Genomic DNA, 53555 nt, shown 5'->3' with positions numbered 1-53555 from the left:
AGCTCACCTACGGCCGCGGCGTGCTCGCCATGGCGAACTCGGGCCCGAACACCAACGGCTCGCAGTTCTTCATCGTCTACGGCGACGCCTCGGCCCTGAAGCCGGACTACACGGTGTTCGGCACGGTCGACGCCGAGTCGCTGAAGAAGGTCGACGAGGTCGCGAAGACCGGCACGATCTCGCAGCAGCCGGGCCAGGGCGACGGCAAGCCGAAGACGCCGGTCGACATCAAGTCGGCGTTGGTCGCGAACTAACTCCCGCGACGAGTTCTTCACAGCTAACTCTTGAAAAGGAACGGCCCCGGAACCGCGGTTCCGGGGCCGTTCTTTGTTTCTAGTCCGTGGCGCTTACGACGCCGACGTCACGCGGTAGACGTCGTAGACGCCCTCGACGCTGCGCACGGCCTTGAGCACGTGGCCGAGGTGCTTCGGGTCGCCCATCTCGAACGAGAACCGGCTGACGGCCACCCGGTCGCGCGACGTCGTCACCGACGCCGACAGGATGTTCACCCGCTCGTCCGCCAGCACCTTCGTGACGTCCGAGAGCAGACGGTGCCGGTCGAGCGCCTCCACCTGGATGGCGACCAGGAAGACGCTGGACGCGCTCGGCGCCCACTCGACGTCGAGGAGCCGTTCCGGCGACTTCAGCAGCTCGTCCGCGTTCGTGCAGTCGGTGCGGTGCACGGACACGCCGCCGCCGCGCGTCACGAAGCCGAGGATGTCGTCGCCCGGCACCGGGGTGCAGCAGCGGGCGAGCTTCACCCACACGTCGCCCGCGTCCTTGACGATCACGCCCGCGTCGCCGGTGGGGCGACGCCTCGTGACCGTGGACGGGGTGGCGCGGTCGGCCAGCTCCTCCTCGGCGTGGTCGACACCGCCGAGCTGGGCGACGAGCCGCTGCACGACGTGGCGGGCGCTGGTGTGGCCCTCGCCGACCGCCGCGTACAGCGCGCTCATGTCCGGGTAGTGCAGTTCCTTCGCAAGCGCCTGCATCGAGTCGACCGAGACCAGGCGCTGGATCGGGAGCCCGACGCGCCGGACCTCCTTGGTGATCGCGTCCTTGCCCTGCTCGATCGCCTCTTCCTTGCGCTCCTTGGCGAACCACTGCTTGATCTTCGCCTTGGCGCGCGGGGACGCCACGAAGCTCAGCCAGTCGCGGGACGGCCCCGCACCCTCCGCCTTGGAGGTGAAGATCTCGACGACCTCGCCGTTCTCGAGCTTGCGCTCCAGGGCGACCAGCCGGCCGTTGACGCGGGCGCCGATGCAGCGGTGCCCCACCTCGGTGTGCACGGCGTAGGCGAAGTCGACGGGCGTGGACCCCGTCGGCAACGTCTCGACGTCACCCTTGGGGGTGAACACGAAGATCTCGCGCGCCGCGAGGTCCCAGCGCAGCCCCTCGAGGAACTCGCCGGGGTCCGCGGCTTCCCGCTGCCAGTCGAGGAGCTGACGCATCCACGCCATCTCGTCGATCTCGACGGACTTGCCGTTGTGCGTGCCCTTGGTCTCCTTGTAGCGCCAGTGCGCCGCGATGCCGTACTCGGCCCGCTGGTGCATCTCGTGGGTGCGGATCTGCACCTCGAGGGGCTTGCCGTCGGGACCGATGACGGTCGTGTGCAGCGACTGGTACACGCCGAACCGGGGCTGCGCGATGTAGTCCTTGAACCGGCCCGGCATCGGCTGCCAGGCGGCGTGCACGACGCCCATCGCGGCGTAGCAGTCGCGCACCTCGTCCACGAGGATCCGGACGCCCACCAGGTCGTGGATGTCGTCGAAGTCCCGCCCGCGGACGATCATCTTCTGGTTGATCGAGTAGTAGTGCTTCGGCCGCCCCTCGACCTTCGCGACGATCCGCGCGCTCTCGAGCTGCGTGTTCAGCTCGTCGACCACGGACCGCAGGTACGTGTCGCGACTCGGCGCGCGCTTCGCGACCAGGCGGACGATCTCGTCGTACTTCTTCGGCTGCAGGATCGCGAACGCCAGGTCCTCGAGCTCCCACTTGACCGTCGCCATGCCCAGCCGGTGGGCGAGCGGCGCGAGCACCTCGAGCGTTTCACGGGCCTTGCGGGCCTGCTTCTCCGGCGGCAGGAACCGCATGGTGCGCATGTTGTGCAGCCGGTCGGCGAGCTTGATGACCAGGACCCGCGGGTCCTTCGCCATCGCGATGACCATCTTGCGGATGGTCTCGGCCTCGGCCGCTGCCCCCAGCTTGACCTTGTCGAGCTTCGTGACGCCGTCGACCAGCCGGGCGACCTCCTCGCCGAAGTCCTCCTTGAGCTGGTTGAGCGAGTAGTCGGTGTCTTCCACGGTGTCGTGCAGCAGCGCGGCCACCAGCGTCGTGGTGTCCATGCCCAGCTCGGCGAGGATCGTCGCCACGGCGAGCGGGTGGGTGATGTACGGGTCGCCGGACTTGCGGCGCTGCGGGCGGTGCTTCTCCTCGGCGACGTCGTACGCGTGCTGCAGAAGCGCCAGATCGGCCTTGGGATGGAGGTCACGGTGCACGGCGGCGAGAGGTTCGAGGACCTGCTTCACCGGGGCCGCACGTTGGGCGGTGATGCGCCGCGCCAGGCGGGCGCGCACACGCCGGGTAGCCGACGGTTGAACAACCGTCGCAGCGGGTTCGGTGTCTTGACTCAACCCCACGCTCCTCGGGTCTCGCGAGTACCGAGGATAACGCGTTTACGATGCGGAAACTTCCGATGGCGCGCTGAGCGGCACAGCTCACACGGTGAACGCGCCCCGGACTTTTGTTGGGCCGATCAGGCGACGCTCACCACGAAGGCCCGCCACGCCTGAATCGAGAAGACCAGGGCGGCACCTCCCGCGGCCTTCGAGTCACGCACGAGAGCGTCGTGGGCGACCGACACCTCCACGCACGCGCTCTCGATCGTGTCGTTGCTGTAGGAGCTCTTACGCCAGGTCCGTTCGCGGCTCATCGAGATCCTCCCGGAGTCCGCTGACGTAGTTCGCCAGCAAGCTCCGCGATTGTCCCTCATCCAAGGCGCGCGCATCCAACCACTGGAAGAACTCACGGCTGTCCCGGATGGAGGCGCCGTCGTGCGAGAACACCTGCCCCAGCGCGGTCTCGCCGTACGCGAGGGGCGCGTGTTTCTCGAAGCTGAACAACATCCGCGCCGACTGCCGCATCGGCGCCGTCCCCGCCGAGATCGGCACGATCCGCAGCACGTGCGTGTGGAACAGCAGGCGCAGGTACTGCTCTTCCATCAAACGGGCATCACCCACCTTCAGCCGCAAGGCCAGCTCGTGCACGTAGAAGCGGCACTCCGGCGGGTTGTGCCTCCGCAGGACCGCCTGGCGTTCGGTGCGCAGCCGCACGCCCTTGTCGATGTCGTCCGCGGCGACCCGGCCGCCGTCGACGAAGAGCGCCCGCGCGTACTCCGGCAGCTGCACCAGGCCCGGCACCGTGTGCACGTCGTAGGTGGTGATGCGCTGCGCCTGGGCCTCGGCCAGCGCGAGGGTGCGCAGGTTGTCCGGCACCGTCACCACGTACGGGTCGAACGCGTAGCGGTAGCGGGCGCGGAAGGCCTCGAAGTGGTCCGTGTCCCGGCCGCACATCATCAGGTACTGCACCAGGTCGATCTCGCTCGCACGCGCCTTGCCCTTCTCGATGTTGGAGACCTTGCTCGGGTCCCAGCCGAGCTGCTCCGCGAACGCGTGGCCCGTCAGCCCGCTGAACTTCTCGCGGAGGCGCCGCAACTCGTCGCCCAGGTCGCGGCTGTAGGCGGTGGAGGTGATCGCAGTCATTCGTCCGACCGTAGACATTGACCCTCCTCCACGAACCAGCTCGTCCGGGTGAAATTAAGGATCTCGCACCTCATCCGGCTTTCCGGAAATCGGCGGTTCGGTTCGCTCATGCGTTCGACAGTACCGCACGATCTCGCCGAAAAGCCACGTCAGCGGTCACACGATCGGGCGAATGCCGTGGACATCTGGCCATAGGTGTCGTTAGCGCTCAACCAGCTAAAAGCCTCGCACGCGGCTATGAACGCAACTCGCAAAAATTGCCACGAAACATTTCTGACGACGGCCGCCCAGCCCCCGAAATCGGCGCGGCACCGCGCCTGACAGACTCGCTCGGGTGAGGACTTTGCTCTGGTGCGCCGCCATGACGTTCGTGTGGCTCGGCACGATGGCGTACCTGGCCCTCGACGACCCCGGCCACATCGACCCGCGGTCGATCATCGGCAGCGCCGTCGGCTGGGTGGTGGCGACGACGCTGAGCTGGCTGCTCCTGCGGCGCGCGAAGGCACCGAAGCTGTGGGAGATCGCGGTCGTGACGGCGCCGGCGTCGTTGGTGACGCTCGTGTTCGTGAGCGTCGGGGCGGCGTTCGTGGCTCCTCCGCCACTCGCCTGAAAACGCGACACTTGTTCCAAGTCACGGTGACGCGGCGGTAGCGGAACTGGCATGATCGGTCACTCGACGTGAACGAGGTCTGGGGGGACCGCTCATGTTTCCTGCACCGCCACCGTCCACTCCCGCCGCGCAGCGGGGCACGCCGTTCCTGCACTGCGTCGCGGGCGCGTCGATCTGGTTCTTCGCCGCCGTCACGGTTCAGGTCATCGTCGGGCTGAGGACCGGCTACGGCCTGGACGGGCTCGGGAGCGGCGTCGCCGGCGACGTCGTCGTGTGGATGCTCACCTCGTTCGTGACCTGGCTCATCGCGTCGAGGGTCCGGATCAAGCCGTGGGTGCTGATCTTCCTGTCGCTGCCGGTCTACGTCCTGCTGACGATCCTCATCACCATCGTCCTGGTCGTGGTGGGCGTCGGGTTCCAGCTCGTGTTCCGCTGAGAGACTGGCCGCATGCACTCACACCGGCCGATCTGGCACTGCCTGACGTTCGCGGGCATCTGGTACGCCGCGATCGTCGTGCTGAACCTCGTCACCACCGGAGGTGACGAGGGTGCCCGTGCGGCGATGCTCGGGGTGGTGCCGTGGCTCGGCGCGTCCGCCGCGCTGATGCGGGTCGGGCACGGCGACATGAAGGCCTGGCGGCTGGTCCTGCTCGCCCTGCCGATCTTCTACTTCCTGTGGGCCATCACCGTCGTGGTCGCCTACCGGTTCATCGTGCCGGTGGCGGGGTGAGGACGGCCCAGAAACAAAAGTCGACCTGCTCACCGAACGCGGCGAGCAGGTCGACCTCAGTGGAACACCAAGCAGTTACACGGTCAGCAGAGCACTGACCTCGCGGCCCGCGAGCCGCGAGCGGCCCTCCAGCGCGGCGATCTCCAGCAGCACCGACACACCGGTCACGATGCCACCGGCACGTTCGATCAGCGTGCACGCGGCCTCGGCGGTGCCTCCGGTCGCGAGCACGTCGTCCACCACGACCACGCGCTGGCCCGGCTGAATGGTGTCGGCGGGCAACTCCAGGGACGCCTCGCCGTACTCGAGCGCGTAGGACACCGAGTCGGCGACGACCGGGAGCTTGCCCGGCTTGCGCAGCGGCACGACGCCGTAGCGCCAGCCGTAGCCCAGAGCAGCACCCAGGAGAAATCCGCGCGACTCGATGGCGGCGATCACCTGGGTGCTGTCGTCGATCTTGTCCTGGAGGGCGTCGACCACGGCGCGCAAGGCGTCGGGGTCGGTGAGAACCGGCGTGAAGTCCCGGAAGACGACCCCCGGCTGGGGGAAGTCCGGGACCTCACGCAGCAGTTCCAGTGCACGATCCAGTTTCAACGCTGGCGCTTCCCGGTCGGACGGCGGCGCGCGTCGGCTGCCTTGGCGGTGCGGTGGGGCACCGACGCGGCGGCGGCGTACGCCTCCTCCTTGCGCAGGTCGGCGGCGAGGGCGTCCTCGTCGACCGACTCGATGCCCTCGGCGACCTGCGGGCCCGTGGCCTTGGCGCGGCGGGCGGCCACGCGCTTGGCCTGCGCGATGTACTTCGGGTCGCGCATCTTCAGGTCCACCAGCACCGGGGTGGCGATGAAGATCGAGGACAGGGCACCGATGAACATGCCGACGAGCTGCACGAGCGCCAGGTCCTGCAGGGTGCCGACACCCAGGATGCCGACGCCGACGACCAGCAGGCCGATGACCGGGAGCAGTGCGATCAGCGAGGTGTTGATCGAGCGCATCAGGGTCTGGTTGAGCGCCAGGTTCGACGCCTCGGCGTACGTGCGGCGGGTCAGGCCCAGCAGGCCTCGGGTGTTCTCCTTGACCTTGTCGAACACGACGACCGTGTCGTACAGGGAGAAGCCGAGGATGGTGAGCAGACCGATGACCGTCGCCGGCGTCACCTCGAAGCCGATGAGCGAGTACACGCCCGCGGTGATGATGACGTCGTGGAACACGGCGACGAGCGCGCCGACGGCCATCTGCCACTCGAAGTAGAGCACCAGGAAGATCGTCACCGCGACGAAGAACCAGAACAGGGCCCACAGGGCCTTGCCGCTGATCTCACCACCCCAGGACGCGGAGACGGCGCTGTCGGAGATCGCCGACTGGCCGCCCTGCGGCTGGGTGTCGGCGGCGAGCGCGGCCTTGAGGGTCGCGACCTCGGCGACGTTCAGCGCCGGGGACTTGAGCTGGATCGTCGCGCTGGCGCCGGAACCGACGGCCTGCACGGCGTTCGGCTTCTTGCCGGGCAGGGCCTTGGCGTAGGCGTCTTCGACGGCCTGCGTCGAGATGGTCTGGCCGCTCGCCGACACGGACGGCAGCGAGATCTTGGTGCCGCCCTCGAAGTCGATGCCGAGGTTGAACCCCTTGAACACCATGGAGCCGATGCAGACCAGCAGGATGATGCCGGAGACGATGTACCAGCGGGTGCGCTTGCCGACGATGTCGAAGGCGCCGTTGCCCACATAAAGACGCGAGAACACGCTCATGTCAGGCCTCCTTCACGGCGGTCGTCTTGCCGGTCGTGGCGGCGCGGTGTGCGGCACCCTCGCGGGCGGCACCGCCCAGGCCGGACAGGCTCGGGTTGGACAGGAACTTGGACTTCGAGGCCATCGCGACCAGCGGGTGCGTCACGAGGAACACGACCACGAGGTCGAGGACCGTCGACATGCCCAGGGTGAACGCGAAGCCCTTCACCTGGCCGACCGCGATCACGTACAGCACGGCGGCGGCGATGAAGCTGACCGCGTCGGCCGAGAGGATCGTGCGGCGCGAACGGACCCATGCGCGCGGGACGGCCGAACGGAACGAACGGCCTTCTCGCACTTCGTCTTTCAGTCGTTCGAAGAAGACGATGAACGAGTCCGCTGTGATACCGATGGCGACGATGAAGCCCGCGATGCCGGCGAGGTCGAGCGTGAAGCCGATGACGCGGCCGAGCAGCACCAGCACGGCGTAGATGACGACCGCGGACAGCGCGAGCGACAGGATCGTCAGGATGCCGAGCAGGCGGTAGTAGAAGAGGCAGTACACGAAGACCAGCGCGAGGCCGATGCCGCCGGCGATGAGACCCGCCTTGAGCGACTGCAGGCCGAGCGTCGGGGAGACCGTCTGCGCCTCGGACGAGTCGAAGGACAGCGGCAGCGCGCCGTACTTCAGCGTGTTCGCGAGGTTCGTGGCTTCCTTCAGCGTGAACTTGCCGCTGATCTCGGTGGAGCCACCGGAGATGGCCGACTGGATGGTCGGCGCGGACATGACCTCGCCGTCGAGCACGACCGCGACGGCCTGCTGGACGTTGGCCGCGGTGAACGAGCCCCACTTCGTGCCGCCCTCGGACTTGAAGTCGAGGTTGACGACGTAGCCGGTGCCGTTCGGGTTGGCGTTCGCGGCGGCGTTGCTGATGTCCTCACCGGTCAGGCGGGAGTAGTTCGAGAAGTCGTCGGCCTTGGTCTGGGTGTCCTCCTTGGGAGGGTTGACCGGGGCCAGCGTGTACTTGAACTCACCCTTCTCGTCACAGGTGACGAGAGGCTTGTCGAGGTCGTCGTTGCCGCGCAACGGGTCGGCCTTCGTGCAGTCGAGCATGAGCGCGGCCTGCTGCAGGACCTGCGGGTCCGTGGACTGGCGCAGCGCCTTGGCCTCCTGGATCTCCTTCGCGACCTTCGGGTCGACGTTGGAGGGGGCGGACGGCGTGGTCGGGGCGGCGCTGCTCGACGGCGCGGCACTGCTCGACGGCGGCGTGCTGGACGGCTGCGCGGCCAGGTTCGGCGCGGGACGGCCCTGCGGGGCACCGCTCGAGGGCGGGGCCTGGCCGGCGCTCTGGCTCGGCGGCGCCGACGGAGGCGTGCTCGCGCCGCTCGACGGCGGGGTGCTCGACGAGGTCTCGGTCGGGTTCGGCGCGGCACCGGCGGGCACCGGCTGGCCGATGACCTTGCGGAACGCGAGGCGAGCGGTCTGGCCGAGGCCCTTCGCGCCTTCGCTGTCCGCGCCCGGGACCGTGATCACCAGGTTGTTGCCGTCTCGCACGACCTCGGCACCGGAGACGCCGAGACCGTTCACGCGGACCTCGATGAGGTCACGTGCGCGGTTGAGCGCTTCCTCGCTGGGTTGGGCTCCGTCTTCCTGACGCGCGGTCAGCGTGACGAGCGTGCCACCCTGCAGGTCGATTCCGAGCTTGGGTTTGGCCGAACCGTTCCCGGTCAAAAAGACCAGGGCGTAGAGCGCGACCACGATGAGGACAAAACTCGCCAGATACTTCGCAGGGCGAATTTGCCCGGCCGGAGGTGCCACGATCCGTCCGTCTCCTAGTAGCGATGGTTTCCGAGCGCGCAGCGTAACGCGCGCCAGGTGAGCTGCGCGTCACTACCTGGAGTTGGCGGTGTTCACAGTTGCCAACTCCAGGTGTCACGATCCTGTTGGTTACTTCTTGGCGTTGTGGTCCAGGGGCTCGGCGACCTGTGCGGTGGTCACCTCGGCCTTGTCCTCGGTCTTGTCCGCGGCGACGACCTCGTCCTCGTCGTCCTTGTCCACGACGACGGCCTCGTCGGTCTCCGCCACCTTCTCGCGGATCGCGGCACGCAGCCAGCGGGTGACGACACCCTCGGAGATCTCGATGTCGATCGTGGTGTCGTGGCTCGCGTCGGCGACGGTGCCGTACAGACCCGAGGTCGTCATGACCTTGTCGCCCGGGGCGAGAGAGCTCTGCAGCTGCTGCTGCTCGGCCATCGCCCGCTTCTGCTTGCGCGCGCTGAGGAACAGCGGCACCGCGAGCAGAACCAGAAGCAACGGGAACATCAAACTGCCAAGGTCCATCATTCTCCGATCAAATGGACATGCCTCAACACACGCCCGATATGTCCAGGTGCTCTCACCGATTGTGCCAGGTCACCACAGTTGATCACCGGCGGGCGGTTCCAGCCCCAGGTGGTGCCACGCGGCGGGCGTCGCCACTCGGCCGCGTGGTGTCCGGGCCAGCATGCCAGCTCGCACCAAATACGGTTCGCACACCTCTTCCACGGTGGTCGGCTCCTCACCGACCGCGACCGCGAGGGTGGAGACGCCGACGGGGCCGCCGCCGAAGCTCTTGACCAGCGCGGACAGCACGGCGCGGTCGAGCCGGTCGAGGCCCAGGTGGTCGACGTCGTAGACCAGCAGCGCCTGCTGGGAGATCTCCGCCGTGACCCGGCCGTCGGCCCTGACCTCGGCGAAGTCGCGGACGCGGCGCAGCAGGCGGTTCGCGATGCGCGGGGTGCCCCGGCTGCGGCCCGCGATCTCGAGGGCGGCGTCCTCGGCGATGTCGACGCCGAGGATCTTGGCGCTGCGCTTGACGATGAGGTCGAGCTCGTCGGGGCTGTAGAACTCCATGTGGCCGGTGAAGCCGAACCGGTCGCGCAGCGGGCCGGTCAGCGCCCCGGACCTCGTGGTGGCCCCGACCAGGGTGAACGGCGCGATGTCGAGCGGGATGCTGGTCGCGCCGGGCCCCTTGCCGACGACGACGTCGACGCGGAAGTCCTCCATCGCGAGGTAGAGCATCTCCTCGGCGGGGCGGGCCATCCGGTGGATCTCGTCGATGAACAGGACGTCGCCCTCGACCAGGTTGGACAGCATCGCGGCGAGGTCGCCCGCGCGTTCCAGGGCCGGGCCGCTGGTGATGCGGATGGCGCTGCCCAGCTCCTTCGCGATGATCATGGCGAGGGAGGTCTTGCCGAGCCCGGGAGGGCCGCTGAGCAGGACGTGGTCCGGGGCCGTGCCGCGGCGCATCGCCCCGTGCAGGACGAGCTCGAGCTGCTCGCGGACCCGGTGCTGACCGACGAACTCGTGCAGGTCGGCGGGGCGCAGGCTGGTCTCGACGTCCCGTTCGGCGGGGGTGACGTACGGGCTGAGCTCCTCCTCGCTCACTTGCGCCCCAGGGTCGCGAGCGCCCGGCGCAGGACGGCGGAGGTGGACTGGTCGGGGTTCTCGGAGAGGACCTTGTCGACCGTGGTCTCGGCGGCCTTGGCCGGGAAGCCGAGGCCGAGCAGCGCCTCGACGACGTGGTCGCGCGTCTGGCTGTGCGCGGGCGTGGTGGGCGCGGCGAGCTGGCCGACCTTGTCGCGGAGCTCGATGATGAGCCGTTCCGCGCCCTTCTTGCCGATGCCGGGGACCTGGGTGAGGACGGTGATGTTGCCCTCGGCGAGCGCATGGCGGAGCTTGTCCGGCTCCAGCACCGCGAGGGTGGCGAGCGCGATCCGCGGGCCGATGCCGCTCACGGTCTGCAGCAGGCCGAACAGCTCGCGGGCCTCGGCGTCGGCGAAGCCGAACAGGGTGAGGCTGTCCTCGCGGACGATCAGGGTGGTGGCGAGGCTCGCCTCCTCGCCGCGGCGCAGCGTGGCGAGGGTGGTCGGGGTCATCTGGACGGCGAAGCCGACGCCGCCCACCTCGACGACGGCGTGGTCGAGGCCGACGTGCTGCACCTGGCCGCGCAGTGACGAGATCACCTGGTTCCTCCGGACTTCACGCTCACGCAGGCGTCCCCTCGCGAAGGGGACCCCTTGATTTCATTCTTCCAGCCGGCACCGACAGTTTCGGCGCGCGCTGAAGCGATCATGATCCGCTCCGCCGCGCCGCTTCGGCGAGCTTCGCCTTGTGCACGCGGGCCAGTTCGGCGGCGCGGGCCTGCGCCTCCTCCAGCCGCGACCGCATCGGCGCGCGCCAGTGGTGGCAGATCGCCAGCGCCAGCGCGTCCGCCGCGTCGGCCGGCTTCGGGGCGACCTTCAGCCCGAGCAGCTTGGTGACCATGGCGGTCACCTGCGCCTTGTCCGCGCGGCCCGACCCGGTGACGGCGGCCTTCACCTCGGACGGCGTGTGGAACTCGACGGGCAGGCCCCGTTGTGCGGCGGCCAGGGCGACGACGCCCGACGCCTGGGCGACGCCCATGGCCGTGCGGACGTTGTGTTGTGCGAAGACCCGTTCGATCGCCACGACCTGTGGTTCGTAACGGTCGAGCCACACGCAGACGCCGTCGTACAGCTCGTGCAGGCGCACGGACAGAGGAGCGTCCACGGGGGTGCGCAGGACGTCGACGGCCACGGCGCGCACGACCCGGCCGGGTCCGCCGTCGACGACGCCGAAGCCGCACCTGGTCAGACCGGGGTCGACCCCGAACACGCGCACAACAGCTCCCCGGATCGCCGAACGAACAACAGTTCGAACCATATCCGGTGCACCCATAGGCAGGTGGCACCGACACGGTTCGACAAGTCCGCACCGGCGTTACTACGGTGGTCGGGTTTCGATCACGGGAGTGCGCGGTGAAGAGGTTCTGGGCCGTTGCGGGAGGCGTCGGCGCCTTCATGGCGATCGCCATCCTCACGGCTCTCGCCGCGCCTCGCGATATCGGTATCGCAATCGACAAGGTGGTGCAGCTCGTCTTCGCCATCGCGGCGTTGGTCGCCTACGCGCGCAAGCGCGACCGGTGGATGACGGCGGCGATGACCAGCCTCGCGATCGGGTTGTCCGCGTGGATCTGGGGCCAGCAGATCATGGGCGTGCAGCTGCCGTCGTCCACGATCGCACCGCTCGGGTTCACCATGGTGCCGGTCCTCTGCCTGGCCGCCCTCGTCGTGAAGGCGCAGCAACGCCGCGCCGACGACCTGCTGCCGAACTACCGCAGCCGCACGGTGGTCGTGCTCGACGGGCTGATCGTGATCGGGTCGCTGTTCGTGCTGACGTGGGTGTCGGCGCTGGAGTCGCTGTCCCGTGCGTGGGCCACGGAAGGTCCCGGGTTCGCCACCGTGGTCGCGCATCCCGCCGCGTACCTCGTGCTGCTCGTGGCGATCGTGGTGATGTCGTGGACGCATCAGTCCGTGCGGCAGTGGCCGATGCTTTTCGTGGCACTGGCGGGCATCGCGCAGTCGTCATCGGGCTGGGTGTTCGCGTTCCACATCGCCAAGGGCAACACGGCGATCCCCGCGACGGCGGACATCGGGTTCATGCTGTGCCCCGCGTTCTTCCTGCTGAGCGCGCTGGCCCCGACCCGCGACCACGCCCCCACGCCCGGTCGCATGCGCACGGCCGACCTGCTGCACCTGCTCGTGCCGTACCTGCCGCTCGCGATCACGGGCCTGTTCGTGCTCTGGAACACCGCGACCGGCGGCCGGCTGAACCCCGTCGAGACCTACGTCGGACTCGGGGTCATGTGCCTCGTGATCGTGCGGCAGCTCCTCACGATGATGGACAACGTACGGCTGATGGATCAGCTGCGCGTCTCTCGCGAACAGCTACGGCACGAGGCGACGCACGACCCGTTGACCGGCGTCGCGAACCGCTCGCTTTTCCGCGAACGACTCGAACGCGCCCTGTCCGTGCGTGACCGCTCCACGCCGCTGATCCTGTTGTTCATCGACGTGGACGGCTTCAAGGCCGTGAACGACAACAACGGTCACGCCGAGGGCGACGCCGTTCTGCGCAATGTCGCCGCACGGCTGCAGAACAACGTACGGCCCGAAGACACGGTGGCGCGGCTCGGCGGGGACGAGTTCGGCGTGCTGGTCGACGGCGGCGACGCCGACGAGATCGGCGACCGGCTGCTCAAGGCGCTCGGCCACCCGCACGAGGTGCTCGGCCGCGTGCACCGGGTGCACGCCAGCATCGGTGTGGCGCAACGGTTCTCGTACGATGCCAAGATCACCGCCGACGACGTGCTCGGGGCCGCGGACGCCGCGATGTACACGGCGAAGCGGCTCGGCAAGGGCATGGTCGTCGTGCACGGTTCACCGCTTCCGGAGATGACGTGACCCCAGAGCAGCTGATCATCGACCTCGGCATGCAGGAACTGCCCGTCGAGGGCGGGTACTTCGCGCAGACGCACCGCTCGGACGAGGCGTCCGCGATCGCGTACCTGTTGCGCAGCCCCGATTTCTCCGGCATGCACGTGCTGGAGCACCTGGAGATCTACCACTTCCACGCCGGGTCGCCGTTGCGGATGCTGCTGCTGCACCCGGACGGCACGGTGACCGAGCCGATGCTGAGCGCGTCGCACCCGCAGGTCGTCGTGCCCGCGGGCGTGTGGCAGGGCAGCACCCCGGCCGGGGACTGGTCGCTGGTCGGCACGGTCGTGGTGCCGCCGTACACCGATGACGTCGTGGAGTTCGGGCACGCGGACGACCTGTGCGCGCGTTATCCGTCCCACGCGGCCGCAATCCGCCCCTTGTGCCGCTTCTAGCGCCTTAGGATCTTGGCATGGCCCTCGTCCCGCTCAACGGCATCGAACTGAACGTCCAGACCGAGGGTTCCGGCGATCTCGTCGTGCTCGTGATGGGCACCGGCAGTCCCGGCCGGGTGTGGCGCACGTACCAGATGCCGGCGCTGGTGAAAGCGGGCTACCGCGTCGCGTACTTCGACAACCGCGGCATCAAGCCCTCCTCGGAGTGCGGCGAGGGCTTCACGCTGGACGACATGGTCGCCGACACCGCCGCGCTGATCGAGCACCTCGGCGCCCCGGCGCACGTGATCGGCACGTCGCTGGGCGCCCGCATCACCCAGGAACTGGCGCTGGCGCACCCGTCGCTGGTGCGGTCGGCGGTGCTGATGGCGACCGCGGGCCGGCCCGAACCGGTGCAGCAGGCGTGGTCGCAGGCGATGCGCGACCTGCACGACAAGGGCGTCGAGATCCCGCTGCCGTTCTACGCGGTGGCGTCGGTGATCCGGAACGTGTCGCAGGCGACGCTGGCCGACCCGGTGGTGGCGCGCGACTGGCTGCAGATGTACGAGTTCGCCGGCAACACCTTCGGCCCCGGCGAACGCGCGCAGCTCGGCCTGGCCGAGTACGACACGCGGCTGGAGGCGTACCGGGCGATCGCGGTGCGGACGCTGGTGATCGGCTTCGCCGACGACCTGGTGCTGCCGCCCCGGTTGTCCCGCGAGGTGGCGGACGTGATCCCGGGGGCGCGGTACGCGGAGGTGGCCGGGGCCGGGCACGTCGGGTACCTGGAGCGGCCGGACGAGGTGAACCGGCTGCTGGTCGAGTTCCTGGGCGCCGCGTGAGGGAGCGGATCTCGCCGCACGACAAGTGGCTGGAGATGGTGCGGGACTACCCCGAGCTGCACGCGTACCTGGACGGGTTGCGGCCGGGGCAGGTGCTGTCGGGCACGGTGGCGGCGGTCGAGAACTTCGGGGTGTTCGTGGCTCTGGACGACAGCCCTCCGCACCCCTTCTACGCCGGCGTCGGGTTCGTGAGGGTCCCGGACGTGTCCTGGAACTACGACGTGACGGTCGAGGTGGGGCAACGCGTCGCGGGTGAGTTCGCCGAGTACGACACGTGGCAGATGGAGGCCCGGCTGTCGCTGAAAGCGTTGCAGCCGGACCCCTCCCTCTGTTCGCCGAAGCCGTCGTCCACGTCGACCGCGAACGGCGCCTCGTGACCCTGACCCTGCCTACCGGTCGAGGCTGAACTCGTCCGTCGTCTCCCCCTTCACCAACAGATCCACGCGACCGCTCAACACGTAGGTGCCGAACGGCGTGCGAGCCGCCGTGGTCGGCGCGGTAGGCCAAGAACGCTGCGACCGCACCTGCCACGTACGGGTGTCCAGCACCGTGACCGCGTTCTTGCCCGGCGCCGCCAAGGAGTTCGTCACCACCACAAGCCCCTGCGGGGTCCAGGTGAGACCGTCGGCGCCGGGCAGCTTCGGCGCGGGCAGCTCCTCCACGTGGTCGCGCGTGACCTTGAACAGCGTGCCGTTCGTGTAGTGGCCGGTGACGAGGAACCCCCTCGGGTCCCAGACGATGCCGTTGTTGCCGAACGACGTGCCGCCCAGCCTCGGGTCGCGGGCGAACGGCGTGACGGCGCCGGCGCGGTCCACCTTCCAGATCGTGTCGCCGGACGTGCCGGTGACGTAGGCGTTGCCGTGCGGGTCGACGGTGACGTCGTTGGCGCCGTTCGGAACGTCGACGTACCTCAGTGCGCGGCCGGTGCGCAGTTCGAAGACGCCCAGGCCGGACTGGCCGGGCACCGAGCGTTCGCCGAAGCCGATGTCCCCGTAGGTGACCAGCAGCCGGTCGCCGTCCACGCGCAGGCCGAACGTGGACACCATCGGTGTGCCGGTGATGAACGGGCGGACGCGGCCGTCGAGGCCGACCCGCGACACCGTGCCGTGGCGCAGTGAGCTGACGAGGAAGTGGCCCCGGTCCCAGGCCACACCTTCGGGGTGCAGCGACGGGGAACGGGCCTCGACGTGCCTCGGTGTGGCCTGGGCCGTGCCCGTGAACAGCACCAGCACCGCCGTGACGGCGAGCAGGACGCGCATTGCTTCCCTCCAGTACGAGCACTGATGAGTATCAGAGTTCTGATATCTATCCATACTCTTACCACACTCTTACGATGAACGGATGCGCAGCGGTGATCGGCTCGGCGGGGACATCAAGCGCACCGAGCTGGACCTGATGACCGCGAAGTCGGCGGCGGTGAAGCCCGCGGGGCTGACCGTGCCGCAGTACTCGGCGTTGCTCGCGTTGAGCGAGAACCCCGGTGCGCCCGCGGCGACTCTCGCGCGGTTGTGCCTGACGACGCCTCAGACGATGACGACGATCCTGCAGAACCTGGTCGCGCTCGGGCTCGTGGAACGCACGCCGCAGCAGTGGCAGAGCAACGTCCTGGAGAACCGGCTGACCGAGGCCGGGCAGGCGCGGTTCCGCGAGGCGGACCGGGCCGCGGTGGCGGTGGAGCGGAAGCTCGCGGACGCGTTCACCGACGAGGAGCGCGCCCAGCTGCGCGCGCTCCTGCGGCGGTGTTCGGACGTGCTCAGCGAGAGCTGACGAACGCGCTGGTCTCGTCGACCATCCGCGCCAGGAAACCGTTCCGGTCGAACGCCGGGTCGTCCTCCACCCCCGGCGGCGGCACGTGCACGAAGCCGAAGTGGCCCGCCTTCGGCACGACCCGCAGGTCCACTTCGGCCGGTGCGGCGCGCAGGAGCTCCACTTCGGACGCGGGCACGAAGGTGTCGAGCTCGCCGACGTAGACGAGCATCGGTGTCGTCACGGCGTCCAGCGCGCCCGGTGCGGCGAACCACCCGGCGGGCGGCGTGTAGAGCACCAGGCGGCGGACGCGGGAGTCGCGCGGCACCTCCAGCGGTGCGCGGTCCCTGCTCCACGGCGTCGCGCCCGCGAGGCACAGGCCCGCCCACGCGCCGATCGAGTGGCCGACCACCGCGACCTCGGCGTCCGGGTCCACGTCCCGCAGCGCCTCGACCAGGCCCAGCGGCCGGGCCAGGTAGTCCTCCCACGTCGCCTGCTGCGGGTGCAGCCGCGGGAACGACGGCGCGATCACCTGGTGACCGCGGGCGGCGAGGTGGTCCAGCAACGGCCGGTGCCGTTCCGGGTCGCCACCGCCGCCGACGGCGAAGAGCACGATCACGAACTACCCCCTCATCGGTGCGCGGCCTGGCCGGTCGGCCGCAGCAGGATCTCGTTCACGTCCACAGTGGACGGCTGGGACACGGCGTAGAGCACCGCCCTGCCCACGTCCTCCGGCGCGAGCTTCGGGTCGTCCACGCGGGACGCCGGGATGGCCTCCGTGTCGACGAGCCCCGGCTGCACCACGGTGACCCGGACGCCGGTGCCGACCGCCTCGGCGCGGATCGCCTGCGCCAGACCGGTGATCGCCCACTTGGTCGCGGAGTACAGGTTGCCGGGGCGCACGCCGCGCCCGGCGGCGGACCCGGTCAGCACGAGATGTCCGCCCGACCGCATCAGCGCGGGCATCGCGGCACGCGCGGTGAAGGCCGGTCCACAGACGTTCGTCAGCACCATGTCCGACCATTCGGACGGCTCGGCACCCGACGTTGAGACGAACGACGTGTCCACCGAAACGCCCGCGTTCGCGAACACGACGTCTATTCGTCCCCAACGCGATTCCACACGGGACATGAGATCCTGCACGGAATCCCAGGAAGAAACGTCGCATCGGGCGTCCCATCCGCGATCGCCGACAGATTCTTCTGCACTGCGCGAAGCCCTGACCACCCGATACCCCGCCTGAGCAGCCAGGGAGGCGGTCGCCGCCCCGATTCCGCGGGATGCGCCGGTCACCACGAAGACGTGTTCCATGATCGGGAACCCTAGTCAGGGAAGTGTCAGTGCCGCCTGTTTTGATGTGGCCCATGACATTGAACCGCAGGTCCGTGTTCGGGCTGGGAACCGTCGCGGCCGCGACGGCCGTGCTCGGCTCCAACGGTGCAGCACAAGCGCAGGAAGACGCGGAGGTAGAGATCGAACGCTCCCCGGCGACGGCCGACCGGTCGCGCAAGCGCGTGGCCCAGGTCTACCGGCGGCAGGCCCGCAGGGCGCGGGGCACGTGGTCGTCGCTGATCACGGTCGCCGACCTCGACGGGGCGACGAAGCCCGCCGTCGACGAGGACGCCGACAAGGTCGTCGAGGCCTACAGCGTCAACAAGATCGCCGTCGCCGTCGCCGTGCTGGACAAGGTGGACCGAGGGCTGATCAAGCTCGACCAGACGGTCACCGTCTCCTCCGCGATCGTCATCCAGGACACCGACGGCATCTTCGCGCTCGACGGCGCGTACCCGAGCGAGGTCACGGTCGGCCACGCGCTCGCGAACCTGCTGACGGTCTCCGACAACACCGCCGTGCGCCTGTGCGGTCTCGTCGTGCCGGCGCTCGAGCTCAACGAGATCCTGCGCGCCAAGGGTTTCGTGCACACCCAGGTCGTCCCGGTCGCGAACCCGAACCGGTTCTTCCTCGGCACCACGACGGCGCGCGAAACGCACACGTTGCTGCAGAAGCTGGTCGACGGCCAGCTGCTGTCCGCGGCGTCCACCGCGTACCTGCTGAACATCCTGCGCGCCACGGCGAGCTTCACCGACGGCGTGCGCCTCAACCTCACGACGAACGAGCGGCTGCGCGTCGCCACGAAGGCCGGCTGGTTCGCCGACGGCCGCAACGAGGCCGGGATCATGTTCAGCGCGGACGACCGGGCGATCCTGATCTACTCGATGTTCGCGTCGGGTGAGTTCGCGGGCGACAAGGCCGTGAACGACGAGGACTTCAGCACCACGCACCCGGCCGTCGCGGCCCGCGCGGAACTCGGGCGGTCCATGTTCGACGCCGTCATCAGGATCACGACGTCGAAGCCCAAGCACCGCGCAAAGGTTTACAGGTTCTTCAACGGCGGCTGATTCCCGAGATTTATCCGGAATCCGGACCTGGGTGCGGCGGATTTCGGATATACAGGCACCACGCCGGGGTCGGTCGTCGCCGCCGTCGACGACCGGCTTCCCCGCGCGGGTTCTAGAGCGCCGGTTCCACAACGTCGTGGTACCTGCGCGTCACCTCCTCGATGACCTCGTCGAAGTCCGCCGCCCAGATGTCGGCGTTGAAGATCTCCACCTCGACGTCCCCCGCGTACCCGGTCGCCGCGACCTGCCTGGTCAGGCGGTCCAGGTCGATGTCACCGTCCCCGGGGTAGCCGCGGCCGAGCAGCACGTCGGCGGGCACGGGCGTGAGCCAGTCGCACACCTGGTACGACGCGATGCGCGGGCCGGCGCGCACGACCTGCTCGTCCAGCGCCGGGTCCCACCAGACGTGCAGCGCGTCCACGACGACGCCGACGGACTCGTGCGCCTCGGCGAGGTCCAGCGCCTGCCCCAGTGTCGAGAGCACGCCGCGGTCCGCGCAGAACACCGGGTGCATCGGTTCCAGCGCGAGCGTCACGCCCGCCTGCGCCGCGTACGGCGCCAGTTCCGCGATGGCGTCGGCGACGCGCTGACGTGCGCCGACGAGGTCCTTGTCGCCCGCCACTCCCCCGACGACCATCACCAGCGTGTCCGTGCGCAGCGCCGCCGCCTCGTCGATCGCGCGGCGGTTGTCGTCGAGCGCGGCCCGGTTGTCCGGCGCCGTGAGGAACCCGCCGCGGCACAACGACGACACCCGCAGGCCCGCGTCGGCGACGAGTTTCGCGGTGCGGTCGAGGCCGTGGTCGGCGACCGGTTCACGCCACAGCCCGATCGCCTCGACGCCGTGCCGCGCACAGCCTTCGACCGCCTCGACGACGGTGGCCCGTTTGATCGTGGCCTGGTTCAACGAGAGGCGAGCCACGCGCTCCACCGCCGTTCCGCGAACTCGGGGTCGATCACGCCGGCGATCTCGGCGAGCCGTTTCGCCTCGGCCAGGTGCTCGACGGTGCGCGCGGACTCCAGGCCGCCGAGGAGCTGGAACCGTTCCTGGTGCCCGGCGAGCCAGGCCAGGAACACGACACCTGTCTTGTAGTAGTAGGTCGGCGTGCTGAACAGATGGCGGGACAACGGCACCGTCGGCGCCAGAATGCGGTGGAACTCGTCGGTGTCGCCCTCGGCCAGTTTCGCGAGGGCCTTCGCGGCGACCGGGGCGATCGGGTCGAAGATGCCGAGCAGCGCGTGGCTGTGGCCCTGCTCGTCGCCCGCGATCAGGTCCGGGTAGTTGAAGTCGTCGCCGGTGTAGCAGAGGACGCCCTCCGGCAGCGCGCGGCGCAGCCCGATCTCGTGGTCGGCGTCGAGCAGCGAGACCTTGACGCCGTCGACCTTGTCCGGCCGCGAGTGGACGATCTCCAGGAAGTTCCGGGTGGCCTGCGGGATCTCGGCCGAACCCCAGTAGCCCTCGAGCTTCGGGTCGAACGCGGTGCCGAGCCAGTGCAGGACCACCGGCTCGCTGACGCGGTCGAGCAGCGTGCCGTAGACCTTCTCGTAGTCCTCGGGACCGCGGGCGGCCGCGGCGAGCTGCCGCGAGCACATCAGCACGGGCTGGGCGCCCGCCTCCTGGACGACGTCGAGCTGCTCCAGGTAGGCGTTCAGCACGGCGTCGAGGCTCGCGTCGCCGTCCAGGTGGTCCGTCGCGACGCCCGCGCAGATCCGCCCGGCCTTCTCGGCGGCGCTGCGGCGGACGAGCTCGGCGGCCGTCGGCCAGTCGAGGCCCATGCCGCGTTGCGCGGTGTCCATGGCCTCGGCGACGCCCAGGCCGTGCGACCAGAGGTGGTGCCGGAACGCGAGGGTCGCGTCCCAGTCCACCGTGCGCTCGTCCCGCGCCACGACGTGGGCCGCGGCGAACACGATGCGGCTAGACATCGGCGATCTCCACCCGGCGACCCTCCGAAGAGGACCGCAGGCCGGCGGCCGCCAGCGCGACACCCCGTGCGCCCGCGCGGAAGTCGTGCGGGAACGGCGTGCCCTCGTGGACGTGGCGCAGGAACTCCGCCCACTGCACCTTGAAGCCGTTGTCGAACTCCTCGTTGTCCGGCACCTGCTGCCACTGCTCGCGGAACGGGTGCGTGACCGGGAGGTCCGGGTTCCAGACCGGCTTCGGCGTGACGGCGCGGGGTTGCACGAAGCACTCGCGCAACCCCGCGACCGCACTCCCCTCGGTGCCGTCCACTTGGAACTCGACGAGCTCGTCGCGGCGCACCCGCACGCACCACGACGAGTTGATCTGCGCGATGACGCCGTTCTCGATCTCGAAGATCCCGTACGCGGCGTCGTCCGCGGTGGCCTCGTAGGCGTCGCCCTGCTCGTCCCAGCGGGTCGGGACGTGCGTCACGGCCTTCGCGGTGACGGCCTCGACCCGCCCGAAAAGGTCGTGCAGCAGGTAGCTCCAGTGGCAGAACATGTCCGAGACGATGCCGCCGCCGTCCTGCGCCCGGTAGTTCCAGCTCGGGCGCTGCGCGGGCTGCCAGTCGCCCTCGAAGACCCAGTAGCCGAACTCGCCGCGCACGCTGAGGATCCGGCCGAAGAAGCCGCCGTCGATCAGCCGCTTGAGCTTGCGGATGCCCGGCAGGTACAGCTTGTCCGCGACCACGCCGTGCTTGACGCCGCGCGCGTCGGCGAGGCGGGCGAGCTGCAGCGCCTCCTCGACGGTCTCGCTCACCGGCTTCTCGGTGTAGATGTGCTTGCCCGCCTCGATCGCCTTCGTGATCGACTCCACGTGCCGCGACGTGACCTGCGAGTCGAAGTAGATCTCGACCGACGGGTCGGCGAGCGCGGAGTCGAGGTCCGTCGTCCAGCGCGCGAGGTCGTGGCGCTCGGCGATCTCCTTGAGCTTGTCCGCGTTGCGCCCCACGAGGACGGGCTCCACCTTCAGCACGGTCCCGTCCTGCAACCGCACGCCCTCGTCGCGCAACGGCAGCAGGGACCGGACCAGGTGCTGGCGATATCCCATCCGCCCGGTGACGCCGTTGACCGCCACGCCAATGGTCCGAACCGCCATCGCACCTCCCTGGTAGCAGCGCTGGAAAGCGCTTTCCCGCCACGCTAATCGCGGCGCTTCGCGGACGTCAACCTCCCCGCGAGTTAGTCTCAGCGCTCACATGTGTGTTGACGGAGGTGGTCGTGTCCGCCCGACAGGTGACGCTCGCCGAGGTGGCGAAGCAGGCGGGTGTGTCGTTGGCGACCGCTTCTCGCGTGCTCAACGGCAGCACGCGGCAGGTGAGCGAGGACCTGAGCGAGCGCGTCCTGCGCACCGCCGAGGAGCTCGGCTACGTGCCGAACGCCTCGGCGCAGGCGCTGGCCCGCAACTCGAGCTCGCTCGTCGGACTGGTGGTCCACGACATCACCGACCCGTACTTCTCGTGCATCGCGGCGGGGGTGACGCGGGTGGCCGAGGAGGCCGGGCTCGTCGTCGTCCTCGGGACGACCGGGCGCCGTCCGGAGCGTGAGGCGGAGCTGTTGTCCACTCTGCGTGCGCATCGGGCGCGTGCGGTGGTGCTGGCCGGCTCGCGGACCACGGACCGTGCGGCGCAAGCACGGCTCGCGGCCGAGATCGACGCGTTCACCGAGCAGGGCGGACGGGTCGCGTGCGTGTCGCAGGCGAAGCTCGGCACCGACACGGTCGTGCCCGGCAACCGCGCCGGTGGACGTGCGCTGGCCCGTGCGCTCGCGGAGCTCGGGCACAAGAAGTTCGCCGTATTGGGTGGTCCTTCCGAGCTCGTGGTGGCCCGTGACCGGCTCGCCGGGTTCAAGGCGGGCCTGAGCGACGCCGGCATCGCGCCGCCGGTCGTGGTCAACGGCGCGTTCACCCGCGACGGCGGGTACGAGGCCGCGATGGAGCTGCTGGCCTCGAAGTCGCGCGCCACCTGCGTGTTCGCCGTGACGGACGTGATGGCGATGGGGGCCATGGCGGCGCTGCGGGAACGCGGCGTGCGGGTGCCGGAGGACATGTCGATCGCCGGGTTCGACGACATCCCGACGCTGCGCGACACGGTGCCCGCTTTGTCCACCGTGCGCCTCCCGCTGGAGGAGATGGGCGAGATCGCCGCAGGTCTCGTGCTCGACGCCGGGGGTGACGAGGCCCGCACCGTCCGAGTGGCGGGTGAGGTGGTGCTCCGGGCCTCCACTGCCCACAATTAGACTCGTCTGGCTAATCACGTACACAGGTCATGAGGAGTTGAGCCGTCCCCATGGGGTCTGGCCCTGACTGGCATATAAGCCCGGTCCCCCGTTCCTTTGGAGCGCGCAGGTGACCGGAATCCTTCTGAGCGTGCTCGGCCTGCTCGCCGTCGTGGCGCTGACCGCGGGCACGTTCATCGCGGTGGCGGCGGAGTTCTCGCTGACCGCGCTGGAGCGGAGCACCGTCGAACGCCACGTCGCCGAGGTCGGCGACGCGAAGGCGCGGACCATCGACCGGGCGCACCGCACGCTCTCGTTCCAGCTCTCCGGAGCCCAGCTCGCCATCACGCTGACCACGCTGATCACCGGGTACATCGCGGAGCCCGCGATCGCCGAGCTGATCGAGCCCGGCCTGACCCTGGTGGGCGTGCCGCCCGCGGTGGCCAACGGGCTGTCGCTGGCGCTCGCGCTGGCGATCGCCACGGCGTTGTCGATGGTGTTCGGCGAGCTGGTCCCCAAGAACCTGGCGATCGCGAAGCCCCTGGAGACCGCGCGCGGCGTGGTCGGGTTCCAGGCGGCGTTCTCGACGGTGTTCCGCTGGCTGATCACCGCGATGAACAACGCGGCGAACTGGCTGGTCCGGCGCTTCGGCGTCGAACCGGTCGAGGAGCTGGCGTCCGCGCGGTCGCCCGAGGAGCTGGGCGCGCTGGTCCGCACGTCGGCCGAGCACGGCACGCTGGACCAGGGCACCGCGGTGCTGCTGGACCGGTCGCTGCGCTTCGGCGACCGCACGGCCGGCGAGCTGATGACGCCGCGCGTGCGGGTCGAGGCGCTGCGGGCCGACGCGACGGTGGCGGACCTGGTGCTGAAGGCGCGCGAGACCGGGTTCTCCCGGTTCCCCGTGCACAACGGCTCGCTGGACGAGGTGAGCGGGATCGTGCACGTGAAGCAGGCCTTCGCCGTGCCGGCCGCGCTGCGCGTCTCCACGCCGTTGTCCGCGCTGACCAGACCGGTCTACTCGGTGCCGGAGACGCTGGAGGGCGACGCGCTGCTGGACCGGCTGCGCGCGTCCGGGCTGCAGACCGCGCTGGTCGTCGACGAGTACGGCGGCACGGCCGGCATGGTGACGCTGGAGGACGTGGTCGAGGAGATCGTCGGCGACGTGCGCGACGAGCACGACCGCGGCGAGGCGGCGCCGGTGCGCTCGCTGGGGTCCGACAGCTGGATCGTGTCCGGGTTGCTGCGCGACGACGAGGTGGCCGACGCGACCGGGTTCCAGATGCCCGAGGGCGACTACGAGACGCTGGCCGGCCTCGTGCTGGCGCGGCTCGGCCGGATCCCGGACGTCGGCGACGAGATCCGGGTCGACGGCTGGAGGGTCACCGTCATGCGGATGGACAAGCACCGCGTGGCCGAGCTGCGGGTGGTGTCGTCCTCGTGAACTTCCTCGTGATCTTCCTGCTGCTGGCGGGCAACGCGTTCTTCGTCGGCGCCGAGTTCGCGGTGATCACCGCGCGCCGGGACCGGCTGGAGGCGTTGGCGGACAAGGGGTCCTCGCGGGCCCGCACCGCGATCAAGGCGTCGCAGGAGCTGCCGTTGCTGATCGCGGGCGCGCAGCTCGGCATCACCCTGTGCTCGCTCGGCCTGGGTGCGATCGCCGAACCCGCGCTGGCTTCCGTGCTGGAGGGGCCCCTCGGTGCCGTCGAGCTGCCGTTGGCCGTGGTGCACGGTGTGGCGTTCGCGGTGGCGTTGGTCATCGTTGTCGCGCTGCACACGATCCTCGGCGAGATGGTGCCGAAGAACCTCGCGATCGCCGGTCCGGAACGGGCCGCGGTGTGGCTCGTGCCGGTGCACTACGGGTTCTCGCGGATGATCGCGCCGGTGCTGGCGCTGTTCACGGCCGTGGGCCGGTGGGTGCTGCGGCGGTTCGGCGTGGAGCCCGTCGACGAGTTGGAGTCGGCCTACACGCCGGACGACCTGGCGCTGCTGATCGGGCAGTCCCGCTCCGAGGGCCTGCTGGAGGACTCGGAGCACCGGCGGCTGGCGCAGACGTTGTCGTCGGCCGCCCGCACGGTCGCCGACGTCCTGGTGCCGCTCGACAAGCTGACGACGGTGTCGGGCTCCCCCACCGTGGGCGAGATCGAGACGGCGGTGGCGACGACCGGGTTCTCGCGCTTCCCGGTGCTCACCGACACCGGGCTGATCGGGTACCTGCACGTCAAGGACGTGCTGGACCTGGAGGGCGCGGAGACGTCGGTGCCGCGCGACCGGGTGCGCGGGCTGCCGGACGTGCCGGTGGACGCGCGCCTGGACGAGGCGCTGACCGCCTTGCGCCGGGCCCAGTCGCACCTCGCGCGGGCGGTGGACGCGGACGGCGCGGTCGTCGGCGTGGTGGCGCTGGAGGACCTGGTCGAGGAGTACGTGGGCACCGTGCGCGACGGCACCCACGTGCGCTGGGTCTAAAGAATCCTGCCGAGGGCGTCGAGCAGGGCGTTGGTGCCCTGCTCGCGCCACTCGGGCCGGTCTAGGCCGTCGAAGAACGCGCCGTGCTCGGTGACGGTGAGCGTCGTCTTGCCGTCGGTCTCCGCGAACTCCATCGTCGCGAGGCTGACGCTCGTGCGCGTGTCGTTCTGGTGCATCGTGTACGTGGAGACGATGCGTTCGTGGTGCCGGATGTGCTGGTAGCGGCGCTGTACGCGTGCACGGTGCCGTCCGGCGCAGTGCCGGAAACCTGCTCGGTGCCGTTCTCGCGGAAGTCGGGCCGAGCGCGATTTCGTCGCGTGAGCCGGTGTTGCACCGCGTCCCGCCCGGCACGCACATGACGAGCCTCGGCGCCGACGAGCCGGGCAAGGCCGAGCTCGGACCGGCCCTGCTCGACGAGGCGCTGGTCGTGGTGGACGATCCGGGGCTCGCGCACGTCGCGGCCGACACGACGATCGGCGCGGTGCTGCGCGGCGAGCACCCCGGGCGGACCTCGGCGGAGCAGGTCACCGTGTACAGCCCGGCCGGGTTGCCGATGCAGGACCTCGTGATCGCGTGGCACGTCTACCGCAACGCGACTTAGAGGGCCGTGCGGATCTCCAGCATCACGCAGCCGGTGTCCGTGCGGTACGGGCCGTGCGGCATGCCGGGGCGGCGGCTCGCGAAGTCGCCCGCGGTGAAGGTCCTGCCGAGCGTGAGGTCGGTGAGTTCGCCCTCCAGCAGGTAGACCTCCTCGTGGTAGTCGTGGCGGAGCACGCCGCTCGTTTCCAGGCCCGGTGCCCAGCGCGCGATCCGCGTCAGCGTCGTGGTGTCCGGGTCGCGGCTGAGCACGCGTTCGGTGACGCCCTCGTCCGCCTGCCGCCAGACGAGGTCGCCGGTCGGGAAGAACTCGTGCTCCTCGCGCATCACAGCCTCCGGTTGGCGAGCACGGGCAGCTTCGCGCGGACGTCCTCGACGAGTGCGGTGTCCACATCGGACACGATGGTGCCCGGCCGGCCGTCGAGGCGCTCGCGGACGGTGCCGAGCGGGTCGACGACGGCACTGCGGCCGATGCCCGTCGGGGCCGAGCCGTGGTCGGCGTCGGGGAAGGCCTGGCCCGTCGCCAGCACCCAGGACGTGGCGTCCAGGGCTCGTGCCTGGACGAGCAGGTCCCACTGGTCGGCCTTGCCGGGGCCCGCTCCCCAGGAGGCGCCGAGCAGGATCACGGGCGCGGTCGTCGCGAGGGCGCGGAAGAGCTCGGGGAACCGGACGTCGTAGCAGGTGGCGAGGCCGATGGTGGTGCCGTCGACCTCGAACGTCACGGGCTTCTCGCCAGGGGTGACGCCGTCGGACTCGCGGAAGCCGAACGCGTCGAACAGGTGGATCTTGTCGTAGCCGAGGTGCAGGCCGGCGCCGGTGACGAGCGTGGTGTTGGCGACCCTCTCACCTTCGCCCGGCGTGAACATGCCCGCGACCACGACGACGTCGTGCTCGTCGGCGATGCCGCGGACCGCTGACGCCCACGGGCCGTCAAGAGGTTCGGCGACGGGCTTGAGTGGCACGCCGAAGCGGCACTGAGTGGCCTCCGGGAAGTGCACGACGCGTGCGCCTTGTTCCGCCGCACTGGCTACATGGGCGCGCACGGTGGCAAGGTTCTCCTGCGGATCAGCGGTGGAGCTGATCTGGCTGAGCGCGAAGCGCATGATCCTCCTCTGGTATACATGTTGTATGCAAGGTGCGGACGCGTTGTCTGGCAGGGAAAAGGCCTACGAGTTCCTCAAGGACACCATTCTCGCCGACCCCGAGATGCAGGGGCGGTTCATCAGCGAGCAGGACGTCGCCAACCAGATCGGCGTCTCCCGCACGCCGATCCGCGAGGCCCTGCTGCTGCTCGCCGCCGAGGACCTGGTGCAGCTCGTGCCGAAGAAGGGCGCGTACGTCGCGCCGTTGTCCTCGCGGCAGATCAGCGAGCTGATGGAGCTGCGCGGCGTCATCGAGCGGTACGCGGCCGAGCGCACGATGGCCGAGGGCACCGTTCCGCTGCGGCGCATGCAGGAGCTGATCGAGCAGCAGCGGTTCCTGGTCGAGGACGCACGGCAGTTCATCGACGTCGACCGGCAGTTCCACGCGCTGCTGGTGGCGGCGACGGGCAACGACCTGCTGACGAAGACCTACGAGGGGTTGCGCGCACGGCAGGTGCGCGCGGGTGTGGTCGCGTTGTACCGGGCGCACGGCCGGCAGCAGGCCGTGATCGACGAGCACGACGAGATCGTGGCCGCGCTCGAGTCCGGAGACGTCGGCGCGGCCACCGCGGCGATCACCGCTCACTTGGACACCACGCTGAAGGTGCTGCTCAACGGCTGAGCCTCGCCTTCTTCCTGCGGGTCGCGACCGAGCCACAGACCCACGAGCGTCACCACGCACGCCACCGTGACGTAGAGGCCGACGACCACCCACGTGCCGAAGCTGGCCAACAGTGCCGTGAAGAGCAACGGCGCGATGGCGCCACCGATCACACCGGCGAGCGTGTACGCGAGCGAGCTGCCGGTGTAGCGCAGGCGTTCGGTGAACTGCTCGGCGATGAACGCGGCCTGCGGCCCGTACATGAAGGCGTGGAAGCCGAGTCCGATGACGACGCCGAGCACGATGAGCGGCCACGACTTCGTGTCGATGAGTGGGAACAGCACGAACGGCCACACCGCGCCGCACACCGCCGCCACCGCGTACAGGCCGCGCCGGTTGACCTTGTCCGACAGCCACCCGGCGAGCGGCATCAGGAACAGCTGGAAGCCCGAGGCGATCAGGACGGCGATCAGACCGACGTTGCGCGGCAGCTTGAGCTGGGTCGTGAGGTAGGTCAGCACGAACACGGTGTGCAGCGCGTACAGCACGTCCGGGCCGACGCGGCACAGCACGGCGGCGATCAGCGGCCGGGTCTGCGTGCGGAACACCTCGCTGATCGGCGCGGACGGGCGGTCGCCGCGGGCCTCGATCGCCTTGAAGACCGGGGTCTCCTCCAGCTTCACGCGGATCCACAGGCCGAAGATCACGAGCACCGCGGACAGCAGGAACGCGACGCGCCAGCCCCACGACATGAACGCGGCGTCCGACAGCGCGACGCCGAGGAGCGCGAGCACGCCGTTCGCCATCAGGTTGCCGGCGGGCGGGCCGATCTGGGCGGCGCTCGCCCAGAAGCCGCGCTGCCGCGGGTCGCCGTACTCGCTGGACAGCAGCACCGCGCCGCCCCACTCGCCGCCGAGGCCGACGCCCTGCGCGAACCGCAGCAGCACGAGCAGCACACCGGCCGCGGGACCGATCGCGGCGTGCGTCGGCAACAGACCGATGAGCAGCGTGGCGATACCGGTGATCAGCAACGTCGTGACCAGCACGCGCTTGCGGCCGATCTTGTCGCCGAGGCGGCCGAACAGGAACCCGCCGAGCGGCCGGGACAGGTAACCGACGGCGTAGGTCGAGAACGCGAGCAGCGTCGCGGTGAGCGGTTCCTCGCTCGGGAAGAACAACGGGCCGAGCACGACGGCCGCGGCGACGTTGTAGATCGCGAAGTCGTACCACTCGAGTGCTGTACCGGAGAGCGAGGCCACGAAGGCCCGGACGAGGGCGGACCGCGGCACGTCCGGTGACGTGGCTTGCGTTGCTGTGTCAGGCGGCATGCGGTAATACTGCCTGTATACAACTCGTATGCGCAAGGAGTACCGCATGTCTACTGTTCGTACACAGGCCGTCGCGCTGGCGTTCGACCTGCCGGACGGCACCGTCGCCGAGGTCGCCGTGACGACCCTGCTGAACGGCGGCTACGCCGGTCGCAGCCAGGACGACGTGGCCGCTCACGTGCGCGAACTCGCCGAGCTGGGCGTGCCGGCGCCGTCCGTGACGCCGAGCCTCTACCCCGTGTCGCCGTACCTCGCGCAGCAGACCTCGTCGGTCCCCGCGCAGCACGGCCGCACGTCGGGCGAGGCCGAGTGGGCGCTGGTGGTGACTGGTTCAGATGTCCTGCTGACCGTCGCATGCGACCACACGGACCGCGCGCTGGAAGTCCACGGCGTCGCCTGGAGCAAGAACGCCGGCCCGGACGTGCTGGGCCGCAAGGCGTGGCGCCTCGCCGACGTGGCGGACCGGATCGACTCGATCGAGCTGACCGCGTGGGCGGACGGCGTGGAGATCCAGCGCGGCACCCTCGCCGAGCTGCTGACCCCGCAGTACTGGGTGGAGCGGCTCAAGGAACTCGACCTGCTCGAGCCCGGAACCGTGCTGCTGTCCGGCACGATCCCGATGCACCACGGCGTGGACCAGTTCGCGTCGCGCTGGCGCGTCGAGCTGCGCGACCCCGCCACCGGTGACGTCATCGACTGCGACTACGAGGTCACCCGGCTGCCCGACCCCATCGGCTGACCGGTATGCGGCCCGCGGACCCGTGTCGATCGGGGTCCGGCCGCGTTCGACGTCCCTGTGACACGACCACACAGGGAGGCACAGGACATGGGCAAGGTCTACACGGGCGCCAGCACCTCGATCGACGGCTACGTCTCGGGCCCGGACTTCTCCGGTTTCGACAAGCTGTTCGCCTGGTACGAGGCCGGCGACGTGGCGTTCACGGTGCCCACGGGCGCGATGACCGTGCACCTCACGCCAGCGAGCGCCGCGCACTACAGCGGGTTGATCGAGGCGACCGGCGCGTTGGTGGTGGGGCGCAAGCTCTACGACTTCACGAACGGCTGGGGCGGCCAGCACCCGATGGGCGTGCACACCGTCGTGCTCACCCATCGGCCGTTGGAGAACAACGAGCACTTCACGTTCATCAACGGCAGCATCGAGGAAGCCGTCGCGGCAGCCCAGAAGTACGCGGGCACCAAGGGCGTGGGACTGAACTCCGGCGAGATCGCGCGGCAGGCGATCGACGCGGGCCTGGTGGACGAGATCTTCCTCGACCTGGTGCCGGTGATCCTGGGCGGCGGCACGCCGTTCTTCGCGCCCGGCCGCGGCTACGAGCTGGAGGGCCCGCTCTCGGTAATCGAGTCGAGCTCGGTCACGCACCTGCGCTACAAGGTGAAGTATGAAGCTGCGGAGACTGACTGAGGCCGACGCCGACGAGCTGGTCCGGGCCGTCACGGAGTCGTTGGCGCACTTGCGGCCATGGGCTCCGTGGGCGGCCAACGGCTACGACGCGGACACCGCCGCCGCGTTCCTCCGCGAGGCCGCGGACGAGTGGGCGAACGGCACCGCCTTCCCGCACGCCATCACCGTCGACGACGCGATCGTCGGCGTGGCGACGGTGATGCGCCGCGACCCGCGCGACCTGGTGGAGATCGGCTACTGGCTGCACCCCGGGCACACCGGACAGGGTCACGCCACCGCGGCGACGGCGGAACTCGTCGAGTTCGCGTTCGGGCTGGGTGGCGTGCGCAGGGTCCAGATCTGGCACGACGAGGCCAATGTGGCGAGCAGTGGCGTGCCGAGGCGGCTCGGGTTCACCGAGGTCGAGCGCCGCACGCCGTCGCGCGTGGAGCCGATCGGGCGGCGGGTCGGGGTGGACGTCGTGTGGGAGCTGCGCCGGGCGGAGGCGGGTTCGCGGGGCGAGTGAGGGCGCCGCGGGTGGGGTTGCGGGCGGGATGGGGGGCGGGGCCGGGGGCCAGGGCTGGGGCTCGGGCCGGGGGCTCGGGCGGAGGCTCGAGCCGGGAGCTCGGGACGTAGGGGCGGCGAGCCGCAGGCCGGCCGCTGTGAGGTGGCCGCCGTTAGGTGACCCGTCGCGAGGTGGACCGCCGCCAGGTGGCCGCCGCGAGGCGGGTCGCTGGTGAACGGCGCGGGCACGCAGGGCCGGCGGTCTGCGGGCCGCCGCGCGGCATCGTCCGCGAACCGCCGCCCGCCCCACTCCCCCTCACGAGGCCAGTGAAGCCTTCACCGCGCGCGTGCCCTCGTCCGCCAGCACCTCGTCCTCACCGTTCTCGATCGCCCGCAGCACCTGCGAGACCACGTCGGCCGGCGCGACCTTGGGCTGGTCGATGTGCGCCGCCATGTCGGTGTCGATGTACCCGACGTGCACGCCGACCACGTGGGTGCCCTGCTCGCGCAGCGCGTCGCGGGTCGACTTCGTGAACGACCACGCCGCCGCCTTCGACGCCGCATAGCCGCGGGCGCCGGGGTAGCCGAGCCACGACAGGATGCTCAGCACGTTGACGAGGGTGCCGCCGCCGTTGGCCTTCAGCACGGGGGCGAAGGCGTCCGTCGTGCGGACCACGCCGTAGAAGTTGACCTCGAACTCCGACTTGATGTCGTCGACCGCCGCGCCGGGGCCGGTGACGCCGGCGTTGTTGACGACGATCGTGACATCTCCCAGTTCCTTGGCCGCGGCGGCCACGGACGCGTCGTCGGTCACGTCCAGCTGGACCGGCAGGACGCCCTCGTCCACCACGGACGCCGTGTTGCGGGCGCCTCCGTAGACCTTCGCGCCGCGCTTCACGAACTCCTGTGCGAACGCGCGGCCGAGCCCGCGGTTGGCACCGGTCACCAGCACCACTGCACCGTCGAATCCCATGACTACCTCCTGAGTTGGACTTCCCAACTCACGTTAGCGAGGTAAGTTGGATTTGCCAACTCACTGCTAGGATGGTCACATGGCACCTCGAAGCTGCTCCGTCGCGAACGCACTCGAAGTCGTGGGCGAGCGCTGGTCGCTGCTGGCGTTGCGCGAGGTCTTCTTCGGCAACACGCGGTTCGACCAGATCGTCGCGAACACCGGCGCGTCCCGGGACGTGCTGACCGCGCGGCTGAAGAAGCTCGTCGCGGCCGGGCTGCTGGAGAAGCGCCAGTACTCCGAGCACCCGCCGCGGCACGAGTACCACCTGACGGAGTCGGGGCGGGCGCTGCACCACGTGTTCCTGATGCTCAAGGAGTGGGGCGACGCGTACGTGACGCAGGGGCCCCTCCCGCTCGTGTACCAGCACTCGTGCGGTCATGTGCTGGAGCCGCGGGTCGTGTGTGCGCACTGCGGGCAGGACGCGACCGTCGAGTCGCTCAGCCGTGCGGGAGAGCCGGTCCACTAGGTTGGGCGGCATGAGTGAGGACGACGAGGACGAGTTCGCCGAGGACGACGACTTCGAGGACGAGGAAGACCCGGACGACCTCTTCGCCGTCACGCCCGAGCCGCGCACGGTGTGCCACCTGTGCGGGGGTGCGAGCTACATCGCGGCGCCGACGCTCGCGATCATCGGGGGCGCGTCGCGGACCGTCGACAACGGGCGGGAGTGCCCGCACTGCCACGGCGCGCGGACGTTCACCGGGCTCGTGCCTCCTGTTTAGCCCTGCTCGCGGCGTGCCAGTCGACGAACTCGCGCACGGACAGGCGCGCCACCTCTTCGGCCACGACGGCGAGGGCGAGGTCCGCGCTCCGCTTGAAGCGCACGCAGGCCTTGCCCATGTCGAGCTTCTTGCCGGTCTCGGCCCACCTGGCCCGGAATGACTCCTCGAACTCCGCCATCACCGTGGTCAGGTAGAGGGAGTAGTACCGCTTCTGGGCGCTCAAAGCGACGTAGAGCAGCGGCTTCTTGTTGTACGTGGGGCCGCTCACCTCCAGCGGCACCGCGTAGACGATCAGGCCCCAGTCCATCATCTCCACGTAGCCGGCGGGGAGGTTCGCGAGGACGACCTCGCGCACGGCCTCGACCTCCGCGCGCTGCTCGTCGGGCAGTTCGGCGAGGTACTGGGCGACCGTGGCGGCCTGGCTCTTCACCATGCGCGTACGGTAACCGTCCGTGGAGGTCCTGACCCGAGCCGAATGGCACCAATCCCGCGACGCGCACCTCGCGCGCATGCGCCGGTTCACGGGTCCGCACCAGGAGCGGAAGCTCCGCAAGGAGAAGCACCCGGTCATCGACTTCCTCTTCACGTACTACAGCCATCGGCCCGTGCGGCTCGAACGGTGGCATCCGGGGCCCGGCGTGATCCTCGAGGACGCGGCCGAGTACCTGGAGTTCCCGCACTACAAGGCGGTCGCCGAGGGCGTCACGCTCGACGTGGAGAGCTTCGTCGGGCAGCGCGCCAAGACGCTGGACTTCGTGCAGGGGCTGCTCACGGCGACGCTCAGCCGCCCGGCCCGGCTCGGGTGCTTCGGGTTGCACGAGTGGGCGATGGTCTACCGGCAGCAGCCCGAGGAGGTCCGGCACAACGCGTGGCCGTTGCGGCTGGGCAGCGCCGGGACCGACGAGGTGGTCGAGGCGAGCCGGATCCAGTGCGGGCACTTCGACGCGTTCCGGTTCTTCACGCCACCCGCCCGGCCGCGTAACGCTCTGCAGCCCACCCGCGACGAACAGTTGCAGAACGAACAACCGGGCTGCCTGCACGCGAACATGGACCTGTTCAAGTGGGCGTACAAGCTGGAGCCCGCGACGCCCTCGGAGCTGGTGGCCGACTGCTTCGAACTGGCCGCTGACGTGCGCGAACTCGACATGCAGGCCTCGCCGTACGACCTCGCGGGGCTGGGCTACGCGCCCGTGCGGATCGAGACGGCGGAGGGACGTGCGGAGTACGCGCGCAGACAGGCGGCGTTCGCCGAGCGGGCCCGACCGTTGCGAGAACGGCTCATCTTCGTTTGCCAGTCGATACTTGCAGTGACTTCACTCGTCTGACTGAGTTCACCTGTTAGCGTGATTGGCGGTCGTCGGGGGCCGCTGAGTAGTTGTGAGGGATCGATGTCTCGACACCGCGCTCTGCGGGCGAAGGTGAAGCGCGGAATCGCCAAGTGGCCCGTGCTCATCGTCGTGCTCGTGGTGCTGCTCGGCCTCAGCTGGCTCGCGCTGTCGTGGGCCGGCGGGGTGCTCGACAAGCGCTCGCAGGCCCTGGCCCAGAACTGCAGCGAAGGCGACTCGGTGCTGCGCGTGTCCGTGACGCCCAGCGTCGCCGGCGCCGTCCGGGACGTCGCGCAGGAGTACAGCAAGACCCGGCCGGTCGTGTACGACCACTGCATCGCCATCGAGGTGACCTCGGCGGACTCCTCCGCGGTGCTCGAGGGTCTGACGACGGCCTGGGACGAGACGAAGCTCGGCAAGCGGCCGCACGCGTGGCTGCCCGACTCGACGCTCTGGGCCAACCGCCTCTCCGCGCTGAACGCGAAGCTGGTCGGCTCGCCGCCGAAGTCCGTCGGCACGTCACCGGTGCTGCTCGCCGCCCCCGAGGCCGCCGCACCGGTCCTCAAGGACTTCCGCTGGACGGACATGCCCGAGGTCACGGACTGGAGCAAGTACGGCCAGTCGTGGGGCCGGTTCAGCGTCGCGATGCCCGACCCGGCCGCGAACACGGCGTCCGCGCTCGCGATCCAGGCGGCGCTGGCCGGCGGCAAGGGCCCGGTCACGGCGGAGTCGCTCGCGTCGGACGCCTCGAAGGGCGCGCTGACCAAGCTCGCGGCCGCGGTGCCGCCGGAGGTGCCCGCGACGACGCGTGACGCGTTGGGGCGCCTGGGTGACAGCGCGACCGTGAACGCGGCGGGCTTCTCCGTCACGCCGGTGTCCGAAGTGGACCTGTTCAAGCACAACACGGGCAAGGAGGCGCCGTCGAAGCCGTTGGTGGGCGTGCTGCCCGCCGGACCGGCTCCGGTGGCGGACTTCCCGTACGTCGCGCTCGGCGGCAGCGAGGTCGGCGAGGCGGAAGAGCGTGCGGCGCAGGCGTTCCGCGACTTCATGACCGAACCCGCGCAGCAGGCGGTGCTCGCGCGCGGCGGCCTGCGCGTCGAGTCCACTCAGGACCGCCCGTCGCCCTCGCCGGGCGTGTCCTGGTCCGCCGTCACGGAGAACCTGGTCGCCGCCGACGCGACGACCACGCAGCAGATCTCCTCGGCGTGGCAGTCCGCCGACCGCGGCGGGCAGGTCGTCACGGTCCTGACGGACGTGTCGACGTCGATGAAACCCAGGCTGGACAAGGTGAAGGCGGCCCTGCGCGGCCAGGTCGACCGCGCGGTGTCGGGGTCGTTCGGGCTGTGGGACTTCGCCCGCGACCGCGACGGGTCCAAGCCGTACAAGCAGCTGGTCGCGACCGGGCCGGTCGGGGAGAAGCGCGAGGCGTTGCGCCGGTCGATCGACGGGCTCAAGACCGCGGACGGCTCGCAGCTCTACAGCGCGCTCGCGGCCTGTTACGAGACGGCGCACGACGGGTTCGTGGCCGGGCGGGTCAACCGGGTCGTGGTGATCACCGACGGCACGCCGGACGGCGGCATCGACCTGGCGGCGCTCAAGGCGCAGCTGCACGGGACGGACCTGCCGGTCAGCTTCATCGCGATCGGCGGCGAGGTGGACAAGGCGGCGCTGACGGACATCGCGCAGACCACCGGCGGGTCGGTGTCGGTGGTGGAGAACGAGAGCGGCGTGGAGGCCGCGCTCGGCCAGGTGCTGTCGACTAACGCCTGACCGGGCGCGACCGCTCAGGCGGCGTTGAAGCGGTCGGGGTCCGGGCCGGTGCGCGTGCCGTTGTCGAGCTCGGTGATCACGAGCATGTCGTCCTGGGCCAGCTCGAAGTCGAAGACGTCGATGTTCTCCTTGATCCGGTAGGGCGTGACGGACTTCGGGATCACCACGATGCCCAGCTGGACGTGCCAGCGCAGCACGATCTGGGCCGGGGTCTTGCCGTACTTCTCGGCGAGCGAGGTGAGGTCCGGCTGCCGCAGCAGCGCGCCCTGCGCGAGCGGCGACCAGGCCTCGGTGACGATGCGGTGGGTGACGTGCACCTTGCGCATCTCCTCCTGCTGCAGCAACGGGTGCAGCTCGATCTGGTTCACCGCCGGGGTGGTCGGGAACTCGTCGAACAGGCGCTGCAGGTGCGGGGTGTGGAAGTTGGACACGCCGATCGCGCGCACGCGACCGTCGGCGTAGAGGCGTTCCATCGCGCGCCACGACTCGGCGTAGAGGTCGCGCTCCGGGGTAGGCCAGTGGATGAGGTAGAGGTCGATGACGTCGCGGCGCAGGCGCCGCGCGCTCTCGTCGAACGCGCGCAGCGTGGCGTCGTGGCCCTGGTCCGCGTTCCACAGCTTGGTCGTGACGAACAGGTCGGGGATGCCGGCGATGGCGTCGCCGACACCGGACTCGTTGCCGTAGGCCGCGGCGGTGTCGATGCTGCGGTAACCGGCCTCGATGGCCGTGGTGACCGCACCGGCCACCTGCTCCTCCGGCACCTGGTAGACGCCGAAGCCGAGTTGAGGGATCCGTACTCCGTTGTTCAACGAGATCAGCGGAACCATGCGGGTAGCTTCGCACCGTTGTAGACGTCGTGCATCGCCTTGATTGTCGCGGCGATGTCGGCCCTCAAGTCGTTCGGTGCCAACACTTCCACGTCCGCGCCGAATTTGAGCAGGTCAGCGACGGCGTGCCGGGTCGACTCGGTCGGGAAGCCGAACTCCTCCCCCGGCCGCGGATCCAGTTCGCGCACGACCCGCGCCTGGTAGCCGCTGAGCAGGTACTGGGTCTTGTCCAGGCCGGACCGCGTCATGCGGACCGTGACGCGCTCGCCGTACATGCGGGCCTCGAACCGCTCGGACCAGTCGGCCCAGAACGCCGCCAGGTCGAAGTCCTCCGGGCGGTCGAACGTGTCGGCGGTGACCTCCAGCGCGAGCACGCGCGAGACGCGGTAGGTGCGGCCGCTGCCGACGAAGTACCAGGTCCCGGCCTTCAGCACGAGCCCGTACGGGTCGACCTCGCGCTCCACGGTCTCGCTGCCCCAGCGCTGGTAGGTCATGCGGACCCGGCGCTGTTCCCAGACCGCGTCGGCGATCGGGGCGAGGTGCTCGGTCGGCTCGTCGCCGCGGAACCACGTCGGGGTGTCGAGGTGGAAGCGCCCGCGGATCTGCTCGGCACGCGAGCGCAGCTCGGTCGGCAGCGCGGCGAGGAGCTTGAGCTGCGCTGCGGCCGCGAACTCCTTGAGCCCCAGCGCCTCCGCGGGTCCGGGCAGGCCCGCGAGGAACAGCGACTGCGCCTCGTCGGTGGTGAGGCCGGTCAGCCGGGTGCGGTAGCCGTCGACGAGCCGGTAGCCGCCCGCCGGGCCGCGGTCGGCGTAGACGGGGATGCCCGCGGCGGACAGCTCCTCGACGTCGCGGTAGATCGTGCGCGGCGAGACCTCCAGCTCGGCCGCCAGTTCGTCCGCCGTCATCCGGCCCCGCGACTGCAGGAGCAGGAGGACCTGGATGAGCCTGCCGGATTTCATGGGATGAACCTGACACGTTCTGTCAGGAATTACCAGCAGAGTGGCGTCCATGAAGGCAACAGGAACCATCGCCGTGAAGAGCTGGGACGAGAAGACGTGGGAAGGCCGGCCCTACGCCGACGTGGAGGGCCGCAAGCTCACCGAGGCACACGTCCAGTTCACCTACGGCGGCGAGATCAGCGGTGTCGGCAGCTGCCGGTACCTCATGTACTACGGCGAGAACGTCGCGTGGACGACCGCGATCGAGGAGGTCGTCACCGACGACGGCACGCTGGTGCTGCGGCACGTCGGCGCCTACCGGTCCGCTGTGGAGGGTACGACCGAGATCGTCGACGGCACCGGGAAGTTCCTCAACGCGCGAGGTGCGGTGACGGTGGACTGGGCGGAGGATGGCAGCGGCACCTACACCCTGGAGTACGAGGTCTGACGATGACCAACGCCCCCATCTACGACGCGGCCAAGCAGCGGATCGCCTCGCTCGTCGAGGGCCACGACCCGCAGACGCCCGTGGCGGCGACGCCCGGCTGGTCGGTCAAGGACGTGGTGGCGCACCTCGCCGGCGGTCTGCGCGACTTCGCGGACCGCCGGTTCGACGGCGTCGAGACGGGCGAGTGGGGTGAACGGCAGGTGCGCGACCGCCGCGACAACACCCTCGCCGACGCCTTCGCCGAGTGGGACGCGAACCGCGAGCTCGCCGCACCGCTCTTCGACACCCCGATGGGGCCGGTCCTGGTGTCGGAGGTGATCGCGCACGAGCACGACCTCCGCGCGGCACTGGGCGTGCCCGGCGACCGGAACGGCGTCGAGGTGCGGGCGGCGCTCGTGAAGCCGTTGCAGCAGCTCGACCAGCGGATGCGGGAGAACGACGTGCCGGCGCTGCGCATCACCCTGGAGCACGGCGACCGGGTGCTCGGGCACGGCGACCCGGCCGGGACGTTGCGGACGACGTCGTTCGAGCTGATGCGGGCCATCGGCGGACGGCGGTCGGCCGACCAGATCAAGGCTTTGGACTGGGACGGTGATCCGGACGTCTGGATCTCCTCGCTCGCGTTGTTCGGACGGCACCGGCCGGAGCCGTTCAGCGAGTAGGTTCTCCGCACGTGGGCGACTGGCTGACGGACACGCGCGACTCCTACGACACGGTGGCGACCAGCTACGCGGACCTCACCCGCGGGTTGCTCGACGACCTGCCACACCTGCGGGCAGCGTTGCGGCTGTTCGCGGAGGAGGTGCGCGGGCCGGTCGCGGACGTCGGCTGCGGGCCCGGCGACACCACCGCGCTGCTGCACGGGTACGGGGTGGACGCGTTCGGGATGGACCTCTCCCCCGGGATGATCGACCTGGCCCGGTCCTCGCATCCCGGGCTGCGGTTCGAGGTGGGCTCGATGACCGACCCGCTGCCGGGCGGGCTCGGCGGGATCCTCTGCTGGTGGTCGCTGATCCACGTGCCGGACGAGCTCGTGCCCGTGGTGTTCGGGCACTTCCGCGCCGCGCTGGCACCGGACGGCCTGCTGCAGCTGGGTTTCCACGTCGGCGACCGCACGAACCTCAAGACCTCGGGCTACGGCGGGCACCCGATGAGGGTGAACGTCCACCTGCGCCCGCCCGAGCGGGTGGCGGGGTGGCTGCGGGACGCGGGCTTCACCGTCGAGGCCCGGTGGCTGCTGGGCGACGACGGCGCGGTGCTGTTCGCGCGGGGGTGAGACCATCAGCGCGTGTCAGAGGAACAGACCTGCCAGCGCTGCGGTGAGACGGTCGAGCTGGAGACCGAGGACTTCGAGCTGTTCGAGCGGATGCACCCCGACTGCTTCCACTTCGCGTTCGAGCACGACCTGTCCCGGCCCGGCATCGGCGCCGACGAGAACTGCGGCGACGAGACCTGCCCCGTCGGAGCATGAGAAAAGGGGCGCACCCCCGAGTGCGCCCCTTTCCCGTGACTCGGATCAGCTGCTGTACGCCTCGAGCGGCGGGCAGGAGCAGACCAGGTTGCGGTCGCCCTTCGCGCCGTCGATGCGGCGGACCGGCGGCCAGATCTTCGGAGCACCGGTACCGGCCGGGTACACGGCCTCCTCGCGGGTGTACGGGTGGTTCCACTCGCCGACGGTCACGCTGGCCGCGGTGTGCGGGGCGTTGCGCAGCGGGTTGTCCTCGACGGGCCACTCGCCGGCGCCGACCTTGTCGATCTCGCGCTTGATGGCGATCATGGCGTCGATGAACCGGTCGATCTCGGCCAGGTCCTCGGACTCGGTCGGCTCGACCATCAGCGTGCCGGCGACCGGGAACGACATCGTCGGCGCGTGCAGGCCGTAGTCGGCGAGGCGCTTCGCGACGTCGTCCACCGTCACGCCGGTGGCCTTGGTGATCGGGCGCAGGTCGAGGATGCACTCGTGGGCGACGAAGCCGCCCTCGCCGGTGTAGAGGACCGGGTAGTGCTCGTCCAACCTCCGCGCCACGTAGTTCGCGGCCGCCACGGCGGTCAGGGTGGCGCGACGCAGGCCGTCGCCGCCCATCATGCGCACGTACGCCCACGAGATCGGCAGGATCGACGCGGAACCCCACGGGGCGCCGGAGATCGGGCCGACACCGGTGGCCGGGCCCGCCGTCGGCTGCAGCGGGTGGTTCGGCAGGAACGGCGCGAGGTGGGACTTCACGCCGATCGGGCCGACACCGGGGCCACCGCCGCCGTGCGGGATGCAGAACGTCTTGTGCAGGTTCAGGTGCGAGACGTCCGAGCCGAACTTGCCGTAGCGGGCCAGGCCGATCAACGCGTTGAGGTTCGCGCCGTCGACGTACACCTGGCCGCCCGCGTCGTGGACCAGGCCGCAGACCTCGCGGACGGTGTCCTCGTACACGCCGTGGGTCGACGGGTAGGTGATCATGATCGCGGCCAGGTCGTCGGCGTGCTCCGCGACGGTGGTGCGCAGGTGACCCATGTCGATGTTGCCCTTGTCGTCGCACTTCACGACGACGACGCGCATGCCGGCCATGACGGCGGACGCGGCGTTGGTGCCGTGCGCGGACGACGGGATGAGGCAGACGTCGCGAGCCTCGTTGCCGTTCGCGCGGTGGTACGCGCGGATCGCGAGCAGGCCGGCGAACTCACCCTGCGAGCCGGCGTTCGGCTGCAGCGAGACGGCGTCGTAGCCGGTGACCTCGGCGAGCCACGCCTCCAGGTCGGACACGATCTTCAGCAGCCCGGCGGCGTCCTCGACCGGCGCGAACGGGTGCAGCGTCGAGAACTCCGGCCACGTGATGGACTCCATCTCCGCGGTGGCGTTCAGCTTCATCGTGCAGGAGCCGAGCGGGATCATGCTGCGGTCCAGGGCGACGTCCTTGTCGGACAGCGCGCGCAGGTAGCGCAGCAGGGCCGTCTCCGAGCGGTGCGCGTGGAAGACCGGGTGGGTCAGGTAGTCCGAGGTGCGGCGCAGGTCGGCCGGGATGCCGTCGGCGGTGTCGGCGTCGATCGCGTCCACGTCGGCACCCGTGACACCGAACGCGTTCCACACGGCGATGACGTGCGCGCGGGTCGTCTTCTCGTCGCAGGCGATCGCGACGACGTCGGCGTCCACGAGACGGAGGTTGATGCCGGCCTCGCGGGCCTTCGCGACGACCTCGGCGGCACGACCCTCGACGCGGACCTCGACGGTGTCGAAGAACTCGCCGTGCACGACGTCCAGCCCGGCCTCGCACAGGCCCGTGGCGAGCACGGTGGCCAGGCGGTGCACGCGGGTCGCGATCGACCTCAGGCCCTCGGGACCGTGGTAGACGGCGTACATGGACGCGATCACGGCCAGCAGCACCTGCGCGGTGCAGATGTTGGACGTGGCCTTCTCACGGCGGATGTGCTGCTCGCGCGTCTGGAGCGCGAGGCGGTAGGCCAGCGAGCCGTCCGAGTCGACGGAGACGCCGACGAGACGGCCGGGCAGCTGGCGCTCCAGACCGGACCGGACGGCCATGTAACCGGCGTGCGGGCCACCGAAGCCGATCGGGACGCCGAAGCGCTGGGTGGTGCCGACGACGACGTCCGCGCCGATCTCGCCCGGCGCGCGCAGCAGCGTCAGCGCGAGCAGGTCGGCGACCACGACGGCCTGCGCACCGGCGGCGTGGATCTCCTCGATCAGCGCCTTCTGGTCGCGCACCACACCGGACGCGCCGGGGTAGGACAGCAGCACGCCGTAGAAGTCACCGCCGAGGCCCAGACCCTCGATGCCCTGCGACAGGTCGGCGACGACGATCTCGATGCCGAGCGGCTCGGCACGCGTCTCGATGACGGCGAGCGTCTGCGGCAGCGTGTCGGCGTCGACGACGAACTTGTTCGACTTGGACTTGCCGGCGCGGCGCACCAGCGTCATCGCCTCGGCGGCGGCGGTCGACTCGTCCAGCATGGACGCGTTCGCGGTCGGCAGGCCCGTCAGGTCGCCCACCATGGTCTGGAAGTTCAGCAGCGCTTCGAGGCGGCCCTGCGAGATCTCCGGCTGGTACGGCGTGTAGGCCGTGTACCAGGCGGGGCTTTCCAGGACGTTGCGCAGGATCACGCCCGGCGTCACGGTGTCGTAGTAGCCGAGACCGATCATCTGGGTCATCGGGCGGTTCTGCGACGCGAGCTCGCGCAGCTCCGCGAGCGCCTCGGTCTCGGTGGCCGGGGCGGGCAGGTCCAGCACGAGGTCGCGCTCGTGGATGGACGAAGGCACCGCGTGCTGCGCCAGCTCCTCCAGCGACCCGACGCCGATGACGTCGAGGATGCGCGCGAGTTCGGCGGGGCGCGGGCCGACGTGGCGGTCGGCGAACGGGGTGCCGTGCTCGAGAGCGGCGAGCGGAATGCGGTCCTGCGTCATCAAACGCCTCCGGGGGGCTGCGGGCACACGTGTCCTGGTGCCCTCCCCGCTCTGTCCGTACCCCGAGGGGCGCCTGAGAGGTTCACCCGTTGCGAGAACGGGCTTTCACCGTCGGCGGGATCCCTTGCGGGGATCCACTTTCCAGAGGCGTCTCACTCGGCGGTCCTGGATGCCTGAGAGGTTCCCGGGGAGGGACTTGCTCCTTCGGCGCCGGGCTCTGCGACCCGGTCTCTCCCGCCTGAGTTCAGCGACTACCCGAGAAGAATACCCGCAGGCAGCCCGGGTAGTCGCTAGGGACGCGACCTACGTCTCAGTGGCGAGACCGGCGAGCGCCGGCGCGACGGGGTCGGCGGGGTCGTCCCGCAGCGCCACGAGCAGGTGGCGGGTGCCCACCACGGCGTCCCCGCTCCGGGCCGCGACGAGCTTCGCCCGTTCCACCGCCCGTTCGACGGACCCGCCCCGGGGCAACGCCTCCAGGTCGACGCCGGCCGCGCGCAACGCCGCCGCGCCACCCGACTCGAACTCCGGCTTCAGGGTCCGGCCCGCGACCCGCACCTGCTCGTCGACCGTCAGCACCGCCGCCACCAGGTCGCGGGAGGAGAGGTCGCGCCGGGCGGCGACCGCGAGCCGTTCGGCCTCGTTGCGCACGACGGTCAGCACCGGCCCGCCCAGTCCCTGACCGCGTGCGACGAGCCGCGTCAGCCAGCGCACGTACCCGCCGCCGGACTCCCCCTCCAGCGCGCCCGCCTTGCGCAGCAACCAGACCGCGGGCGCCTCCTCGACCTCCGCGTAGGTCCGCGCGGCGTCGGCGCGCACCGCGGCAGCCGTCTCCTCGACGTCCACCCCGCGCAGGACGAACAGGTCGGCCGCACGTCCCGTGTCCTGAGCCAGCAGCGCGAGAGAGAGGTGGGTCGTGGTGAGCACGCCGTCGCCCGCTTCCGTGATCGCCGTACGGAGACACGCCTCCAGTGCGCGACTGACCGGCAGAACGGTGTCCACGCGGGCATGGTCGCAGGCGGCGTTCATCAACGCCGTGACGTCCGGATCAGCCTCGGGAACGACGCCGCCGTCGTCGCCCGCCCAGTGCTCGGTGCCGCGTGCCATCGCCTGCGCCCGCAGCGACCTCACGCCGAGCTTGCGGCCGGGACCGGTGGTGTCGATCAGCGAGATCAGCAGGTTCTCAGTGCCGAGGAAGCCGAACTCCAGGCGGAACGCGCGCTGCACTGCCGCGGCGAGGACTTTGACGACCTGCGACGAAGGGGTGTGCGTCATGACCGTGACGGTAGGGACGCCGATCGGCCACGCGCTGCTGCCGACCGGCCACCGGGGACGGCCGGTCGGCCATGATCAGCCGGTGGCGCGCTCGCGCCGGCGGCGGGTCAGCTCGTCCTCGGTCATCGGCGCGATCTCGACGCCGTCCGCACGTTCGGCCGGGAACTCGTGGATCGTGCCGGAGATCTCGCGCATCGCACCGCTCACCGCGATGCCGAACACGCCCTGACCGCCCTGCAGCAGGTCGACGACCTCCTCCGGCGAGGTGCACTCGTAGACCGTGGTGCCGTCGGAGAAGAGCGTGATCCTCGCCAGGTCCTGCACGCCGCGGCGGCGCAGGTGGTCGACCGCGACCCGGATGTTCTGCAGCGAGACGCCGGTGTCCAGCAGTCGCTTCACGACCTTGAGGACCAGGATGTCCTTGAAGGAGTACAGCCGCTGGCTGCCCGAGCCGTGCGCCATCCGCACCGTCGGGGCGACCAGCCCTGTCCTTGCCCAGTAGTCGAGCTGCCGGTACGTGATGCCCGCGATCTGGCACGCCGCGGGTCCTCGGTAACCGACGAGCTCGTCCGGCAGCGAGGAGTCCGGGAACAGTTCACCCTGCAGCCCGGATTCGGCCCTCAAGGGCGCTTCCTCGACCACGCCTGCCTCCCCTCGGAACGGCCACGAAACTCATGACCGTCAAGCCGCCGCGTCCACTCTCGCGAAGCGGCGACGTCCACTCGAGTTCGACGGTAAGACCGGTCCGATGGCAGGTCAACGCGACGCGCGGGGAGCGACGACCCTCAACCTGAGGTGGAGGGTCATACCGTCACCCGAACTAGGACGTTCAGGTGACGTTTAGTGATCGTTTAGCGAGAATAACGACCTAAAGTAGTCCTGTCGGGTGACGTCCAAACGAACGTTCGACAGCCCATACGAGACGGAGTGCGACGCACCGAAACTCACTCACAGGCGTCCCAGGCGTCGCACCGCGAGTCTGCCCCGCGACGGTGCCTATGTGTCCGCTCCGCGACAGTGCCTATGTATCCGCTCCGCGGAAGTCCTCGGGGGAGACCGAGTCGAGGAACTCGCGGAACTTCTCGACCTCGTCCTCCTGCTCGTCCGGGATGATCAGGCCGGCCTCGGCCAGCACCGACTCCTCGGCGTGGATCGGCACCCCCACGCGCAACGCCAGCGCCACCGAGTCCGAGGGCCGCGCGGACACCCGCACGTCGCCGTCGAACACGAGCTCCGCGAAGAACGTGCCCTCCTGCAGATCGGTGATCCTCACCTGTTCCAGGTTGCGCCCCAGCGCCCCGATGACGTCCTTGAGGAGGTCGTGGGTGAGCGGACGGGCCGGGCGCACGCCCTGCTGCTCCAGTGCGATCGCCGTGGCCTCGACGCTGCCGATCCAGATCGGCAGGTACCGCTCGCCCTCGGTTTCGCGCAGAAGAAGGATCGGCTGGTTCTGGGGCAGCTCCACCCGCACGCCGACGACACGCATCTCGCTCATCGGGCCTCGCCTCCCTCTTATCGTTCGGGGACGACCCGGATTCACACCCGAGCATCCCCCGGCGTACCTGTCCGACGCTACCCGCCAAGCGGGCCGAGTGCTCAATCGTTGCGGGCAGATCGTGATCAAGAAGGCACCCGCTCGCCCTAGATCAGGACTGACGCAGACCCGCCCTCACCAACAACGTGTGCAACGAGGTGAAGAGGTCGGCCAATTCCCGAACCGTCTCGGGATCTGAGAAAGATTTCAGGACGACCACCTCGTGGTCGGCCGCCGCGCGCACGGCGCGCAGGTGCTCGCGCTCGACGCCGAGCCCGGTCATCGTCCGGATCGTGCGGAGCGCGGTGATGTCGTCGGCGGTGAACCGGCCGCCGGGACCGGGGCGCAGCAGACCGTCGCGTTCCAGCTGGGAGAGCTGGTCGGCGGTGAGGCCCGTCTGGGCCAGCAGATCGATCCGCGAGACGGTGGAGGACGCGGCCGCGTCCGCACCGGCGTCGAGCTGCTCGCGGATCACCTTGAGCGGCAGGTACCTGTCGCGTTGCGCGGACAGCACGAACCGCAGCCTCTCGACGTCCGCCGCGCTGAACTGGCGGTAGCCGGAGGCGGTGCGTGCCGGGCGGACCAGCCCCTCCGCTTCCAGGAAGCGGATCTTGGAGATGGTGACGTCGGGGAACTCGGGCCGGAGCTGTGCCAGCACAGCCCCGATGCTCGACCCCCCGCGTTGTGGCCGCCCGGCCGTCACGCGTCAGGCTCCCGCGGAGCCAGGACCCGTCAGGAAGACGAGGCGGAACTTGCCGATCTGGACCTCGTCGCCGTTCGCGAGGACGGCCTGGTCGACCGGCTCGCGGTTGACGTAGGTGCCGTTGAGGCTGCCGACGTCGATGACGACGAACTCGCCGCTCTCCCGGCGGAACTCGGCGTGCCGGCGCGAGACCGTCACGTCGTCCAGGAAGATGTCGCTGTCGGGGTGGCGCCCGGCGCTCGTCGTGTCTCGGTCCAGCAGGAACCGGGAACCGGCGTTCGGACCGCGCTTGACCACGAGCAGCGCGGAACCGGCGGGAAGGGCGTCAACACCGGCAACGGCCGGCTCCTGTGCGGGCGCCTCGGCGCCGCCTTCCATCTCCTGGAGGAAGTCCGCCCGGAAGACGGAGGTCCGCTCCGGGGACTGCTCCGGCGGAACGCCTGGGCCGTCGTTCGTGCTCACCTGAGCTCTCCTCCTGCTGCTGGATCCGTCACTTCCGGTAAAACCTATCGCGTTGGGGTCACCGCCTTCAGCGCGGCTCCCCTTCCGGCCGAAGATCCGGCGAAAGATCGACGTCACTCCTTCTCCACCAGCGCCTTGTACCCGTCCGCGTCGAGCAGGCCTTCCAGCGCCTCGGGGTCGTTCAGCCGGATCTCGACCATCCAGCCCTCGCCGTACGGGTCGCTGTTCACCGAGTCGGGCGTCTGGACCAACGCGTCGTTGATCGCGACGACCTCGCCGTCGAGCGGCGAGTAGAGGTCGGAGACGCTCTTGGTCGACTCGACCTCGCCGAACGTGTCACCCGCCGCCACGGTGTGACCGACCTCGGGCAGCTGGACGAAGACCACGTCACCGAGCTGTTCCTGGGCGTAGTCGGTGATGCCGACGCGCACGGTGTTCTCGCCTGTGCTGGCGACCCACTCGTGCTCCTCGGTGTAACGAAGCTCCTCGGGAATCAACTGACTGCGCTCCTCGTGCTGAACCTGTATGGGGTGATCTTTTCACGCGACCGTGCGAGGTGTGACCCGCAGGGCCAGGAAGAACTGGTAGACGTACAGCAGCGCCGACCACAGGTAGAGCGCTCCGCCCCAGGCCGTGAACGCGTACGCGAACGGCAGGGCGACCTGCGCCCACGCCGAGTCCCCCTGCGCGAGCAGCAGCAGGGGGAAGGCGTAGAGCAGGTTGAAGGTCGCGGCCTTGCCCAGGTAGGTCACCTCGAACGGACCCCAGCCGCGTTGCCGCAGCACGAGCAGGCAGATGCCCACGACGACCTCTCGCCCCACGAGCACGAGGGCGACCCACAGCGGCACGATGTCCCTGATCACGAACGCCAGCAGCGTGCAGAACACGTAGAGGCGGTCCGCGGCGGGGTCGAGCAGCGCGCCGAGCCGGCTCATCTGGTTGAGCCAGCGCGCGAGCTTGCCGTCGAGCCAGTCGGACAGGCCCGCGAAGACGAGGACGAGCAGCGCCCAGCCGTCCGCGCGGGGTCCGAGGAGCAGGTAGAGGAAGAGCGGAACACCGGCCAGCCGCAACACGCTGAGCAGGTTCGGAATCGTCAGCAGGCGATCAGCCGGATCACGCACACCCGCACTCTAAACGAGTGACTGCGCAAGGGCTGCCGGATGGCGTCACGGCACGCTGTGCGACTGGTTGCGGGTGGTGCGCGGTGTTCGGTCCAGCGGGGGGTGGGGCTCAGGCCGTGTGGGTGAACGTCCAGCCGCGGCGCTGCATCTCGGCGCCGGTGATGGCGTGCGGGCGACCGCGGTCGTCACGACCGACCCAGCGGGCGCGGAAACCCTCGAGCACGTAGGCGTGGCCCCGGCTCCACACGACGCTGCACGGCGTGGTGGGCAGCGCTGAATCGCACTCCGCGTCCTGCTTCGGCTGGGTTTCCATGGCGGTTCTCATTTCTGTCCCTTCGTGACAACGGGGATGTCGTGCGCCGGGACTCCGGTGTTATCCCTGAGAACGAAGTCTGCCGGACTGTGGTTCAGAACACGTGTCGTGTTCGGGTCCAAAGCGTTAATTGGATCAATCGGCGCGCCGAGCTGTCCGGACCCGCAGCGCGGCGGAAGCGCAGGTCCTTGCCTGCGCAACCGTTCGTCGTACGACGATGACCGCACGGCTCGTGTTCGTGTTCGGCCGGGCCTAACCTCGCCTGGTGAACTCCCAGCTGAACTTCGGCGACGAGCTGCTCACCCGGCTGATGACCCACCTGTGCGCCCAGACGGAGGGATGTCCCGGCGTGGGGCTGAGCGTCTGGCCGGGTGCCCACCGGCTGCGGTCGGTCGGCGCCGCGGGCGAACTGGACCAGGCCCAGCTGGACGCGGGCGAGGGACCGCTCGTCGTCGCCTCGCGCGACGAGCGGCAGACCTCCGGCCAGGTGGGCGACCTGCACGTGGTGGCGGTGCCGGGCAGCTGGGGCGACAGCGGCCCGGTGGTGCTGACCGTCTACCTCGACCACCCGCCGCGGCTCGCCGACCTCAAGGCGATCGAGGAGATGGAGCCGCTCATCGCGACCGCGGCCTCGGTCGTCGAGTTCTGCGCGGGCGAGATCCTGCGCGCGGACCAGATGGTCAAGATGGTGCAGCACCGCCGCTACATCGAGCAGGCGAAGGGCCTGGTCATGGGCGCGCGGCCGAGTGCGCCCGGCGAGGCCTTCGAGCTGCTGGTGCGAGCGAGCCAGCACGCGAACGTGAAGCTGCGGGACGTGGCCACGGCGCTGGTGCTGGTCGTCGGCGGGTCGCTCGAGGACAGCGCCGAGGAGGTGATCGAGCCGCCGCCGCCCGCGTTCGCGGTCGCGCGCAAGCTGTGGGAGGCGTTGCGGACCGGCGCGCTGAAAAATCCCGACGAAGAGTGAGTCGGCGCGTTTGAACCGACCATTGTCCGGGTACGGACCACTCGACCTGTCCTGTAGAGCGGCCACTCCCGTACGGTGGTGTCCGCAGCGGTTGAGCCAGCAGCCGCATCGGGGCCGCTGCGTGGCGGCTCCCTGTATGTGAGAGGGAGTATCTCGGTGACTGTGCAGGACCCACGTGCGGAGCAGATCGAGCTGAAGGTGCGGCAGCCGGCGCCCGGAGTCACCGTCCTCGCCGTGTCCGGTGAGGTCGACATGGTGTCGGCGCCGACTCTGCGCGAAGCCCTCGTCAACGGACTGGGTGACGGTGGCGTTTTCGTGGTGGACATGACCGGTGTGACGTTCCTCGGCTCCGCCGGGCTCGCGGTGCTGGTCGAGGCCGCCAAGCTCGCGCAGCAGCAGAGCGCGTCCCTCAAGGTCGTGGCCACCGCCCGGGCCGTGACGCGTCCGCTGGAGGCCACGGGGCTGGGTGAGGTCTTCAACCTCCACTCGTCCGTGGACTCGGCCCTCGCCTAGCGCGTCTTGACCGTGAGGCGGTTGCCGGCCGCTCTGAGCGCTTCGGCGACGGCGAGGAGCGCCTGTTCCAGTCCGCTCTTCTCCGTCCCGACCTGACTCAGGTCGACGACCAACGGCACGGTGCCCCCACGCGCCGCGGTGGTCAGCGTGCGACGCAACGACGGACCGGCCTCCACGGGCACGTTCCCGCGCACGACCGCTACGACGCCCGAGGAGGTTTCGTGGACACGCACGTCGCACTCGGGCGCCGACCGGGCCGCGGGCACCACCGGTGTCCTCGTCCGGCGCAGGTGCACGGTCGTGCCGCTCGCCCTGCGCTCTATGGCGACGTCGTCCACGCTCTCCCGCATGAGCAGGAGACCGCGGCCCCGCATCGTCAGCGCCGGTGGCGGCACGCGCCACTGGCCGTGGTCCGCCACGTCGACGACCGCCGACCCGTCGGTGTCGAACCGGCCGCGCACCTCGACGGTGCCGCGGGCGGGACCGGGGTAGGCGTGCTCGACCGAGTTGTTGACCGCTTCGCTGACCGCGAGCACGAGGTCGCTCGCCTCGTCCTCGCCGAAACCGCTGTCCTGCAGCCACTCGCGCACCCGGTGCCGTACCGGCGCCACTTCGCGCGCGTCTGCCGGGAAGCGGAGGGCCAGGAAGTCTTCGCGCACCAACACCAGCGCCCCTTCCGTGGACTCTTGCCTCCAGCAGGTGATTTCCCGGGGCGCGCCGTCAGTACACGTGTTAACCGAGATCGATTCGGGTACGGCAACGACATGCCGTCCTTCAGCAGAATGGACTACGAGGTGGCTGTGACTCAATTGTCAGGCGTCGAACTCCGGATGGCGGCGGATCCCACCCAGCTGTCCACCGTGCGCGCGGTCGCGGCCGACATCGCCATGCGGCAGGACTTCGACCTCGACTCGATCGAGGACCTGAAGCTCGCCGTCGACGAGACCTGCTCGACGCTGATCACGCTGGCGGCGCAGGACGCCGTGCTCAGCTGTCACTTCGCGGTGGACGACAAGGGTGCCGTCCACGTCTCGGCGAAGGTCTCCGCCAAGTCCGCCTCCGGTCCCGACGAGGCGAGCTTCGGCTGGCGGGTGCTCACCGCGCTCGTCGACTCGGTGCGCACCGGAGTCGAGGAGACCGAAGGGTTCGTGGTGCACATCGACCTCGTGAAGTCCACGGCAGGGGCGGTGGATGCGTGACCGGGGCGGACGAGGCCACCAAGACGGCGGAGACCGACGCGCCGGAGGCCAAGCAGGAGGGCAAGTCCCGGTCCGGTGACTACGACCACCTGGCCCCGCTGTTCGCCGAGCTCGCCACGACCCCGGCCGGCCCGAAGCGCGACACGTTGCGGGACCGGCTCGTCACCGAGCACCTGCCCGTCGCCCAGCACATCGCCCGCCGGTTCGGGCACCGCGGTGAGCCGCACGAGGACCTCGTGCAGGTGGCGACGGTCGGCCTGATCAACGCGGTCGACCGGTTCGACCCCGAGCGCGGCAGCGACTTCCTGTCGTTCGCCGTGCCGACGATCATGGGTGAGGTCCGGAAGTACTTCCGCGACTCCAGCTGGTCGGTGCGGATGCCGAGGCGGCTCAAGGAGCTGCACCTGGCGATCAACGCGGGCACCTCGCGCCTGTCGCAGTCGCTCGGCCGCGCGCCGACGCCGTCGGAGCTGGCCGAGCACCTGGGACTGTCGCGCGACGAGATCCACGAAGGACTCGCGGCCGGAAACGCTTACCAGAGCGCGTCTCTGGACGACATGCTGATGTCGGAGGACTCGTCGATCTCGCTGGGGTCCACCATCGGCGAGGAGGACCCCGAGATCGCGATGATCGAGCAACGGGAGGCGCTGCACCCGTTGCTCGAGAAGCTGCCCGAGCGCGAACGCAAAATCGTGATCATGCGCTTCTTCGGCAACATGACCCAGACGCAGATCGCGCAGAAGGTCGGCATCTCCCAGATGCACGTCTCGCGGTTGCTCGCGAAGACGTTGCGTCAGCTGCGGGACGTGCTGGAGGAGTAGGCGCGGACACGGCGCCGGGCCGCGTTGATGATCTGGCGCCGTTCGTCCTCCCCCATGCCGCCCCACACGCCGTACGGCTCCTGGGCCTCGAGCGCGTGGGCGCGGCACTGCGCGAGCACCGGGCAGTGCCCGCAGATCGCCTTGGCCTTGTCCTCCCTGGCGGCGCGCGCGTACCCGCGCTCGTTGTCCGGGTGGAAGAAGATCGCGCTGTTCTCCCCCCGGCACAGACCGTCCATCTGCCAGTCCCAGACGTCGGTGACCGGCTTGGGCAGGCGGGTCGTGCAGGTCATCGCGACTCCCTGAGGACTAGGGGAAAGAGTTGCGATCTCTGCGTACCTCTGCTTGACCAGGGATAAACCTTCTTACAGCCTTTCGGGGGCCCCGATTCCCAGCAGGGACAGGCCCAGCGTGAGCACGCGTGAAGTGAGCGTGAGCAGGTGCAGGCGCGAGTCCTGCAGCTCCGTCGACTCCGCGGTCGCCACCGGGCAGTGGTTGTAGAACGTGGAGAACGCCGTGGCCGTCTCGAACAGGTAGTTCGTGAGCTTGTGCGGCGCGAGCTCGTCGATGGCCGCCTGGACGGCCGTGGGCAGCTGCAGCAGCTTCAGCGCCAGGTCCCGCTCGGCCTGCTCCTGGAGCACGAGAGGGGCGTCCTGCGGGGCCTCGCGGCCGACCTTGCGGCCGATCGACAGGATGCGCGCGTTGGCGTACTGGATGTAGACCGACGTGTCGCCCGTCGTCGCGAGCATCTTCTCCCAGGTGAAGACGTAGTCCTTCTCCCGGTCGTTGGAGAGGTCCGCGTACTTGACCGCGCCGAGCCCGATCGTGCGGGCGAGCGCGTCCTTCTCCGCACCCTCCACTTCGGACGACTCGGGCATCACCTTGTAGGAGTTCTCGACCGCCTCGGTGAGCAGGTCGATCAGCTTGATCGTGCCGCCCGCGCGGGTGCGGATCGTCTTGCCGTCGCTGCCGAGGATCGTGCCGAAGCCCGTGTGGACGGCGGTGTGCGCGTCGTCGAGCCAGCCGGCCTGCTTCGACGTCGCGAAGATCATCTGGAAGTGCTGCGACTGCGGGGTGCCGACGACGTAGATCAGGTCGTCGACCTTGCGGTCGCGCACCCAGTACCGCACGGTCGCGAAGTCGGTGGTGGCGTAGCCGTAGCCGCCGTCGCTCTTGCGCACGATGAGCGGCAGCCGGTCGCCCTCGCGGTTGGAGAAGCCGGGCGGGAACACGCAGAGCGCGCCGTCGCTGGTCTCGACGAGGCCCTTGGACTGCAGCTCGGTGATCGTGTCCGCGAGGTACGGGTTGTAGAAGCTCTCGCCGTAGTTGTCCTCGGCGGTGAGCCCGATCTCCAGGAGCTCGTAGACCTGGTTGAAGTGCCGCTGCGACTCCCCCACCAGCTCGTGCCACAGCTTCAGGGTGGCCTCGTCGCCGCCCTGCAGCAGCACCACCCGGCGGCGGGCGCGGTCGGCGAAGCCCGGCTCGTTGTCGAACTTCTGCCGCGCCTGCTGGTAGAACGCGTTGAGGTCGCTGATCTCGTGGTCCGCGCCGTGGCCCTCGTCGGTCAGGTGCTCGATGAGCATGCCGAACGGGGTGCCCCAGTCACCGAGGTGGTTGTGCGGGATGACCTCGTGGCCCGCGAAGGCGAGCAGCCGGCAGAACGCGTCGCCGATGATCGTCGAGCGCAGGTGGCCGACGTGCATCTCCTTCGCGACGTTGGGGCTGCTGTAGTCGATCGCGATCCGGCGTGGCCGTTCGACGCGCGGCACACCCAGCCGGTCGTCGGTGAGCAGCAGCGCGGTCTGCTCCTGCAGCCACTCGGTGCGCAGCTTCAGGTTGATGAAGCCGGGGCCCGCGATCTCGGGCGTCTCCAGCGCGTCCGCGGCGTCGAGGTGCTCGACGATCAGCGCGGCGACCTCGCGCGGGTTGCGGCCGACCTTCTTCGCGAGGCTCATCGCGACGTTGCACTGGTAGTCGGCACCGTCTCGGGTGGACGGTCGGATCAGCGCTTCCTCGGCGGTGATGTCCACGTCCAGCGCGGCGCGCAACGCCCGCGCGACCCGCTGGCCCAGTTCGAGCCCGACATCCCCACGCAGCACTGAACCCACCTCTCCACGACCGGCTTGTTCACCCGAGTATTTCACCCGGCACCAACCCGATTCACCACCGGCCGAGCAACAGCGCCCCTCCGCCGACGAGCGAGGCCAGGCTGATCAGGCCGAAGAACGTCACCCAGCCCAGCGCGGGCACGCCGGTGAGCCAGGCGAGCTGGTCGGCGTCGCTGCGGGGAGCCTGCCGCCGCCAGCGCTTGACCTGCAGCTCCCACACCGGCCGGACGCCGCCGAGCAGCAGGAACCAGGCGAACACGTACGCGGCCGCGTCGCGGACCTCGGGGGTGGCGTAGAAGGAGACGAAGAAGAAGGCGCCGCCGGTGACGATGATCGACAGCACGCCGAACACGTTGCGGATCATGA

The 53555-nt window shown here is 70.0% G+C and carries 66 protein-coding genes, 1 pseudogene and 2 riboswitches (2 of these 69 cut by a window edge); of the genes and pseudogenes, 30 read left to right on the top strand and 37 right to left on the bottom strand.

Annotated elements, in window-relative coordinates:
• Positions 1–254, top strand: the end of a protein-coding gene (locus ABZX02_RS27060; RefSeq protein ID WP_355301932.1) for a peptidylprolyl isomerase. 604 nt of this gene lie to the left of the window's left edge; only the last 254 of its 858 coding nucleotides appear in the window; its start codon lies off the left edge, out of view; the stop codon is at positions 252–254.
• A 93-nt stretch (positions 255–347) separates the two neighbouring features.
• Here ABZX02_RS27060 and ABZX02_RS27055 read toward each other — a convergent pair whose 3' ends face one another.
• From ABZX02_RS27055 to ABZX02_RS27045, 3 genes are all read right to left on the bottom strand, one after another.
• Positions 348–2639: a bifunctional (p)ppGpp synthetase/guanosine-3',5'-bis(diphosphate) 3'-pyrophosphohydrolase gene (locus ABZX02_RS27055; RefSeq protein ID WP_355301930.1), complete on the bottom strand. Its 2292-nt coding sequence runs from the start codon at positions 2637–2639 to the stop codon at positions 348–350.
• 116 nt (positions 2640–2755) lie between these two features.
• Positions 2756–2932: a DUF397 domain-containing protein gene (locus tag ABZX02_RS27050; RefSeq protein WP_355301928.1), complete on the bottom strand. Its 177-nt coding sequence runs from the start codon at positions 2930–2932 to the stop codon at positions 2756–2758.
• Positions 2907–3761 (bottom strand): helix-turn-helix transcriptional regulator, encoded by an 855-nt coding sequence (locus tag ABZX02_RS27045; protein ID WP_355301926.1) that lies wholly within the window; start codon positions 3759–3761, stop codon positions 2907–2909. Before ABZX02_RS27045 ends, ABZX02_RS27050 begins: the two co-directional genes overlap by 26 nt.
• A 334-nt stretch (positions 3762–4095) precedes the next feature.
• Here ABZX02_RS27045 and ABZX02_RS27040 point away from each other — a divergent pair, with 334 nt between their 5' ends.
• The 3 genes from ABZX02_RS27040 (at position 4096) to ABZX02_RS27030 (ending at position 5101) form a co-directional block, all read left to right on the top strand.
• On the top strand, positions 4096–4371 hold the full coding sequence (locus ABZX02_RS27040) for a hypothetical protein (protein WP_355301924.1): 276 nt from the start codon (positions 4096–4098) through the stop codon (positions 4369–4371).
• A 94-nt stretch (positions 4372–4465) separates the two neighbouring features.
• Positions 4466–4807 (top strand): hypothetical protein, encoded by a 342-nt coding sequence (locus ABZX02_RS27035; RefSeq protein ID WP_355301922.1) that lies wholly within the window; start codon positions 4466–4468, stop codon positions 4805–4807.
• A gap of 12 nt (positions 4808–4819) precedes the next feature.
• Positions 4820–5101 (top strand): hypothetical protein, encoded by a 282-nt coding sequence (locus ABZX02_RS27030; RefSeq protein WP_355301920.1) that lies wholly within the window; start codon positions 4820–4822, stop codon positions 5099–5101.
• A gap of 75 nt (positions 5102–5176) precedes the next feature.
• On the opposite strand, the gene ABZX02_RS27025 is transcribed toward ABZX02_RS27030, so the two are convergent.
• The 7 genes from ABZX02_RS27025 to ruvC form a co-directional block, all read right to left on the bottom strand.
• On the bottom strand, positions 5177–5695 hold the full coding sequence (locus ABZX02_RS27025; RefSeq protein WP_355301918.1) for an adenine phosphoribosyltransferase: 519 nt from the start codon (positions 5693–5695) through the stop codon (positions 5177–5179).
• Positions 5692–6843, bottom strand: a complete 1152-nt coding sequence (secF, locus tag ABZX02_RS27020) for a protein translocase subunit SecF (protein WP_355301916.1) — start codon at positions 6841–6843, stop codon at positions 5692–5694. The genes ABZX02_RS27025 and secF overlap by 4 nt, the downstream gene beginning before the upstream one ends.
• Position 6844: 1 nt before the next feature.
• Positions 6845–8641, bottom strand: coding sequence for a protein translocase subunit SecD (gene secD, locus ABZX02_RS27015; protein ID WP_355301914.1), 1797 nt, complete (start codon positions 8639–8641; stop codon positions 6845–6847).
• Positions 8642–8770: 129 nt separating this feature from the next.
• Positions 8771–9145 (bottom strand): preprotein translocase subunit YajC, encoded by a 375-nt coding sequence (gene yajC / locus ABZX02_RS27010; RefSeq protein ID WP_355301912.1) that lies wholly within the window; start codon positions 9143–9145, stop codon positions 8771–8773.
• Positions 9146–9235: 90 nt separating this feature from the next.
• A complete protein-coding gene (ruvB, locus tag ABZX02_RS27005) occupies positions 9236–10249 on the bottom strand; it encodes a Holliday junction branch migration DNA helicase RuvB (protein WP_355301910.1) in 1014 nt (337 codons plus the stop codon).
• Positions 10246–10827 carry a Holliday junction branch migration protein RuvA gene (gene ruvA, locus ABZX02_RS27000; RefSeq protein ID WP_355301908.1) on the bottom strand — a complete coding sequence of 194 codons (582 nt, stop codon included), beginning with the start codon at positions 10825–10827 and terminating at the stop codon, positions 10246–10248. The genes ruvB and ruvA overlap by 4 nt, the downstream gene beginning before the upstream one ends.
• Before the next feature lie 106 nt (positions 10828–10933).
• Positions 10934–11503 carry a crossover junction endodeoxyribonuclease RuvC gene (gene ruvC, locus ABZX02_RS26995; protein ID WP_355301906.1) on the bottom strand — a complete coding sequence of 190 codons (570 nt, stop codon included), beginning with the start codon at positions 11501–11503 and terminating at the stop codon, positions 10934–10936.
• Between the two features lie 137 nt (positions 11504–11640).
• Between ruvC and ABZX02_RS26990 the strand changes: the two genes are divergently transcribed.
• Genes ABZX02_RS26990 through ABZX02_RS26975 form a run of 4 tightly spaced genes read left to right on the top strand, consistent with a single transcriptional unit; the run spans position 11641 to position 14751 of the window.
• Positions 11641–13125: a GGDEF domain-containing protein gene (locus ABZX02_RS26990; protein ID WP_355301904.1), complete on the top strand. Its 1485-nt coding sequence runs from the start codon at positions 11641–11643 to the stop codon at positions 13123–13125.
• Positions 13122–13553, top strand: a complete 432-nt coding sequence (locus ABZX02_RS26985; protein WP_355301902.1) for a cupin domain-containing protein — start codon at positions 13122–13124, stop codon at positions 13551–13553. Before ABZX02_RS26990 ends, ABZX02_RS26985 begins: the two co-directional genes overlap by 4 nt.
• Before the next feature lie 17 nt (positions 13554–13570).
• On the top strand, positions 13571–14374 hold the full coding sequence (locus ABZX02_RS26980) for an alpha/beta fold hydrolase (protein ID WP_355301900.1): 804 nt from the start codon (positions 13571–13573) through the stop codon (positions 14372–14374).
• On the top strand, positions 14371–14751 hold the full coding sequence (locus tag ABZX02_RS26975; protein ID WP_355301898.1) for a S1 RNA-binding domain-containing protein: 381 nt from the start codon (positions 14371–14373) through the stop codon (positions 14749–14751). Before ABZX02_RS26980 ends, ABZX02_RS26975 begins: the two co-directional genes overlap by 4 nt.
• A 12-nt stretch (positions 14752–14763) precedes the next feature.
• Here the strand turns inward: ABZX02_RS26975 and ABZX02_RS26970 are convergent, their stop codons facing one another.
• The gene (locus ABZX02_RS26970; RefSeq protein ID WP_355301896.1) at positions 14764–15633 is read right to left on the bottom strand and encodes an SBBP repeat-containing protein; all 870 of its coding nucleotides are present in this window, start codon (positions 15631–15633) and stop codon (positions 14764–14766) included.
• Between the two features lie 82 nt (positions 15634–15715).
• Here ABZX02_RS26970 and ABZX02_RS26965 point away from each other — a divergent pair, with 82 nt between their 5' ends.
• Positions 15716–16141 carry a MarR family transcriptional regulator gene (locus tag ABZX02_RS26965; protein ID WP_355301894.1) on the top strand — a complete coding sequence of 142 codons (426 nt, stop codon included), beginning with the start codon at positions 15716–15718 and terminating at the stop codon, positions 16139–16141.
• On the opposite strand, the gene ABZX02_RS26960 is transcribed toward ABZX02_RS26965, so the two are convergent.
• Complete coding sequence (locus ABZX02_RS26960) at positions 16128–16739, bottom strand: alpha/beta fold hydrolase (RefSeq protein ID WP_355301892.1); 612 nt, start codon at positions 16737–16739, stop codon at positions 16128–16130. The two genes, ABZX02_RS26965 and ABZX02_RS26960, sit on opposite strands and share 14 nt — an antisense overlap.
• 11 nt (positions 16740–16750) lie before the next feature.
• A complete protein-coding gene (locus ABZX02_RS26955) occupies positions 16751–17434 on the bottom strand; it encodes an SDR family NAD(P)-dependent oxidoreductase (protein ID WP_355302156.1) in 684 nt (227 codons plus the stop codon).
• Between the two features lie 50 nt (positions 17435–17484).
• On the opposite strand from ABZX02_RS26955, the gene ABZX02_RS26950 reads away from it, so the two are divergent.
• Complete coding sequence (locus ABZX02_RS26950; RefSeq protein WP_355301890.1) at positions 17485–18519, top strand: serine hydrolase; 1035 nt, start codon at positions 17485–17487, stop codon at positions 18517–18519.
• Between the two features lie 112 nt (positions 18520–18631).
• Here ABZX02_RS26950 and ABZX02_RS26945 read toward each other — a convergent pair whose 3' ends face one another.
• From ABZX02_RS26945 to ABZX02_RS26935, 3 genes are read right to left on the bottom strand one after another with little or no spacing between them, the layout of a single operon-like run.
• A complete protein-coding gene (locus ABZX02_RS26945; protein ID WP_355301889.1) occupies positions 18632–19438 on the bottom strand; it encodes a sugar phosphate isomerase/epimerase family protein in 807 nt (268 codons plus the stop codon).
• Positions 19420–20439, bottom strand: a complete 1020-nt coding sequence (locus tag ABZX02_RS26940; RefSeq protein ID WP_355301887.1) for a dihydrodipicolinate synthase family protein — start codon at positions 20437–20439, stop codon at positions 19420–19422. Before ABZX02_RS26940 ends, ABZX02_RS26945 begins: the two co-directional genes overlap by 19 nt.
• Positions 20432–21574, bottom strand: a complete 1143-nt coding sequence (locus tag ABZX02_RS26935) for a Gfo/Idh/MocA family oxidoreductase (RefSeq protein WP_355301885.1) — start codon at positions 21572–21574, stop codon at positions 20432–20434. The genes ABZX02_RS26940 and ABZX02_RS26935 overlap by 8 nt, the downstream gene beginning before the upstream one ends.
• Positions 21575–21696: 122 nt before the next feature.
• On the opposite strand from ABZX02_RS26935, the gene ABZX02_RS26930 reads away from it, so the two are divergent.
• The 3 genes from ABZX02_RS26930 to ABZX02_RS26920 all read left to right on the top strand — a co-directional run bounded on the left by ABZX02_RS26930 (position 21697) and on the right by ABZX02_RS26920 (position 25155).
• Positions 21697–22713, top strand: coding sequence for a LacI family DNA-binding transcriptional regulator (locus tag ABZX02_RS26930; RefSeq protein WP_355301883.1), 1017 nt, complete (start codon positions 21697–21699; stop codon positions 22711–22713).
• A 109-nt stretch (positions 22714–22822) separates the two neighbouring features.
• Positions 22823–24133 (top strand): hemolysin family protein, encoded by a 1311-nt coding sequence (locus tag ABZX02_RS26925; protein WP_355301881.1) that lies wholly within the window; start codon positions 22823–22825, stop codon positions 24131–24133.
• Positions 24130–25155, top strand: coding sequence for a hemolysin family protein (locus ABZX02_RS26920; RefSeq protein ID WP_355301879.1), 1026 nt, complete (start codon positions 24130–24132; stop codon positions 25153–25155). The genes ABZX02_RS26925 and ABZX02_RS26920 overlap by 4 nt, the downstream gene beginning before the upstream one ends.
• On the opposite strand, the pseudogene ABZX02_RS26915 reads toward ABZX02_RS26920, so the two are convergent.
• Positions 25152–25382 (bottom strand): annotated as a pseudogene (locus tag ABZX02_RS26915) (SRPBCC domain-containing protein); the annotation flags it as partial. The gene ABZX02_RS26920 and the pseudogene ABZX02_RS26915 overlap by 4 nt on opposite strands.
• A 98-nt stretch (positions 25383–25480) precedes the next feature.
• Between ABZX02_RS26915 and ABZX02_RS26910 the strand changes: the two are divergent.
• The gene (locus tag ABZX02_RS26910) at positions 25481–25756 is read left to right on the top strand and encodes a hypothetical protein (RefSeq protein WP_355301877.1); all 276 of its coding nucleotides are present in this window, start codon (positions 25481–25483) and stop codon (positions 25754–25756) included.
• Here the strand turns inward: ABZX02_RS26910 and ABZX02_RS26905 are convergent.
• Together ABZX02_RS26905 and ABZX02_RS26900 are read right to left on the bottom strand one after the other, a co-directional pair.
• The gene (locus tag ABZX02_RS26905) at positions 25753–26079 is read right to left on the bottom strand and encodes a cupin domain-containing protein (RefSeq protein ID WP_355301876.1); all 327 of its coding nucleotides are present in this window, start codon (positions 26077–26079) and stop codon (positions 25753–25755) included. The two genes, ABZX02_RS26910 and ABZX02_RS26905, sit on opposite strands and share 4 nt — an antisense overlap.
• Positions 26079–26855, bottom strand: coding sequence for a carbon-nitrogen hydrolase family protein (locus ABZX02_RS26900; protein ID WP_355301874.1), 777 nt, complete (start codon positions 26853–26855; stop codon positions 26079–26081). The genes ABZX02_RS26905 and ABZX02_RS26900 overlap by 1 nt, the downstream gene beginning before the upstream one ends.
• A 43-nt stretch (positions 26856–26898) precedes the next feature.
• Here ABZX02_RS26900 and ABZX02_RS26895 point away from each other — a divergent pair, with 43 nt between their 5' ends.
• The gene (locus ABZX02_RS26895; protein ID WP_355301872.1) at positions 26899–27516 is read left to right on the top strand and encodes a GntR family transcriptional regulator; all 618 of its coding nucleotides are present in this window, start codon (positions 26899–26901) and stop codon (positions 27514–27516) included.
• Here ABZX02_RS26895 and ABZX02_RS26890 read toward each other — a convergent pair.
• Positions 27477–28823: an MFS transporter gene (locus ABZX02_RS26890; protein ID WP_355301870.1), complete on the bottom strand. Its 1347-nt coding sequence runs from the start codon at positions 28821–28823 to the stop codon at positions 27477–27479. The two genes, ABZX02_RS26895 and ABZX02_RS26890, sit on opposite strands and share 40 nt — an antisense overlap.
• 46 nt (positions 28824–28869) lie before the next feature.
• Here ABZX02_RS26890 and ABZX02_RS26885 point away from each other — a divergent pair, with 46 nt between their 5' ends.
• The 3 genes from ABZX02_RS26885 to ABZX02_RS26875 all read left to right on the top strand — a co-directional run bounded on the left by ABZX02_RS26885 (position 28870) and on the right by ABZX02_RS26875 (position 30751).
• On the top strand, positions 28870–29562 hold the full coding sequence (locus ABZX02_RS26885) for a DUF2848 domain-containing protein (protein WP_355301868.1): 693 nt from the start codon (positions 28870–28872) through the stop codon (positions 29560–29562).
• 87 nt (positions 29563–29649) lie between these two features.
• Positions 29650–30246 (top strand): dihydrofolate reductase family protein, encoded by a 597-nt coding sequence (locus ABZX02_RS26880; protein ID WP_355301866.1) that lies wholly within the window; start codon positions 29650–29652, stop codon positions 30244–30246.
• A complete protein-coding gene (locus ABZX02_RS26875) occupies positions 30224–30751 on the top strand; it encodes a GNAT family N-acetyltransferase (protein ID WP_355301865.1) in 528 nt (175 codons plus the stop codon). Before ABZX02_RS26880 ends, ABZX02_RS26875 begins: the two co-directional genes overlap by 23 nt.
• 294 nt (positions 30752–31045) lie before the next feature.
• Here the strand turns inward: ABZX02_RS26875 and ABZX02_RS26870 are convergent, their stop codons facing one another.
• Positions 31046–31702: an SDR family oxidoreductase gene (locus tag ABZX02_RS26870; protein ID WP_355301863.1), complete on the bottom strand. Its 657-nt coding sequence runs from the start codon at positions 31700–31702 to the stop codon at positions 31046–31048.
• A gap of 79 nt (positions 31703–31781) precedes the next feature.
• Here ABZX02_RS26870 and ABZX02_RS26865 point away from each other — a divergent pair, with 79 nt between their 5' ends.
• The gene (locus ABZX02_RS26865; RefSeq protein WP_355301861.1) at positions 31782–32210 is read left to right on the top strand and encodes a helix-turn-helix domain-containing protein; all 429 of its coding nucleotides are present in this window, start codon (positions 31782–31784) and stop codon (positions 32208–32210) included.
• A gap of 10 nt (positions 32211–32220) precedes the next feature.
• Entirely contained in the window at positions 32221–32466 is a 246-nt protein-coding gene (locus tag ABZX02_RS26860) for a hypothetical protein (RefSeq protein ID WP_355301859.1), read from the top strand.
• Here ABZX02_RS26860 and ABZX02_RS26855 read toward each other — a convergent pair.
• Positions 32441–32899 carry a DUF1801 domain-containing protein gene (locus tag ABZX02_RS26855; RefSeq protein ID WP_355301857.1) on the bottom strand — a complete coding sequence of 153 codons (459 nt, stop codon included), beginning with the start codon at positions 32897–32899 and terminating at the stop codon, positions 32441–32443. The genes ABZX02_RS26860 and ABZX02_RS26855 overlap by 26 nt on opposite strands.
• Before the next feature lie 76 nt (positions 32900–32975).
• Between ABZX02_RS26855 and ABZX02_RS26850 the strand changes: the two genes are divergently transcribed.
• Together ABZX02_RS26850 and ABZX02_RS26845 are read left to right on the top strand one after the other, a co-directional pair.
• Positions 32976–33791, top strand: a complete 816-nt coding sequence (locus ABZX02_RS26850; RefSeq protein ID WP_355302154.1) for a 3-methyladenine DNA glycosylase — start codon at positions 32976–32978, stop codon at positions 33789–33791.
• A 63-nt stretch (positions 33792–33854) separates the two neighbouring features.
• Entirely contained in the window at positions 33855–35561 is a 1707-nt protein-coding gene (locus ABZX02_RS26845; RefSeq protein WP_355301855.1) for a substrate-binding domain-containing protein, read from the top strand.
• Positions 35562–35575: 14 nt separating this feature from the next.
• On the opposite strand, the gene ABZX02_RS26840 is transcribed toward ABZX02_RS26845, so the two are convergent.
• Together ABZX02_RS26840 and ABZX02_RS26835 are read right to left on the bottom strand one after the other, a co-directional pair.
• Positions 35576–36388 (bottom strand): aldo/keto reductase, encoded by an 813-nt coding sequence (locus ABZX02_RS26840; RefSeq protein ID WP_355301853.1) that lies wholly within the window; start codon positions 36386–36388, stop codon positions 35576–35578.
• Positions 36376–37347 (bottom strand): YafY family protein, encoded by a 972-nt coding sequence (locus tag ABZX02_RS26835; RefSeq protein ID WP_355301851.1) that lies wholly within the window; start codon positions 37345–37347, stop codon positions 36376–36378. The genes ABZX02_RS26840 and ABZX02_RS26835 overlap by 13 nt, the downstream gene beginning before the upstream one ends.
• 49 nt (positions 37348–37396) lie before the next feature.
• On the opposite strand from ABZX02_RS26835, the gene ABZX02_RS26830 reads away from it, so the two are divergent.
• From ABZX02_RS26830 to ABZX02_RS26815, 4 genes are read left to right on the top strand one after another with little or no spacing between them, the layout of a single operon-like run.
• Complete coding sequence (locus tag ABZX02_RS26830; RefSeq protein WP_355301849.1) at positions 37397–37774, top strand: DUF3224 domain-containing protein; 378 nt, start codon at positions 37397–37399, stop codon at positions 37772–37774.
• Between the two features lie 2 nt (positions 37775–37776).
• On the top strand, positions 37777–38436 hold the full coding sequence (locus tag ABZX02_RS26825; RefSeq protein WP_355301847.1) for a maleylpyruvate isomerase family mycothiol-dependent enzyme: 660 nt from the start codon (positions 37777–37779) through the stop codon (positions 38434–38436).
• 11 nt (positions 38437–38447) lie between these two features.
• Complete coding sequence (locus tag ABZX02_RS26820) at positions 38448–39050, top strand: class I SAM-dependent methyltransferase (protein WP_355301845.1); 603 nt, start codon at positions 38448–38450, stop codon at positions 39048–39050.
• Between the two features lie 12 nt (positions 39051–39062).
• The gene (locus ABZX02_RS26815) at positions 39063–39245 is read left to right on the top strand and encodes a hypothetical protein (protein ID WP_355301843.1); all 183 of its coding nucleotides are present in this window, start codon (positions 39063–39065) and stop codon (positions 39243–39245) included.
• Positions 39246–39290: 45 nt separating this feature from the next.
• Here the strand turns inward: ABZX02_RS26815 and gcvP are convergent, their stop codons facing one another.
• The 9 genes from gcvP to ABZX02_RS26770 form a co-directional block, all read right to left on the bottom strand.
• A complete protein-coding gene (gene gcvP, locus ABZX02_RS26810; protein ID WP_355301839.1) occupies positions 39291–42182 on the bottom strand; it encodes an aminomethyl-transferring glycine dehydrogenase in 2892 nt (963 codons plus the stop codon).
• Between the two features lie 49 nt (positions 42183–42231).
• Positions 42232–42329, bottom strand: a riboswitch (glycine riboswitch).
• Positions 42330–42332: 3 nt separating this feature from the next.
• Positions 42333–42429, bottom strand: a riboswitch (glycine riboswitch).
• Between the two features lie 56 nt (positions 42430–42485).
• Positions 42486–43454, bottom strand: a complete 969-nt coding sequence (locus ABZX02_RS26805; RefSeq protein ID WP_355301837.1) for a Clp protease N-terminal domain-containing protein — start codon at positions 43452–43454, stop codon at positions 42486–42488.
• A 75-nt stretch (positions 43455–43529) separates the two neighbouring features.
• On the bottom strand, positions 43530–44096 hold the full coding sequence (locus ABZX02_RS26800; RefSeq protein WP_355301835.1) for a MerR family transcriptional regulator: 567 nt from the start codon (positions 44094–44096) through the stop codon (positions 43530–43532).
• Positions 44097–44475: 379 nt separating this feature from the next.
• Positions 44476–44949, bottom strand: coding sequence for a bifunctional nuclease family protein (locus tag ABZX02_RS26795; RefSeq protein ID WP_030468959.1), 474 nt, complete (start codon positions 44947–44949; stop codon positions 44476–44478).
• A 151-nt stretch (positions 44950–45100) separates the two neighbouring features.
• Positions 45101–45646, bottom strand: coding sequence for a MerR family transcriptional regulator (locus ABZX02_RS26790; RefSeq protein ID WP_355301833.1), 546 nt, complete (start codon positions 45644–45646; stop codon positions 45101–45103).
• Positions 45647–45694: 48 nt separating this feature from the next.
• Positions 45695–46153, bottom strand: coding sequence for a glycogen accumulation regulator GarA (gene garA, locus ABZX02_RS26785; RefSeq protein WP_030476302.1), 459 nt, complete (start codon positions 46151–46153; stop codon positions 45695–45697).
• Between the two features lie 113 nt (positions 46154–46266).
• Positions 46267–46650 carry a glycine cleavage system protein GcvH gene (gene gcvH, locus ABZX02_RS26780; RefSeq protein WP_355301830.1) on the bottom strand — a complete coding sequence of 128 codons (384 nt, stop codon included), beginning with the start codon at positions 46648–46650 and terminating at the stop codon, positions 46267–46269.
• Positions 46651–46692: 42 nt separating this feature from the next.
• Positions 46693–47274: a CDP-alcohol phosphatidyltransferase family protein gene (locus ABZX02_RS26775; protein WP_355301828.1), complete on the bottom strand. Its 582-nt coding sequence runs from the start codon at positions 47272–47274 to the stop codon at positions 46693–46695.
• Between the two features lie 109 nt (positions 47275–47383).
• Positions 47384–47587 (bottom strand): hypothetical protein, encoded by a 204-nt coding sequence (locus ABZX02_RS26770; RefSeq protein ID WP_355301826.1) that lies wholly within the window; start codon positions 47585–47587, stop codon positions 47384–47386.
• A gap of 265 nt (positions 47588–47852) precedes the next feature.
• Here ABZX02_RS26770 and ABZX02_RS26765 point away from each other — a divergent pair, with 265 nt between their 5' ends.
• Together ABZX02_RS26765 and ABZX02_RS26760 are read left to right on the top strand one after the other, a co-directional pair.
• Entirely contained in the window at positions 47853–48551 is a 699-nt protein-coding gene (locus ABZX02_RS26765) for an ANTAR domain-containing protein (protein WP_355301824.1), read from the top strand.
• Positions 48552–48707: 156 nt separating this feature from the next.
• Positions 48708–49064 carry an STAS domain-containing protein gene (locus ABZX02_RS26760; RefSeq protein ID WP_355301822.1) on the top strand — a complete coding sequence of 119 codons (357 nt, stop codon included), beginning with the start codon at positions 48708–48710 and terminating at the stop codon, positions 49062–49064.
• On the opposite strand, the gene ABZX02_RS26755 is transcribed toward ABZX02_RS26760, so the two are convergent.
• Entirely contained in the window at positions 49061–49729 is a 669-nt protein-coding gene (locus ABZX02_RS26755) for an ATP-binding protein (protein ID WP_355301820.1), read from the bottom strand. The genes ABZX02_RS26760 and ABZX02_RS26755 overlap by 4 nt on opposite strands.
• A 135-nt stretch (positions 49730–49864) precedes the next feature.
• On the opposite strand from ABZX02_RS26755, the gene ABZX02_RS26750 reads away from it, so the two are divergent.
• Positions 49865–50263 carry an ATP-binding protein gene (locus ABZX02_RS26750; protein ID WP_355301818.1) on the top strand — a complete coding sequence of 133 codons (399 nt, stop codon included), beginning with the start codon at positions 49865–49867 and terminating at the stop codon, positions 50261–50263.
• Between the two features lie 89 nt (positions 50264–50352).
• Positions 50353–51084 (top strand): SigB/SigF/SigG family RNA polymerase sigma factor, encoded by a 732-nt coding sequence (locus tag ABZX02_RS26745; protein WP_355302152.1) that lies wholly within the window; start codon positions 50353–50355, stop codon positions 51082–51084.
• Here ABZX02_RS26745 and ABZX02_RS26740 read toward each other — a convergent pair.
• The 3 genes from ABZX02_RS26740 to ABZX02_RS26730 form a co-directional block, all read right to left on the bottom strand.
• Positions 51057–51374, bottom strand: a complete 318-nt coding sequence (locus tag ABZX02_RS26740; RefSeq protein ID WP_355301816.1) for a WhiB family transcriptional regulator — start codon at positions 51372–51374, stop codon at positions 51057–51059. The genes ABZX02_RS26745 and ABZX02_RS26740 overlap by 28 nt on opposite strands.
• A 72-nt stretch (positions 51375–51446) precedes the next feature.
• Positions 51447–53180 (bottom strand): arginine--tRNA ligase, encoded by a 1734-nt coding sequence (argS, locus tag ABZX02_RS26735; protein WP_355301814.1) that lies wholly within the window; start codon positions 53178–53180, stop codon positions 51447–51449.
• Positions 53181–53241: 61 nt separating this feature from the next.
• Positions 53242–53555 carry the end of a M50 family metallopeptidase gene (locus ABZX02_RS26730; RefSeq protein ID WP_355301812.1) on the bottom strand. It continues 367 nt past the right edge of the window, so 314 of the gene's 681 nt are visible here — the last part of the coding sequence; its start codon lies off the right edge, out of view; its stop codon occupies positions 53242–53244.

Origin of the sequence: Lentzea sp. NPDC003310 (assembly GCF_040610935.1) — a bacterium.
Lineage (GTDB): Bacteria > Actinomycetota > Actinomycetes > Mycobacteriales > Pseudonocardiaceae > Lentzea.
Note: the sequence above shows the minus strand (reverse complement) of the source record. Positions and strands in the feature narration are given on the sequence as shown.

Coding starts and splice junctions, on each gene's coding strand:
- ABZX02_RS26835 (WP_355301851.1), bottom strand. CDS start 37,347: ATGAAATCCGGCAGGCTCATCCAGGTCCTCCTGCTCCTGCAGTCGCGG.
- ABZX02_RS26825 (WP_355301847.1), top strand. CDS start 37,777: ATGACCAACGCCCCCATCTACGACGCGGCCAAGCAGCGGATCGCCTCG.
- ABZX02_RS26950 (WP_355301890.1), top strand. CDS start 17,485: ATGACATTGAACCGCAGGTCCGTGTTCGGGCTGGGAACCGTCGCGGCC.
- ABZX02_RS26965 (WP_355301894.1), top strand. CDS start 15,716: ATGCGCAGCGGTGATCGGCTCGGCGGGGACATCAAGCGCACCGAGCTG.
- ABZX02_RS26770 (WP_355301826.1), bottom strand. CDS start 47,587: ATGGAAACCCAGCCGAAGCAGGACGCGGAGTGCGATTCAGCGCTGCCC.
- ABZX02_RS26805 (WP_355301837.1), bottom strand. CDS start 43,454: ATGACGCACACCCCTTCGTCGCAGGTCGTCAAAGTCCTCGCCGCGGCA.
- ABZX02_RS27030 (WP_355301920.1), top strand. CDS start 4,820: ATGCACTCACACCGGCCGATCTGGCACTGCCTGACGTTCGCGGGCATC.
- ABZX02_RS27035 (WP_355301922.1), top strand. CDS start 4,466: ATGTTTCCTGCACCGCCACCGTCCACTCCCGCCGCGCAGCGGGGCACG.
- ABZX02_RS26940 (WP_355301887.1), bottom strand. CDS start 20,439: ATGTCTAGCCGCATCGTGTTCGCCGCGGCCCACGTCGTGGCGCGGGAC.
- ABZX02_RS26840 (WP_355301853.1), bottom strand. CDS start 36,388: ATGGTTCCGCTGATCTCGTTGAACAACGGAGTACGGATCCCTCAACTC.
- ABZX02_RS26850 (WP_355302154.1), top strand. CDS start 32,976: ATGCGCCGGTTCACGGGTCCGCACCAGGAGCGGAAGCTCCGCAAGGAG.
- ABZX02_RS26880 (WP_355301866.1), top strand. CDS start 29,650: ATGGGCAAGGTCTACACGGGCGCCAGCACCTCGATCGACGGCTACGTC.
- ABZX02_RS26830 (WP_355301849.1), top strand. CDS start 37,397: ATGAAGGCAACAGGAACCATCGCCGTGAAGAGCTGGGACGAGAAGACG.
- ABZX02_RS26855 (WP_355301857.1), bottom strand. CDS start 32,899: ATGGTGAAGAGCCAGGCCGCCACGGTCGCCCAGTACCTCGCCGAACTG.
- yajC (WP_355301912.1), bottom strand. CDS start 9,145: ATGTTCCCGTTGCTTCTGGTTCTGCTCGCGGTGCCGCTGTTCCTCAGC.
- ABZX02_RS26900 (WP_355301874.1), bottom strand. CDS start 26,855: ATGCGCTTCGCGCTCAGCCAGATCAGCTCCACCGCTGATCCGCAGGAG.
- gcvP (WP_355301839.1), bottom strand. CDS start 42,182: ATGACGCAGGACCGCATTCCGCTCGCCGCTCTCGAGCACGGCACCCCG.
- ABZX02_RS26970 (WP_355301896.1), bottom strand. CDS start 15,633: ATGCGCGTCCTGCTCGCCGTCACGGCGGTGCTGGTGCTGTTCACGGGC.
- ABZX02_RS26860 (WP_355301859.1), top strand. CDS start 32,221: ATGAGTGAGGACGACGAGGACGAGTTCGCCGAGGACGACGACTTCGAG.
- ABZX02_RS26740 (WP_355301816.1), bottom strand. CDS start 51,374: ATGACCTGCACGACCCGCCTGCCCAAGCCGGTCACCGACGTCTGGGAC.
- ABZX02_RS26885 (WP_355301868.1), top strand. CDS start 28,870: ATGTCTACTGTTCGTACACAGGCCGTCGCGCTGGCGTTCGACCTGCCG.
- ABZX02_RS26870 (WP_355301863.1), bottom strand. CDS start 31,702: ATGGGATTCGACGGTGCAGTGGTGCTGGTGACCGGTGCCAACCGCGGG.
- ABZX02_RS26865 (WP_355301861.1), top strand. CDS start 31,782: ATGGCACCTCGAAGCTGCTCCGTCGCGAACGCACTCGAAGTCGTGGGC.
- ABZX02_RS26905 (WP_355301876.1), bottom strand. CDS start 26,079: ATGCGCGAGGAGCACGAGTTCTTCCCGACCGGCGACCTCGTCTGGCGG.
- ABZX02_RS27045 (WP_355301926.1), bottom strand. CDS start 3,761: ATGACTGCGATCACCTCCACCGCCTACAGCCGCGACCTGGGCGACGAG.
- ABZX02_RS26875 (WP_355301865.1), top strand. CDS start 30,224: ATGAAGCTGCGGAGACTGACTGAGGCCGACGCCGACGAGCTGGTCCGG.
- ABZX02_RS26795 (WP_030468959.1), bottom strand. CDS start 44,949: ATGAGCGAGATGCGTGTCGTCGGCGTGCGGGTGGAGCTGCCCCAGAAC.
- ABZX02_RS26845 (WP_355301855.1), top strand. CDS start 33,855: ATGTCTCGACACCGCGCTCTGCGGGCGAAGGTGAAGCGCGGAATCGCC.
- ABZX02_RS26935 (WP_355301885.1), bottom strand. CDS start 21,574: ATGGCGGTTCGGACCATTGGCGTGGCGGTCAACGGCGTCACCGGGCGG.
- ABZX02_RS26980 (WP_355301900.1), top strand. CDS start 13,571: ATGGCCCTCGTCCCGCTCAACGGCATCGAACTGAACGTCCAGACCGAG.
- ABZX02_RS26890 (WP_355301870.1), bottom strand. CDS start 28,823: ATGCCGCCTGACACAGCAACGCAAGCCACGTCACCGGACGTGCCGCGG.
- ABZX02_RS27050 (WP_355301928.1), bottom strand. CDS start 2,932: ATGAGCCGCGAACGGACCTGGCGTAAGAGCTCCTACAGCAACGACACG.
- secF (WP_355301916.1), bottom strand. CDS start 6,843: ATGAGCGTGTTCTCGCGTCTTTATGTGGGCAACGGCGCCTTCGACATC.